Below are 42,608 nucleotides of genomic sequence, written 5' to 3' on the forward strand. Positions count from 1 at the left end.
CGGCGGGCGTTCCCGGCGACCATCGTCGAGAAGCTCGACCCCATACGCGAGCGTCTAGGCTTGCCGCATGGACGCCCTCACCGACCTCCTCGACGGGCCGCGCGCCCGGGGCGCGTTCCTGCTCCGCTCGACCCTCACCCCGCCCTGGTCGGTCCGCATCCAGGACGAGGCGCCGCTGACGCTGCTCTCCATGGTCGGCGACGACGCGTGGCTGATCCCCGACGAGGGGGAGCCGCAGCGCGCCCGCCCCGGCGACATGGTCGTCTTCCGGGGGCCCGACCACTACACGGTCAGCGACGACCCGGCGACCGCACCGCAGGTCGTCATCCACCCGGGCCAGCGCTGCACCACGCCGGACGGGACGAGCCTGTCCGACGCGATGGACCTCGGCGTCCGCGCCTGGGGCAACGACCCCGGCGGGACGTCGGTCATGCTGATCGGCACCTACCAGATGCGCGGCGCCGTCACCCGGCGGCTGCTGTCCGCGCTGCCGCCGATCGCGATCGTCCGCGCCGGCACCTGGAAGTCGCCGCTCGTCGACGTGCTGGGCGAGGAGATCGGCAAGGACGAGCCCGGCCAGGACGTCGTCCTCGACCGGCTCCTCGACCTGCTGCTGATCGCGACGCTGCGCGCCTGGTTCTCCCGGCCGGACGCCGAGGCGCCCGGCTGGTACCGCGCCCACGGCGACGCCGTCGCCGGGCCCGCGCTGCGCCTGCTGCACAACGACCTGGCCCACCCCTGGACGGTCGCGGACCTGGCCGCCGGGGTCGGGGTGTCCCGCGCCGCGCTCGCGCAGCGGTTCACGAAGCTGATCGGCGAGCCGCCCATGGCGTACCTGACCGGCGTCCGGCTCGCGCAGGCCGCCGACCTGCTGCGCGAGAGCGACGCGACGCTGGACGCCGTCGCGCGCCAGGTCGGCTACGGCACCGCGTTCGCGCTGAGCACCGCGTTCAAGCGCGAGCGCGGCGTCAGCCCGCAGGAGTACCGCGCCGGCCGCGGCTAGTACGGCTGGTGCCGCCCGCGCAGCGTCGGCTCGGCGCGGACGACCGAGTCGCCGGCCGCGTCCGGGATGAAGGGGATCACGAACGCGTACTCGGCCAGCACCTCCTCGGGGAGCTCCGCCGACTCGCCGAACGCGGCGATCTCCCCCCAGCAGGGCGAGCCGAGGGAGCCGCTGCGGTGCCGCACCGACAGCCCGGCGCACAGGTTCGCGAACCGGAGCCGCTCGGCGAGCGGCAGCCCGGCGAGCGTGCCGAACACGAACCCGGCGGCGAACACGTCGCCCGCGCCCGTCGGGTCGAGGGCCTCCACCGGCAGGGCGCCGACCTCGGCCCGCTCCCCCGTCCGCGAGTCGATCGCGATGGCGCCGTCGCCGCCGCGCTTCACCACGACCACCGGCACCCGCCCGGCGAGCGCCTCGGCGGCCTCCGCCGGGGTGCCGGCGCGGGTGTAGGCCATCGCCTCGGCCGCGTTCGGCAGGAAGACGTCCACGTGCGCGAGGCGGTCGAGGACCTCCGCCGGCCAGGCGCCGGTCTGGTCCCAGCCGAGGTCGCCGAACACGAGCGACCCCCGCGCGCGCATCGCGGCCGCCCACGGCGGCACCGGGCGGTCGACGTCGACGAAGCACGCCCGCGCGGCCGGCGGCGGCCCGCCCAGGTCGTCCAGCGGGGACGGGGCGGGCTTGACGAACGTCACCATCGCGCGGTCGGAGTCGTAGGCCATCGACACGGTGACGGGCGTCGACCAGCCGCGCACCCGCCGGGACAGGGCGAGGTCGACGCCCTCCTGCTCGGCGAGGGTGCGCCACAGGTAGGCGCCGAACATGTCGTCGCCGAACGGCGCCGCCAGCCCGACCCGCAGGCCGAGCCGGCTCATCGCGACCGCGATGTTGGCGACGCCGCCGGGCGCCGAGCCGAGCCCGTCGGTGACGATCTCGGTGCCGGGCGGCGGCAGCCCCGGCAGCCCGGTGAAGATCATGTCCATGAAGACCTGGCCGGACAGGAACACGTCCAGCCCCGGGCCGTCCCCGCCGGCGCGCAGCCGCCGCCCCGCCGGCTCCCGCTCCGCGCAGGGGTCGGCGAGGGACGGCTCGGGCGCCCGGCCCGTCGCGGTCTGCTGTGTCACGAGGCCCCCCGTGGCGCGGCCGGCAGGTTCCTGCGGACCCTAACGCGCGCCTCCGACGTTCTCCTTGCCTACCTCGGAACGTACAACCGGATGTCGTCCACCTGCGCCCTCCCCTCGTAGAAGTTCATGTGCGGGTCGCCGATCATGAACCGGTCGGGGTAGGCGGAGCCGGCGGGCCAGGTGCCGCGGTCGACCAGGGTGCCGCCCGGCCCCGTCCAGGTCCAGTCGGCGTCGAACCGGCCGTCGTACTCGTCCGGCCGCTGGTTGTAGTGCCAGATGGGCTCGCCGTCCTGGACGAACGCGCGCGTGTACCGGAAGGTCGCCCGGCCGGCGTGCGCGAAGACGCCCGACATCTCCATCGTGTACGCGCCGCCGCGCCGCTCGACCGCGAACGTGTAGGGCTCCCGCGGCAGCAGCTCGGGCCGCAGGTCGACGGTCGAGACGATCGCGCCGCCCTTGCGGAGCCCGCACTCGCTCTCCATCAGGTACTCGGTGCCCGGCATGGCCGCGTACCTGCGGTCGTCGGTCATGAAGATCGCGTTGACGCCGTTGCCCGTCCCCGCCGCGTACGGCTCGTACTCGCCGGTCGCCGGGTTGCAGTACAGCAGGCCCCCGCCGGTGTACTCGTACCGGTTGTAGCCGTCCATGGCGACCTTCCGGTGGCCGTGGACGAAGACGTTGTTGTGCGGCGCCACCCGCCGGTAGTCCATGATCGACATGTAGTAGAAGCCGTTGGAGTCGGTGCGGACGTCGGCCCACTCGCACTCCGGCCGGGCGAAGTCGCCGCCGGACGCCCACGGGAAGTTGGTCTTGCAGCCCTCGGGCGAGTAGCCGTTGATCCGCCCGTCCGGGTAGTCCCACAGGCCGTCGCGCCGCCCGCCGAAGTCGAGGCCGCGCAGGGTCGTCTCCACGCGGTACTCGGCGGGCAGGTCGCGGGTGGAGCGGATGACGACGCCCGCCTGGTGGGCCGGCTCGTCCAGCCGCGCGACGCCCCCGGCGGACGTGAGCGACGGCGGATCGTCCGGCCGGCCGTCGCCGTCCGCGTCCCGGGCGGCGAGCTCGGCGGTCAGCCAGCCCTGCCGGCCGAAGGCGAACGACTTCCGGTAGGTCTTCATCCGGGCGAGCTGCGTACGGAACGCCGGCCCGCCCACCGTGTCGAAGTAGGCGCCGTCGTTGTCGTAGACGTCGACGTCGTAGGGGCTGGAAGGGCCGTCGCCGTCCGCCCGCCACGGCGTCTTCGCGTCGTCCAGGCGCCGGTCGAACGGTTCGGCGGCGACCAGCCGCCACCCGTCGCGGGCGCCGGGCGGACCGGCGCCCGCGCCGCCGGCCGCGTGGGCCGGGACCGCGCAGAGGGCCGCGGGCAGGACCAGGGGCAGCGCCATCGCCAGGGCGCCGCGGGCGAGATTCCTCATGGCGCGACCGTAGGCCGGGCCGCCCGGCCGTCACCACGGCAAACATCGCCAAAGTGGTATTGACCAGTCACCACAATCGGACATACGGTGTGCAACCACAGGAACCACACTCTGGGAGGTGAACGGCGTGCCATCCGCCGGTGAGGCCCCGTCCGGGAGCACGAAACGGCAGGCGGTGCGCCGCGAGCTGCTCTCGATGCTGGACGGCCTGGACACGGGGGACGTCCTGCCGTCCGAGCGCCGGCTCGCCGCGGAGTTCGGCGTCTCCCGGCCGACGCTGCGCCAGGCCATCGACGGCCTCGTCGCCGAGGGGCTGCTCGACCGGCGGCACGGCAGCGGCACCTACGTGGCCGAACCCCGGATCGCGGTGTCGCTGACCATGACGTCGTTCACCGAGGACATGATCCGGCGCGGGATGAAGCCGGGCGGCCGGGTCCTGTCGTTCCGCACCGAGACCGCGGGGGCGCGGATCGGCAGACGGCTCGCCCTCCCGCCCGAGGAAGAGGTATTTACCATTCGCCGGCTCCGGCTGGCCGACGAGACCAGCATGGCCATCGAGACCCTCTACCTGCCGCGGGCGCTGCTGCCCGGCCTGCGGCGGCACGACCTGGAGGGGCGGTCGTTCTACGACCTGCTCCGCGGCGGCGGCGTCGTGATCGCCTCGGGCACCGAGACGATCGAGCCGACCGTCACCACCGCCGAGGAGGCCGCCGAGCTGGGGGTGCCGGTGCACACGCCGGCGTTCCTGTTCGAGCGGATCACCCGGGACGCGGGCGGCCGGCCCGTGGAGTACGTCCGGTCCGTCTACCGCGGCGACCGGTACCGCCTGGAACTCGACCTGCGACCACCGACCCACTGACCGCCCCCCACGACCATCCCCCTGGGAAGTGAGGCGACTTCGCCATGGACGTCATCAAGGACATCCTCACCTTCCTGGCCGACAACGTGTTCGGCCAGGTCCCCATCCTCATCGGCCTCATCACCCTGCTCGGGCTGATCCTCCAGCGGAAGAGGTTCGAGGACGTCTTCGCCGGCGCGCTGCGCGCCACGATCGGCGTCGTCATCCTGTTCATCGGCGTGGAGGTGTTCACCGGCGGGCTGACCAGCTTCCAGACCGTCCTCGCCAGCGCGATGGACACCGCGCCCCCGACGGCCGACAACACCCTGGCCGACTTCCTCACCCAGCAGGGCGGCACGGTCGCGCTCGTCATCACGGTCGCGTTCCTCGTGCACGTGCTCGTCGTCCGGCTGTTCCCGGCGGCCCGCTACCTGTACCTGACCGGGCACCTCATGTTCTGGATCAGCACGGTGACGGTCGCGTCGCTGGTGACGATCGCGCCGGACGCCGACCAGCTCACGCTGGTGCTGTGCGGGGCCGGGTTCGTCACCGCGTACTGGACGGTCCAGCCGCTGTGGATGCGCCCGCTGATGCGCCGCGTCATGCCGGACGACCGGTTCGGGTTCGCGCACACCAGCTCGCTCGCCTGCCTGATCACGGGGTACGCGGCGCGCCCGCTCGGCAGCCGGGAGAAGCACGACACCGAGAAGCTGAAGCTGCCCCGGCAGCTGTCGTTCTTCAAGGACGTCAACGTCAGCACCGCGCTCATCATCACCGTGATCATGCTGGTGGGGGTCGCGCTCGCCGACGACGGCGTGGTGGCCAAGGCGGCGGCCGAGATGGACGCCAAGCTGTCCCCGTGGGTGTGGGCCGTCCTGGTCGGCCTCCGGTTCGCGGGCGGCATCGCGATCCTGCTGTTCGGCGTGCGGATGTTCCTCGGCGAGATCGTCCCGGCGTTCAAGGGCTTCAGCGACCGGGTCATCCCCGGCACCCGCCCCGCGCTGGACGCGCCGACCGTGTTCCCCGTCGCGCCGACCGCCGTCATGGTCGGCTTCGTCTCCTCCACCGCGGTGTTCCTGGTCTGCCTGGGCGTGTTCGCGGCGGCCGGCTGGTTCACCCTGGCCCCGCCCATGATCATGCTGTTCTTCGTCGGCGGCGCCGCGGCGCTGTTCGGCAACGTGGTGGCGGGCTGGCGCGGCGCCGTCCTCGGCGGCGTGGTCACCGGGCTGATCCTCGCGGTCGGGCAGGCCGTCACCTGGGACCTGTACGAGAAGACCGCGCCCGAGCTCGCCACCCTCGCCGACCCCGACTGGTACGCGATCGCGTGGCTGCTGAAGGCCGTGGAGCCGGTCGCCGGCGGCAACGCGGTCTGGCTCGTGCCCGCCGCCGCGCTCGCCGCGATGGTCGCGACGCTGCTGCTGCTCGGCCGCGCCGAGAAGCGCCGGGCGGCGGGCGGCGAAGGCGCGGACGGCGCGGACGCCGCGCCCGAGGGCACGGCGCCCGCGAAGGCCTGACCGGCGGGCGAGGGCCCGGCCGGCTGACAGGGAGAGGAACCGACATGGCACTGGACCGGCAACTGGAGATCCTCGCGGTCTGCGGGGTCGGCATGGGCTCCAGCCTGATGCTGAAGATGACCGCCGAGGACGCGCTGCGCTCGCTCGGCGTGGACGCGCGGGTGGAGAACACCGACGTGTCCTCGGCGCGGGGGATGACGCCCGACGTGGTGATCGGCCAGGGCATGCACACGAGCGAGATCACCGACCTGGCGCCCGTCGTGATCACCGTCAGCGACTTCCTCGACAAGGAGGGCCTCGAAGCGCAGCTCAGGGAGCGGCTGACCGCGCAGGGCTGGCTCTCATGACGATCGTCGCGGCGGTCGACGGCGCCCGCGCGCCCGGCTGGCGGGAGGCCGTGCGGACGGCGGCCTCCGCGCTGGTCGACGCGGGCGCGGCGGGCGCGGGCTACCCGGACGCGTGCGTCCGGGTGGTCGAGGAGAACGGCCCGTACATCGTGCTGACCAAGGGCCTCGCGCTCGTCCACGCGCGCCCGGAGGAGGGCGGGCTTGCCGTCGGCGTCGGCGTGACCCGGCTGGCGGCGCCGGTCGAGTTCGGCCATCCCGACAACGACCCGGTCGACCTGCTGCTCGCCTTCTGCACGCCCGACCCCGACGCGCACGTCGGCGTCCTGTCCGGGCTGGCGCGCGCGCTGTCCGGCGGCCTGGCCGACCGGCTCCGCGCGGCGTCCGGCCGGGACGACCTGGCCCGCACCCTGAAGGAGGCCGTGCCCGATGCCTGACGCCGCGTCCCCCGGGAGGCGCCGCGCGGACCCCGGCGGCGCGGGCTCGGGCGATCCGCGCCCCGCCGCCGCGCCGCCGACGCCCGGCCCGCCGGCGGGTTTCCCCGCCCGGGTGCGGACGCTGCTGGACGACCTGGACGCGACTTCGGGCGAGGCGGTCGACGCGGCCGCCGCGCTGGTCCTGGACTCGGTCGAGGCCGGCGGGATCGTGCACGTCGCCGGGGCGGGGCACTCGCTCGCGATGGTGTTCGAGACGTTCTACCGGGCCGGGGGCCTCGCCGCCGTCCGCCCGATCTGGGACCCCGGCGTCGTCCCGCTCGGCGACGCGGTGCGCAGCACCCGCGTCGAGCGCGAGGCCGGGGTCGGGCGGGCCGTGGCCCGGAAGGCCGCGCCCGCCCCGCCCGACGTGGCGGTGGTGTTCTCCACCAGCGGCCGGAACCCGTACCCCGTCGAGGTCGCGGCGGAGTGCCGGGCGCTGGGCGTGCCGGTGATCGCGGTGACCTCGGCGCGGGCGTCGCGGGGCGCGGCGGCGCGGACCGAGACGACCCTGGCCGACCACGCCGAGATCGTGCTGGACACGCGCGTCCCGCCCGGCGACGTGCTGCACCCGGCGGCGGCGCCGCGCACCGCGGCGGCGTCCACGATCCTCGCCGCGTACGCGTGGTCGCGGGTGCTGGCCGCCCTGGACGACCTCGCCGCGGCGCGGGGCGCCGACCCGCCGCGCTGGACGAGCGCGAACGTCCCCGGCGGCGACGAGGTGAACGCCGCGCTGCTCGCGCGCTACCGGCACCGCGTCCCCGAGCTGACCGGGGATGAATAGCCGGAAACCTGGGCTCTTCCTGCGGCGTTTCGCATATGGGCGGGCTCGCTCCCTGTGAGATGATGCTTGGCTACCATCTGACCGAAGGAGCGAGATGACGACACGACCGACCGGGGACGACCTTCTCGCGCTGTTCACGCGCGCGGACCTCGGCGGCGACCAGAGGCTCGACCTGATGGAGTTCACGCTCGTGCTGGACGAGCTCGGGCTCGCCTGGACACGCGCCGAGACGCAGGACAGGTTCGAGCGGGCGGACGGCAACCTCGACGGGTTCATCTCCTACGAGGAGTTCCGCGCGGTCATGGAGTCCCAGGACTGGGCCGGGCCGCTGCCCGCCGCCGGCGCCTGACCGGCGCGAGGGCCCGCCGGAACGCCGGCGGGCCCTTCGCATGCGCTGGGACCCCGCGGTCAGGCGCGCCGGCCGCGCAGCTCCCGGTACCGGCGGACGAGCGCGGCCGTGGACGCGTCCGGCGTCCCCGCCGGCGGCTCCGGCGAGGTGAGCGCGGGCACGAGGTCCATGGCCATGACCTTGCCGAGTTCGACGCCCCACTGGTCGAAGGAGTCGATGCCCCAGATCGTCCCCTCGACGAACACGATGTGCTCGTAGAGCGCGACGAGCGACCCGAGGGTCTTCGGGGTGAGCTTCGGGACCAGGATCGTGCTGGTCGGCCGGTTGCCCGGCATCACCTTGTGCGGGACGACCGCGGCGGGCGCGCCCTCGGCGGCGATCTCCTCGGCGGTCTTGCCGAACGCGAGCGCCGAGGTCTGCGCGAGCATGTTCGCGGTGAGCAGGTCGTGCATGCCGGCCGGCCCGTCGACGGCGGGCTCCTCGAACGGCTCGGCGAAGCCGATGAAGTCGGCGGGGACGAGCCGGGTGCCCTGGTGCAGCAGCTGGTAGAAGGCGTGCTGCCCGTTGGTGCCGGGCTCGCCCCAGAAGATCTCGCCGGTCTGCGCGACGACGGGCGCGCCGTCGGCCCGCACCGACTTGCCGTTGGACTCCATCGTGAGCTGCTGGAGGTAGGCGGGGAAGCGGGCCAGCCGCTGGCTGTAGGGCAGCACCGCGCGGGTCTGCGCCCCGAAGAAGTCGGTGTACCAGACGCCGAGCAGGCCCATGAGCACGGGCATGTTCGCCTCGAACGGCGCCCGCCGGAAGTGCTCGTCGATCTCGCGGAAGCCGGCGAGCATCTCGCGGAACGCCTCGCCGCCGATCGCGATCATCAGGGACAGGCCGATGGCGCCGTCGAAGGAGTAGCGTCCGCCGACCCAGTCCCAGAAGCCGAACATGTTGGCGGTGTCGATGCCGAACTCGGCGACCCGCTCGGCGTTGGTCGACACCGCGGCGAAGTGCCGGGACACGGCCTCGCCGTCGCCGAGCCCGTCGACGAGCCACTGCCGCGCGGCCTTGGCGTTGGTCAGGGTCTCCAGCGTCCCGAACGTCTTGGAGCTGATGACGAACAGGGTCTGCTCGGGGTCGAGGCCCGCGAGCTTCCCGACGATGTCGGCCGGGTCGATGTTGGAGACGAACCGGCAGGAGATCCCCGCGCCGGCGAAGTCGCGGAGGGCCTCGTAGGCCATGGCGGGGCCGAGGTCGGAGCCGCCGATGCCGATGTTGACGACCGTCGTGATGCGCTTGCCGGTGAAACCGGTCCACTCCCCGGAGCGGACGCGCCCGGCGAAGTCGGCCATCTTGTCCAGGACGGCGTGCACGTCGCCGGCGACGTCCTGCCCGTCCACGGTGAGGGCCTCGCCGGGCGGGAGCCGCAGCGCGGTGTGCAGGACGGCGCGGTCCTCGCTGACGTTGATGTGCTCCCCGGTGAACATGGCCTCGATCCGGGCGCGCAGCCCGGCCCGCTCGGCGAGCGCCACGAGGAGCGTCAGCGTCTCGCTCGTGGCGCGGTGCTTGGAGTAGTCCAGGTGGAGGTCCCCCGCGGTCACCGTCATGCGGTCGACGCGCCCCGGATCGTCCGCGAACAGGTCGCGCAGGTGCCGCCCGGCCAGCGCGGCGTGGTGCCCGGCCAGCGCGGACCATTCGGGCGACTCGGTGATATCAGCCATTGCCTCTCTCATCTCCTCGCGGGGCGGGCGCCGAATCCCCCGGGCGCCGTCCCCACGGCGATCATAGGTCGACCGCGCGTGACCGTATCAGGGTCGTCCCCGGGCGCGCAGGCGCCCGCCCCGGATGGCCGGGCCCGCCCGGCGCCCGAGTAGGGTCGCCGCGACGGCGCAGGCTGAAGGAGCACGATGAGCGACGGCATCACCCGGATGTTCGACCTGGCCCCGCTCGGCGAGGACTCCTTCCAGGCCACCTCGCCCTCGGTCGGACGGCCCCGGCTGTTCGGCGGGCAGGTCGCCGGGCAGAGCCTGCGCGCCGCCTGCCTGACCGCCGGCGGGCGCCCGCCGCACTCCCTGCACGCCTACTTCATCCGGCCGGGCTCGCCGGACGAGCCGCTGGTGTTCGACGTGGCCCGGACCCGCGACGGCCGCTCGTTCTCGACCCGGCACGTCACGGCGAGCCAGGGCGGCAAGCCGATCCTGGAGCTGATCGCCTCGTTCCACGACCCGGAGGACGGCTTCGACTGGCAGGTCGCCCCGCCCGCGGGCGTGCCGGGCCCGGAGGGGCTGGCCGAGCCGGTGCTCCCGTCGTTCTTCAAGCACCCGGCCGGCTTCGACATCCGGGTGGTGGACCCGCCAGGCGGCGACGAGTTCCCGCTGGCCCACCCGTTCTGGATCCGGGCGTCCGCGCCGGTCGGCGACGACCCGGCCCTGCACGCGTGCCTCATCACCTACCTGTCGGACATGGCGGTCGTCAGCAGCGCCCGCGCGCCCGGCTCGCCGAGGCGCCTCGTCACCGCCGTCACGCTGGACCACGCGATGTGGTTCCACCGCCCGGCGCGCGTCGACCGGTGGCTGCTGTACTCGGTCGCCCCGGTCACCAACCACGGCGCCCGCGGCCTCGCGCGGGGGACGCTCCACACGGCGGACGGGGCCCTCCTGGTCTCGGTCGCCCAGGAGGCCCTCCTGCGCCCCGCGCCCTGACCCGCGTCAGACGCCGGCGGCGGCCGGCGCCGACACGGGCTGCGCGAGATTCATCACGTCTCCCCAGGTCCGCGGCGCGCCGGGGAACGGGCGGCCGGGCTCCCCGGCGCCGCCGGGGCTAGGCTCGCCTCGGCCGCTTCGGGGCGGACGGATCACGATCGGGGTGGGACAGGGTGGGCGAGCGGGCGTTCTGGATCGGCACGTACACCGGCGGGGCCGGGCGCGGCGCCGGGATCTACCGGGTGACGCGGCGGTCCGACGGAGCCGTGTCGCCCCCGGAACTCGCCGCCGAGGCGGTGTGCCCCTCCTACCTGGCCGCGCACCCGAGCGGGAACGTCCTCTACGCGGTCCGCGAGGAGGACGCGGGCGGGGTCGCGGCCTACGAGATCGCCGGCGCGCGGCTGCGGGAGATCGGCCGCCGGCCGGCCGGGGCGCTGCCCTGCCACGTGTCGGTGACCCCGGACGGCGCGCACCTGATGGCCGCCGACTACGGCTCCGGGACGGTCCGGGCCTATCCCCTGGCCCCGGACGGCGGGTTCGCCGGAGACGCGGACGTCGCGGAGGGGCACGGCGGCGGGCCGCGCGCCGACCGCCAGGAGGGCCCGCACGCCCACATGACCGCGCACGCCCCGGACGGGACCGTCCTGGCGACCGACCTCGGCGCCGACCTCGTCCGCTCCTTCCGGATCGAGAACGGCGCCCTGCGGCTCGCCGGGGAGACGCCGCTTCCGGCCGGGTGCGGGCCGCGGCACCTGGTGGTCCATCCGGGCGGGTACGTGCACGTGCTCACCGAGCTCGCCGCGGCGGTCCTCGTCCTGCGCCCGGTGGACGGGTACGCGGCGCTGGAGGTCGCGGCGGAGTCCCCGGCGACGGCGGGCCCGGCGGGCGACCCGGCCCAGGGCGCCGCGATCAAGCTCGGGGACGGCGGCCGGTACGTCTACACCTCCATGCGCGGCACGGACGTGGTGACGGCGCACCGGGTGCTGGACGGCGGCGCGGCCCTGGAGCCCGTCGCCGACGTCCCCTCGGGCGGGCACTGGCCGCGCGACCTGCACGTGGACGGCGCCTGGATGTACGTCGCGAACGAGCGGAGCGACACGGTCACGACGTTCCGGATCGGCGGGGACGGCGTCCCGGCGCCGGTCGGGGCGCCGCTGGCCGTCCCGTCGCCGGTGTGCGTCGTCCCGGCCTGACCGGCGTTTCCTCCGGGGGCTCCCGGGCACGTCCCGGTCGACGGGCCGGACACTCAGGGAGCATCCCGACATGACGACGATCGCCACGACCAATCCCGCGACGGGCGAGGTCGAGAAGACCTTCGACGCGCTGACCGACGAGGAGGTCGACCGGCGCGTCGCGCGGGCGGCGGGCACGTTCGCCTCGTACCGCAGCAGCCCGCTGGAGCGGCGCGCGGAGTGGATGAACGCGGCGGCGGACATCCTCGACCGGGAGGCCGGGCAGATCGGCGCCCTGCTCACGACGGAGATGGGCAAGACGCTGAAGGCCGCCGAGGCGGAGGCGCGCAAGTGCGCCGCGGCGTGCCGGTTCTACGCCGAGCACGCGGCGGGGTTCCTGGCCGACCGGCGGCCCGCCGATCCGGGCGCCGTGGGCGCGTCCGACGCCTACGTCCGCTACCAGCCGCTCGGGCCGGTGCTGGCGATCATGCCGTGGAACTTCCCGCTCTGGCAGGTGGTCAGGTTCGCGGCGCCGGGGCTGATGGCGGGGAACGTGGGGCTGCTGAAGCACTCCTCGAACGTCCCGCAGACGGCGCTGTTCCTGGAGGACCTGTTCCGCCGCGCCGGGTTCCCCGAGGGCGCGTTCCAGACGCTGCTGATCGGCTCGTCCAAGGTGGAGCGGGTGCTGCGCGACCCGCGGGTCAGGGCCGCGACGCTGACCGGCAGCGAGCCCGCCGGGCGGTCGGTCGCCTCCATCGCCGGGGACGAGATCAAGCCGACCGTGCTGGAGCTCGGCGGCAGCGACCCGTTCGTGGTGATGCCGTCCGCCGACATCGAGGCGGCGGCGCGGACGGCGGCGGAGTCGCGGTGCCTCAACAACGGGCAGAGCTGCATCTCGGCGAAGCGGTTCATCGTCGACATCGGCTGCGCGGACGAGTTCGAGCAGCGCTTCGTCGCGAACATGCGCGCGCAGAAGGTCGGCGACCCGATGGACGGCTCCACCGACGTCGGCCCCCTCGTCAGCGAGGAGGGGCGCGCCGAGGTCGAGGCCCTCGTCGCGGACGCGGTCGGGAAGGGCGCGGCGGTGCTGTGCGGCGGGGAGCGCCCGGACGGGCCGGGCTGGTACTACCCGCCGACGGTGCTGTCCGGGGTGACGCCCGAGATGCGCATGTACCACGAGGAGGTCTTCGGGCCGGTCGCGTCGCTGTTCCGGGTGCGGGGGGTGTCGCAGGCGGTGGAGGTCGCCAACGCGACGGGCTTCGGGCTGGGCTCGAACGCCTGGACGCGGGACGACATCGAGCGGGAGCGGTTCGTCCGGGAGCTGGACGCCGGGCAGGTCTTCGTCAACGGCAAGACGACCTCGTACCCGGAGCTGCCGTTCGGCGGGGTGAAGCGGTCCGGGTACGGCCGCGAGCTGTCGGCGGACGGCCTGCGCGCGTTCTGCAACGCCAAGACGGTGTGGGTCGGCTGACCCCACTTCAAGGGCCCCGCGCTCACCGGCCCCGCGCTCACAGGTCCACGTGCCGGCCGACGCCCGCCGCGCGGGCGCGTTCGACGATGACCGACGCCGCGGCCGGCCACCCGCCCGATGGGGCGGACCGCCGCCATCGCCGGGACGTGCGCGCGCCCCTGGACGCCGCACCCGACGACCGCGAGGCGGGACGCGTCCGGCGCCGCGAGATGGTCGGCGGCCACCGCGCTCGCCGCCGACGTGCGCAGCGTCGTGACCGCCTCGCCCTCGATGATCGCGATGGGCCGCCCGCTGGCGGCGTCCTGGACGGTCACGAGCGCGGCGACGGTCGGCAGCCCGCGCGCCGCGTTGCCGGGGTTCACGCTGCCGAACTTGGCGACGGCGCCGGTGCCGGGCAGCCGGGAGACGTAGCAGAACGCGACGTCGCCGCCGGGGCCGTCCAGCAGCAGCCGCGGCGCGAGCCGCGCCTCCTTGCGGCCGAGCGCGCCGAACGCGGCCCGCTGCGAGGCGATCGCCGCCGGGAGGTCGAAGACCGCGCGGACGTCGGACGCGGAGAGCAGCAGGAGACCGGCCATGCAGCGATCTTCGCGAGCCCGCAGCGGCCCTGTCGAGGGGAGAAGGGCAAGCGGCTCTTACCGATCACTACATGAGATCGCATGCTCGCCCGCCTCGGCGGCCGTCAGGCCGGGTCAAGGCCGTCCGCCTCGGCGGCGACCCCGTCATCGAGGCGATCCGACCAGGTCCTCCGCCGCGTCCTCGATGGCCTTCTCGGAGAGGAGGACGTGGCGGGCGGCGTCGCCCAGCGGGATGAAGCTGTCCTCGCTCGCGACCCTGGCCGCGCGCCCCCGGTAGCCGGCGTCGGCGAGCGCCGCGAGGACGCCTTCGGACACGCCGCCCGTGCGCCGCGTCTCGTCCGCCACCAGGACGGCGCCGGTCGCGCGCGCCTCGCGGAGCAGGTCGCCGAGGGGCAGCGGCGCGAGCCAGCGCAGGTCGAGCACCCGGCACCGGACGCCGCGGGCCGCGAGGCGGCGCGCGGCCCGCAGGCTCATCCGCAGGCCGTTGGCGAACGTGACGACGGTGAGGTCACGCCCGTCCCCGTAGGTGCGGGCCCGCCCGATCGGCACCGCTCCCCCGGCGGGGGCGAGCCATCCGCCGTCGCCGTCCTCGTGCAGGTCGCGGGCGTGGTAGAGCGCGATGGGCTCCAGCACCACGCACACGCGCCCGTCCGCCGCGGCGGCGTCCGCGCACGCCCGCAGCGTCCCGGCGGCGTCGTCGGGGCGGGACGGCGAGGCGATGACGATCCCCGGGATGTCGCGGAGCGCGGCCACCGCGTTGTCGTTGTGGAAGTGGCCGCCGAAGCCCTCCTGGTGGGCGTAGCCGGGGATGCGCACGACCATCGGGTTGCGGTACCGGCCCGACGAGAAGAACGGAAGCGTCGCCGCCTCCCCGCGGAGCTGGTCGGCCGCGTTGTGCAGGTACGCGAGGTACTGGATCTCCGGCACCGGCAGCATCCCGGCGAGGCCGGACCCGAGCGCGAGGCCGAGGATCGACTGCTCGTCCAGGATCGTGTCGAACACCCGCGCGGCCCCGGCCCTCTTCAGGAGGCCGCGCGTGACCCCGTACACGCCGCCCTTGCGGGCCACGTCCTCCCCGAAGACGAGCATTCCGGGGTGCTCGTCCAGCAGTTCGCCGAGCGTCCGGTTGATCGCCTGCGCCACCGTCACCGGCTCGCCGCCGGCTCCCCCGCGCCGCGCGACGGCGCCGGCCGCGCGGACCGCGTCCCGCGGGGCGCCGTGCCGCAGCGGCGCCATGACCTCGGCGGCGGACGAGAGGCGGGGGGCGTCCGCGATCTCCTCGGCCAGGGCCGCGACCTCGGCGCGCTTGGCCTCGTAGCGGGCGACGATGTCGCCGGCCGTCGCCGCGCCCCGGTCGACGAGCAGGCGCGCGGTCCGGAGGAGGGGGTCGCGGCCGAGGTCGGCCGCCAGCTCGGCCGGGGTCCGGTAGGACGATTCGACGTCGGAGCCCGCGTGGCCCATCAGGCGGACGGTGCGCAGGTGCAGGAACGCGGGCCGGCGGCGCTCGCGGACCCACGCGGCGGCCCGCGCCGAGGCGGCGTAGGCGTCGGCGAGGTCGCAGCCGTCCGCGGGGAAGTAGGCGAGGCCGGGACGCGAGCCGTAGGCGGCGCGGATCCAGCCGGGCGGGGTGCGGACGCTGATGCCGATGCCGTTGTCCTCGCAGACGAGCAGCAGCGGGAGCGGCAGGCCCTGGAACGCGCAGTTGGCGGCCGCGTTGACGGCGCCCGCGGCGGTGGAGTGGTCGGCGGACGCGTCCCCGAAGCTGCACACGACCACGGCGTCCCGCGGCCACGGCGTCCCGACGCCGAGGCGGGCCGCGCGTTCGACCGCGAAGGCCGCGCCGAGCGCGCGCGGGAGGTGCGAGGCGATCGTCGACGTCTGCGGGACGACGTTCAGCGGACGGCTGCCGAACACCTTGTGGCGTCCGCCCGCGCAGGGCTCCTCCGCGGCGGCGACCAGGCCGAGGAGGACGTCCCGGAGCGGGGTCTGGCCGGGGACCTGGCGTGCGCGCTCCAGGAAGAACGCGCCCGAGCGGTAGTGGAGCAGCGCGGGATCGTCCGGGCGGAGCGCGGCGGCGACCGCCGCGTTGCCCTCGTGCCCGGACGACCCGATCGTGTAGAAGCCGCGGCCCCGCGACCGGAGCCGCCGGGCGGCGAGGTCGAGGTGCCGGCTGCCGAGCTGGGCGTCGAACAGTTCCAGGCAGCGCTCACCGGTCAGCGGGCCCGGCGGTGGGGGCGGGCCCGACGGCGTCAGCGAGGCGGCCGCCTCCAGGAAGTGGGCGTCGGCGGGTTCGGCCATGCGTCGAGCATCGGACGCGGAGGGCGCCGCCGCCAAGCCCCGCGAGGGCGCGAACCGGTCGGGCGTTGGCCAAGGATCGCTCAACGCCGGCCCGGAGGCTCGGCCGGCGGTGAGCGGGCCGCGCGCTGCGCGATCTCGGCTCGGGCGCGGCGGCCCGGCGACGCCGCGACCGTGCTCTCCTCGGTCCTCGGCGGCGCCCGGCGCTCGAACGGCGGCAGCCCGCAGGCGCCGTCCCTCGACGGTCAGTCGTGCCTCGGCCGTTTGGCCACCAGCGTCAGCACGTCGTACTTGGCGACCGAGGCGCCCTCCTGGTTGGTGACGTCGGTGTCCCAGCGGACCTCGCCGTAGCCGGTCCCCTCGCGCGGGCTGATCTGCTTGGCGGTGAGAGTGACGGTCAGCTCGTCGCCCGGCTTGACGGGCGTGAGGAACCGCAGTCGCTCCAATCCGTAGTTGGCGAGGACGGGGCCGGGCTCGGGCGACACGAACAGGCCCGCCGCGAACGACACGACGAGGTATCCGTGCGCGACCCGGCCGCCGAAGAACGGGTTCGCCTTCGCGGCCTCCTCGTCCATGTGCGCGTAGAAGGTGTCGCCGGTGAACTCCGCGAAATGCTCGACGTCGTCGAGGGTGACCGTGCGCGGGCCTCCCACGGCGGTGTCGCCGACGCACAGGTCCTCCAGGTACTTGCGGAAGGGGTGCTCGTCGGTGACGGTCCGGTCGGTGCCGGGGACCCAGCGGCCGGTGATCGAGGTGAGCATCGCGGGCCCGGACTGGACGGCGGTGCGCCGCATGTAGTGCACGACCCCGCGGATCCCGCCCAGCTCCTCGCCGCCGCCGGCGCGGCCGGGGCCGCCGTGGACGAGCGGCGGAAGCGGCGACCCGTGCCCGGTGGACTCCCGGGCGTCCTCGGCGTTCAGCACGAGCAGGCGGCCGTGCCAGGGCGCGGCGCCGAGGACGATCTCGCGGGCGAAGCCGGGGTCGCCGGTCACCACCGACCCGGCGAGGCTGCCGCGGCCCCGCGCGGCCAGCTCGACGGCCTCCGCCGCGCCCTCGTACGGGAGCAGGGTGCTGACCGGCCCGAACGCCTCCACCTCGTGCGGCTCGGCGCGGGAGGCGTCGTCGGCGCGCAGCAGCACCGGCGAGAGGAACGCGCCGCGCCGGGCGTCCGCGCCGACGACGTCGACGCGCTCGGGGTCGCCGAAGACGGCGCGGCCCGCGTCCATGAGCGCCTGCAGCGAGCGCCGCACCTCCTCCCGCTGGTCGAGGGTGGCGAGGGCGCCCATCCGCACGTCCGGGTCGGCCGGGTTCCCTACCGTGACCCCCGACAGCCGTTCCCGGGCGGCCTCGGCCACCTCGTCGATGAGCGCGGCCGGCACGAGGGCGCGCCGGATCGCGGTGCACTTCTGCCCCGCCTTCACGGTCATCTCCGCGACCAGCTGCCCGACGTAGAGGTCGAACTCCCTCGTGCCGGGCACGGCGTCCGGCCCGAGGATCGAGCAGTTCAGCGAGTCGGCCTCGGCGTTGAACCGCACCGCGTTGCCGACGATCGCGGGGTGGGTGCGCAGCAGCCGGGCCGTGGACGCCGAGCCGGTGAAGCCGACGACGTCCTGCTCGGTCAGGTGGTCGAGCAGGTCGCGCGGCTCGCCGCAGACCATCTGCACCGTGCCCTCGGGCAGGATGCCCGACTCGACGATCAGCTCGACCAGCCGGGCGGTCAGGTAGGCGGTCTGGCTCGCCGGCTTGATCAGGCTCGGCACCCCGGCGAGGAAGGCGGGCGCGAGCTTCTCCAGGGGTCCCCACACCGGGAAGTTGAACGCGTTGATCTGCACCGCGACGCCCCGCGACGGCGTGCACAGGTGCTGCCCGACGAACGACCCGCCCCTGCCGAGGGGCTCCACCTCCCCCTCGATCAGCACCCGGTCGTTCGGCAGCTCCCGCTTCCCCTTGCCCGCATAGCCGAACAGGACGCCGATGCCGCCGTCCACGTCGAACTTCGCGTCGCCGAGCGTCGCGCCCGTCCGGGCCGACAGGGCGTACAGCTCCTCGCGGTGCTCCCCCAAATGGGAGGCGAGCGCCTTCAGCAGCGCCGCGCGCTGGTGGAACGTCAGCTCCCGCAGCACCGGGCCGCCGGTCGTCCGCCCGTACTCCAGCGCGGCGCCCATGTCGACCCCCGCCGACGAGATCCGGGCGACCTCCTCCCCCGTGACGGCGTCGTGCAGCGGCACGCCCTCGTCCTCCGGAGCACGCCATGAACCCGACACATAACTGCGCAGCACGACCACCGGGACCTCCTCGCCCATAGCTTCTGAATCTTCTTGCCACCTTCGGGCCCCGTTCACGCGTCGCAGAGATGACAGCCGGGAGCCGATCCGTTTGTGCACTCCTGGGTGGTGTGGGGTGACTCGGCGGAACTCACTACGCTTCCGGCATGCTCCTCCGCACCCGCGTCACCGCCGAGCTGACCGCGCTGCGCGCCGCCGCCCGCGCCGGGATGATCGGCCCGATGCCGCCGCGCGCCCTCGCCGCCGCCGCGCGGGCCATGCGCGCCTACGGACCGCTCGGCGCGGCCACGGCCGTGCCCGCGCACCGCTTCCCCGGCCGCACCGGGCTCGTCGACGACCGCGGGAGCCTCACGTTCGGCGAACTGGACCGGCGCTGCAACGCCCTCGCCAACGCCCTGCGCGCGCGGGGCGTCGGCCCCGGCGGGACGGTCGGGATCCTGTGCCGCAACCACCGCGGCCTGCTGGAGGCGATGTCGGGCGCCGCGAAGACGGGCGCGTCCGTCCTGTTCCTGAACACCGACTTCGCCGCGCCGCAGCTCCGCGACGCCGTGCGGCGCGAAGGCGTCACCGTCCTGCTGCACGACGACGAGTTCGCCCCCGTCGCCGGCGGCCTCGACCTGCCCCGGTTCAGCGAGTCGGACATGGACGGCCTCATCGCCGGGGCGGACGGCGCGCCGCCGCCCGCCCCGTCCCGGCACGGCTCCATGGTGATCCTCACCAGCGGCACGTCGGGACGGCCGAAGGGCGCGCCCCGCGCGCAGCCGCGCTCCCTCGCGCTGCCGGGCGGCATCCTGTCGAAGGTGCCGTTCCGCGGCGGCGAGGCGATGTTCGTCGGCCCGCCCCTGTTCCACGGCCTCGGCCTCACCGCGGCGCTCCTCGCCCTGGGCCTCGGGTCGACGCTCGTCCTGCGCCGCCGCTTCGACGCCGAGCGGGTACTGGACGACCTGGAGCGGCACCGCTGCACGTCCTTCATCGCCGTCCCGGTGATGCTCGGCCGCGTCCTGGCCTCGCCCGGCCTCGCGGACCGCGACCTGTCCCGGCTCACGGTGGTCATGACGGGCGGCGCGCGGCTGGACGCCGGGCTCGGCGGCCGCGCCCTCGCCGCCTTCGGCCCGACCCTCTACAACTTCTACGGCTCGACCGAGGCGTCCTGCATCACGATCGCCACCCCGGACGAGCTGGCCGCCGCGCCCGGCTGCGTCGGCCGCCCGCCCGCCGGGACGCGGGTCGCGGTCCTCGGCGACGACGACCGCCCCGTCCCGCCGGGCGCCGTCGGGCGGATCTTCGCCGACACCCCGGCGCGGTTCGGCGGCTACACCGGCGGCGGGGGCGGGGACGAGGCCGGCGGCCTGATGGCGGTCGGCGACCTCGGCCGTCTCGACGCCGCCGGCCGCCTCCACGTCGACGGCCGCGCCGACGACATGATCGTGTCCGGCGGCGAGAACGTCCACCCGGCCGAGGTCGAGGACCTGCTCGCCGCCCATCCCGCCGTCGAGGAGGCCGCCGTCACCGGCGTCCCGGACGAGGAGTTCGGCCAGCGCCTCCGCGCCCACGTGGTGGCGCGCGGCCTCACCGCGGACGACGTGAAGCGGCACGTCGCGGCGAACCTCGCCCGCCACAAGGTCCCGCGCGACGTGGTCTTCCTGGACGCCCTCCCCCGCAACCCGGCCGGCAAGGTCCTCAAGCACGCCCTCCCGCCGGAGTGAGCGGATCGAGCCCCGGCCGGGCCTGAAATACTCGTGACCATGACTTATGTGGCGGACGGCGGACGGTACGAGCGGACTCCCTACCGGCGGTGCGGGCGCAGCGGGCTGCTGCTCCCGGCGATCTCGCTGGGGCTGTGGCACAACTTCGGCGACGACCGCCCGCTGGACGACCAGCGGGCGATCCTGCGGCGCGCCTTCGACCTCGGGGTCACGCACTTCGACCTGGCCAACAACTACGGGCCGCCGTACGGGTCCGCGGAGGTCAACTTCGGCCGGGTCCTGCGCGAGGACCTCGCGCCGTACCGGGACGAGATCGTCATCTCGACGAAGGCCGGGTACGACATGTGGCCCGGCCCGTACGGCGAGTGGGGGTCGCGCAAGTACCTGCTCTCCAGCCTCGACCAGTCGCTGCGGCGGATGGGCGTCGACTACGTCGACATCTTCTACAGCCACCGGTTCGACCCGGAGACGCCGCTGGAGGAGACGATGGGGGCGCTGGACCGGGCCGTCCGGTCCGGGAAGGCCCTGTACGCGGGGATCTCGTCGTACTCCCCCGAGCGGACGGCCGAGGCCGCGGCGATCCTGCGGGAGATGGGGACGCCGCTGCTCATCCACCAGCCGTCCTACTCGATGCTCAACCGCTGGATCGAGGGCGGGCTGCTCGACACGCTCGGCGCGGAGGGCGTCGGCTGCATCGCGTTCTCGCCGCTCGCACAGGGGATGCTGACCGGCAAGTACCTCGACGGCGTCCCCGAGGGGTCGCGGGCCAGCAAGGGCACGTCGTTCGCCTCAAGCCTGCTCACCGAGGAGAACCTGCGGCACGTCCGGACGCTCGACGAGATCGCGCGGGGCCGCGGGCAGTCGCTCGCCCAGCTCGCGCTGGCCTGGTCGCTGCGGGACGGCCGGGTCACCTCCGCCCTGATCGGCGCGAGCAGCGTCCGCCAGCTGGAGGAGAACCTCGCCGCCCTGGACCGGCTCGACTTCACCGCCGACGAGCTCGCCGCGATCGACCGCGACGCCGTCGACGCGGGCGTCAACATCTGGGCGGCCTCCAGCGCGGGCTGACCGGGTGTGCATCGACGGGCCGTGACCGGGCACGACCAGCGCATGGAGGAGATGACGCTGCGGAGTGCCGCCTTCGCCGACCACACGCTGATGCCGTCGGAGTACTCGCACGACAGCGGGGACCTCTCGCCCCCGCTGGAGTGGTCGCCGGCCCCCGAGGAGGTGGTGGAGCTGGCGCTGGCCTGCGAGGACCCGGACGCGCCCACCGGAACGTTCGCGCACTGGCTGCTCGCCGGCATCGACCCGGCGACCACGGGGCTGGACACCGGGGAGCGTCCGGCGGAGGCCGCCGCCGGCCGCAACGACTACGGCGCCGAGGGGTACGGCGGGCCGAAGCCGCCGGCGGGCGACGGCCCGCACCGGTACTTCTTCCGGCTCTACGGCCTGTCGGAGCCGTCCGGGCTCCGCGACGGCTTCACCGCGGAGGACCTCCGCGACGCCCTCCAGGAGAGGATCGTGGCGGCCGGGACGCTCGTCGGCACGTTCGCGAGGTGATCCCGTGGGCGACCCCGAACGGCCCGACTCCGAACGGCCCGACTCCGAACGGCCCGACTCCGGACGGCCCGACTCCGAGCCGTACGGGCCCGATTGGCACGGGCCCGGCGCCCGCGGGCCCTACCCGCACGAGCAGCCGCGCGGCAGCGAGCCGCTGAACGCGCGCAGCCCGCTGCGGCTGCGGGCGATCCTGTCCGCGGTCGCGCTGGTCATCGCGGTCGCCGCCGCGATCGTGTTCGCGGTGGGCGCGCAGGGCGACGGGTCGTGGGCGGCGGCCGCCATCTGCGCGGCCGTCGCCGTCATCGCGGCGGCCGACCTGGTCGTGATCGCGAGGCGCGCCCGGAACTGACCGTCAGTGGCGGTGGTCCGCGGCGGCGGCCTCGGGGTGCGCGAGGAGCCAGCCGATCCGCTCCCGGCTCTCCTCGTCGGTCGGGGTGTAGGCGACCAGCCGCGCGCCCGGCGAGGCGCTGACGTCGAGGTGCAGGGTGCGGGTGCGGATCTCCCCGGCGGCGTGGTGCCGGAACACCTTGGTGCTCGATCCGGCCAGCGCGACGTCGTGGGACGCCCACAGCCGCGCGAACTCCGGGCTGACCGCCTGCAGCCGCCGGACGATGTCCTTCCAGCCCGGCTCGTCCAGATGCCGGCTGTAGCGGTGCCGGAACGCCGCGACGAGGCCGGGCGCCGTCTCCGCCAGGTTCGCGACCGGGTTGCAGCACGGCGGCAGCGTGAACGCCATCCACATCGAGTTCCGCTCGCACTGCCGCACGTTCTCGACGGCGGGGAAGATCGCCGCGTAGGCGGCGTTCCAGGCGAGGATGTCGGACCGGCCGTTGGCCACGGACGCGGGCACGGGCACGAGCGCGTCCAGGACCGCCTGGACGTCCTCGGGCAGGGCGCCGGCCTCCTCGTCCACCGTCGCGTCGGGCACGTCGGCGAGCCGGTACAGGTGCTCGTGCTCGGCGCCGTCCAGCCGCAGCGTGCGCGCCACCGCGTCCAGCACCTGCGTGCTCGCGTTGATCGGGCGGCCCTGCTCCAGCCACGTGTACCAGGTCACGCCGACCCCGGCGAGCTGCGCGACCTCCTCGCGGCGCAGTCCCGGCGTGCGGCGCCGCAGGCCCGGCGCCATGCCGACGTCCTCGGGCGTGATCCGCTCCCGCCGGCTGCGCAGGAACGCGGCGAGCTCGCGGCGGCGGCGCGGGCCCGCTCCGCGGCCGGCCCGCGCCGGGGCCCTGCCGGTGGTCGTCTCCGCGGTGCTCATCGTCACGTCCCCCAGCCTGCCGCCGGACGGCGGCGCCTTCCAGGTGCTGTCAGTACCCGTATCGACAGGCTCTCGTTACGGGTACCGGCGTCGGCGCACGCTTGCTCACATGACACAGACAACCGATCTGCGCGGGATTGTTCCCGAACGGGAGTCGCGGAACGGGTCCGGCCGCCTTTCGCTCGCGGTCATCCTGCTCGGCCAGTTCATGGGCATCCTCGACACGAGCATCGTCAACGTCGCGCTCCCCACGATGCGCACGGACCTGCACGCCACGGGAGCGGGGCTGCAGCTCGTCGTGGCCGGCTACATCGTCTCCTACGCCGTCCTCCTGATCACCGGCGCGCGGCTCGGCGCCCTCGCCGGGCACCGCCGCATGTTCCACCTCGGCCTCGCCGGGTTCACGGTGGCGTCGCTGGCGTGCGGGCTGGCGCCGTCCACCGGCGCGCTGGTGGCGTTCCGCCTCCTGCAGGGCGCCGCCGCCGCGCTGCTGACGCCGCAGGTCATGTCGATGATCCAGCGGGACTTCAGCGGCGCCGCACGGGCCCGCGCGCTCAGCCTGTACTCGGCCGTGATCGCGGGCGGGGTCGTCGTCGGGCAGGCGGCCGGGGGCCTGCTGGTCAGCGCCGACCTGTTCGGCACCGGCTGGCGGACGGTGTTCCTCGTCAACGTGCCCATCGGGATCGCGCTGCTGCTCGCCGGGCCGCGCGTCCTGCCCCGGGACGAGCGGCCGTCCGGCGCGGGGGGCCTGCGCGGGCGGCTGGACACGCCGGGGCTGCTGACCCTCGCGGCCGCGGTGCTGCTGTTCGTCGTCCCGCTGATCATGGGGCACGAGCTCGGCTGGCCGCTGTGGGGCTGGGCGTCGCTGGCCGCGAGCGCCGCGTTCCTCGCCGCGTTCGTCGCTGTGGAGCGCCGCGTCGCCGCCGCCGGCGGGCGGCCGCTCATCCCGGCGCGGGTGCTGCGCGCGCCGCTGCTCGTGCCCGCCTGCGTCGCGATCGTGTTCGGCCCGGGCAGCTGGGCGTCATTCCTGTTCACCACCACCCTGCACCTCCAGGGCGACCTGCGGATGTCGCCGCTGGAGTCCGGGCTCGCGTTCGTCCCGTGCGTGCTGGCGTTCGCGCTGGTCGGCCTGAACTGGCAGCGGCTGCCCGCCCGCCTGCACCGCCCGGCGGTCCCGGCCGGGTTCGCGGTCGCGGCGGCCGGCTACCTGTGCGTCGGCCCCCTCGCCGGCGGCGGCGCGGCCTACGCGGCGCTCACGGTGGTCATCGGGTTCGGCCTCGGCGTGATGCCGATCATCATGACGGTCGCGCTGCGGCACGTCGCCGCCGAGGACGCCGCCGACGCCAGCGGGCTGCTGCTCACGCTGACGCAGCTGGCCCAGGTGATCGGCATCGCCACCGTCGGCACGCTGTTCCTCGGCCTGGCCGAGGCCGGCGGCTCCACCCGGCACGCCGAGTACGGGACCGGTTGGGCGCTCGCCGCCGCGACCCTGGTCGGCGCCCTGTGCGCGCTGTTCCTCGCCCGCGGCCGGACGCCGTCCCCGGCCCGACCCCAGGACGGCGGCGCGGAGGTCAGTAGCCGCTGAGGCTGGCGCGGGCCGCCTCGACGGCGGGCGGGACGGGCCGCCGGGCGCCGGCGACGGCGGGCAGGGCGCGGACCGCGGCGGCGAGGCCGGCGCGTCCGTCCCGGCTGGTCAGCGCGGACGCCGCCGTCCGGGCGACCGCCGGGAGCGGGCGCCGCAGCCACGCGGTGAGCAGCTGGTTGCGGACCTCCCGGCGGCGGCGCGCGGCCGGGTCGCGGCCCGTCCTGGACGGGTGGTGGTGCACGACGAGCTCCGGCACGTAGGCGAGGCCCCACCCGGCGGCGGCGAGGTCGAGGGCGAGCAGTTCCTCCTCGCCCGCGAAGTGCAGTACGTCGGAGAACCCGCCGGCGTCCAGGAACGCGTCCCGGCGCACGACGGCCGAGCAGGCGAGGAAGCCGAGGACGGCCGGTCCGGGGAGCCCCGCGGGCCGGCCGAGCGGTGCGGCGGCCATCTGCGCGGAGACCGGTTCGAGCCGCTCCTCCTCGCCGACGAGGACGCGGGCGGCGAGCAGCGCCGTGCGCGGGTGGGCGTCGAGGATCCCCGCGGCCCGTTCCAGCGAGCCGGGCGCCCACCAGGAGTCGTCGTCGGCGAACGCGATGTAGCGGGTGCCGGCGCGGGCGGCGCCGGCGTTGCGGGCGGCGGCGCCCCGGTTGCGGGGCAGCCGCAGCACGGTGGCGCCGGCCGCCGCGGCGACGTCGGCGGTGCCGTCGGCGGAGGCGTTGTCGGCCACGACGACCGGGGCCGTGTGGTGGCCGAGGCTGCGGCGCAGCTCGGCCGCGCGGTCGCGGGTCGCCACCACGATCGTCACGTCGGGCGCCGGCGCGTCGGGCATGGGCTCTCCTCAGCTCACGTAGCGGCGGGCCGTGGACTCCCGCTGGGCCGTCTCCAGGCTGCGCAGCCGGTCCTCGACGTCGGGCGGCAGCGTGCGCCGCTCGCGGGCCACCCAGCCGAGGCCGGCGGCGGCCTCGGCGAGCGCGCCGGCGGTGACGCGGTCGCGCGGCAGCGTGCGCAGCAGCCCGGCGGTGCGGCGCACCGCGACCGGGAGCGGGCGGCGCAGCCAGGTGAACCACAGCGTGTTGCGGATGCCGTGGCGGCGCCGCAGGTGCGGCTCGCGGAGCCGGGACGGCTCGTGGTGCACGACGGCGTCCTCGGCGTAGCAGAGGTGCCAGCCGAGCGCCATGAGGTCGGCGCTGAGCAGCTCCTCCTCGCCGCCGAGCCACAGCCGCGAGGAGAACCCGCCGGCCGCGCGGAACGCCTCCGCCCGCACCATCGAGGCCCCGGCCAGGAACGAGCCGAGCGCGGGGCCCGGCAGCCACGGCGGGCCGGGGACGGGCGAGTGCCGCAGCTCGGGGACGATCGGGTCCTCGCGCCCGCCGGGCTCCACCAGGATCCGCCCGGTGACGACCGCCAGCCGCGGGTGCGCGTCGAGCAGGTCGGCGGCGCGGGACGGCGCGTCCGGGTCCCACCAGGTGTCGTCGTCGCAGAACGCGACGTAGGGGGTGCGGACGTGGTCGACCGCCAGGTTGCGGCCGACGGCGCCGAGATTGCCCGGCGACCGGATGAGGGCGACCTCGGGGAAGCGCGCCGCGACCGCGTCGGCGGTGCCGTCCCGCGAGGCGTTGTCCACCACGACGACCGGCGGCCGCTCGGCCAGTCTCCGCACGTGCGCGAGCGTCGCGAGGAGGGACTGCCGCCGGTCCCGGGTGATGACGACGACGGTGAAGCGCATGGATCCGCCAGTACCCGGCGACTCGCCCTCTATGTGCGCGCAAGCCCTTCTACCTGGCACTTCGCCTAACCAGCGCCTTTCCCGACTTGAGCGTTTAGGTCCCCCGTTATCGGCAATGTCGAATCACCTATAGGGGATTCACTCCCCTGGCGAGTCCGCCAAGAGCCGATGCCTGCGACGAAGCCATCGGCACACCACCGACGACCGTTGCGCCGAAACGGGGCTCACATGCGCGTGCTCGGAATCAATGCGATCTTTCACGACCCGGCCGCCGCGCTCGTCGCGGACGGCAGGGTCGTCGCGGCCGCCGAAGAGGAGCGCTTCAGCCGCCGCAAGCACGGCAAGCGGCCGGTCCCGTTCGCCGGCTGGGAACTGCCGGAGCAGGCCGCCCGCTGGTGCCTGCGCGAGGCCGGGCTGGAGCCCGGCGACCTCGACGCCGTCGCCTACTCCTACGACCCCTCCCTCGTCGAGCCCGGTCTCCGCGGGCACGACCCCCAGTGGGAGCGGCTGCGCACCCTGTACGCGCGGCGCGCCCCGAACTTCCTCGCGACGGCGCTGCCCGGGCTCGACCCGGGGATCGTCCGGTACGTCCCGCACCATGTGGCGCACGCCGCGTCCGCCGCGCTCGCCGCGCCCGGCCCCGGCGACGGCGACGTCCTGGTCCTGGACGGCCGGGGCGAGTCGCACTCGCACCTGGCCGGGACGTACGAGGGCGGCGTCCTCACGACGCTGCACGCCCAGCGCCTCCCCCACTCGCTCGGGCTGATGTACGAGGACCTCACCGAGCACCTCGGCTTCCTCCGCTCCAGCGACGAGTACAAGGTCATGGCGCTCGCGTCCTACGGCGAGCCGCGCTTCCTGGACGAGCTGCGCGAGCACGTGCGCGCGACCGGCGACGGCGGTTTCGCGGTCGCCGGGATCGACTGGGGCTCGCTCGCGAAGGCCCGCCGGGCGGACGCCGAGTGGACCCGCGACCACGCCGACCTCGCCGCCAGCGTCCAGGCCCGGCTGGAGGAGGTGCTGCTGGACCTCGCGGCCTGGCTGCACGGCGAGACCGGATCCCGCCGGCTGATGCTCGCGGGCGGCGTCGCCCTCAACTGCGTCGCCAACTCCCGGCTGGCCGAGACCGGACCCTACGACGACATCTGGGTGCAGCCCGCGGCGGGCGACGCCGGCACGGCGCTCGGCGCCGCGCTGCACGTCGCGCAGGACGGCGGCGACCCGCTCACCGGCATGCCCGGCGCGGACCTCGGCCGGCGGTGGGACGACCGGGAGATCGCCGAACGGCTCGACACCGCCAGGATCCCCTACGAGCGGCCGGACGACCTGGCCGCCGCCGTCGCCGAGGCGCTGGCCCGCAACGAGATCGTGGCCTGGTTCCAAGGCCGCTCGGAGTTCGGCCCGCGCGCGCTCGGGCACCGCTCCCTGCTCGCCCACCCCGGCCACGCCGGGAACGTGGAGCGGCTCAACGACGTGAAGGGCCGCGAGCAGTTCCGGCCGATCGCGCCGATGGTCGCGCTGGAGCACGCCCCCGAGATCTTCGAAGGCCCGCTGCCGAGCCCGTACATGCTGTTCGTCCACCGCGTCCGGCCCGGATGGCGGGAGCGCATACCGGCGGTCGTGCACGTGGACGGCACCGCCCGCGTCCAGACGGTCGCGGCGGACGGCGAGCCGCTCGTGGCGCGCCTGCTGGCGGAGTTCCGCCGCCGGACCGGCCTGCCCGTCCTCGTCAACACCAGCCTGAACACCGCCGGCCGCCCGATGGCCGACGACCCGCGCGACGCGCTGGAGTGCTTCGGCTCCGCGCCGGTCGACCTGCTCGCCATCGGGCCGTTCACGGTGCGCCGCCGGGAGGTGCGCGCTTGATGAGCTACACCGTCGTCGTCCCCACCGTCGGCCGGGAGAGCCTGCGCGTCACGCTGCACGCGCTGCTCGCCGGGCTGGACGGCGCCCCCGGCCCCGGGCCGCACGAGATCATCGTCGTGGACGACCGCCCCGCGCCCGGCGCGCCGCTGCCGCTGCCGCCGTCGGCCGGGCCGGAGATCCGGGTGATCCGGTCCGGCGGGCGCGGTCCCGCCGCCGCGCGGAACATGGGCTGGCGCGCCGCCGCGACCGAATGGGTGGCGTTCCTCGACGACGACGTCGAGCCCGAGCCCGGCTGGCCCGCGCGGCTCGCCGCCGACCTGGCGGACCTGCCGCCCTCGGTCGGCGGATCGCAGGGCCGGGTCGGCGTCCCGCTGCCCGCCGACCGGCGGCCGACCGACTGGGAGCGGGGCACGGCCGGGCTCGCGAACGCCGACTGGATCACCGCCGACATGGCCTACCGGCGCGGCGTCCTCGCCGAGCTGGGCGGCTTCGACGAGCGCTTCCGCCGCGCCTACCGCGAGGACGCGGACCTGGCGCTGCGCGCCCTGGACGCCGGGCACGGCCTCGTCCTCGGCGACCGGCGGCTCGCGCACCCCGTCCGGCCCGCCGGGTTCTGGGCGTCGGTGCGCGCGCAGGCCGGGAACGCCGACGACGTCCTCATGTGGCGCGTGCACGGGCCCGCCTGGCGCGCCCGCGCCGGCGAGGGCCGCGGGCTGCTCCGCCGGCACGCCGCCACGACCGCCGCCGGGCTCCTCGCGCTCGCGGCCGCGCCGCGGAGCCGGACCGCCGCCGCGTTCGCCGCGGGCGCCTGGGCGGCGCTCACCGCGCGGTTCGCCTACGAGCGGATCCGGCCCGGCCCGAAGAGACCGGGCGAGCTGACGAAGATGCTGGTCACCAGCGCCGTCATCCCGCCCGCCGCGATCTGGCACCGGCTCCGGGGGCTGGCCGCGCACCGGCGGGCGCGGGGCTGGGGCGGGCCGCGGGTCGTGCTGTTCGACCGCGACGACACCCTCATCAGGGACGTCCCGTACAACGGCGACCCGGCGCGGGTCGAGCCGATGCCGGGCGCGCGCCGCGCCCTCGACCGGCTGCGGCGGCACGGCGTCCGGATCGGCGTCGTGTCCAACCAGTCCGGGGTCGCCAAGGGCCGCATCGGCGCCGCGGACGTGCGGCGCGTCAACGCCCGCGTCGAGGAGCTGCTCGGCCGGGTCGACGTGTGGGAGTTCTGCCCGCACGACGACGGCGACGGCTGCAAGTGCCGCAAGCCGGAGCCCGGCATGATCGAGCGGGCCGCCGAGCGGCTCGGCGTGCTGCCGTCCGACTGCGCCGTCATCGGCGACATCGGCCGCGACATCGAGGCCGCCGCGGCGGCCGGCGCGCGCGGCATCCTCGTCCCGACCGGGCGGACCCGGCCGGCGGAGATCGCGCGGGCGGTGGAGACGGCGCCGACGCTGGACGCCGCCGTCGATCTCGTCCTCGGCGGGAGGCGGCGCCGATGAGGGTCCTCCTCGCACGCCAGGACAACCTCGGCGACGTGCTGCTCGCCGGCCCCGCCGTGCGGGCGGTCGCCGCACGCGCCGACGAGGTGGTGCTGCTGTGCGGGCCGCGCGGCCGCGCCGCCGCCGACATGCTGCCGGGCGTCGACCGCGTCATCGAGTGGCGCGCGCCCTGGATCGACCCCGACCGCGTCCCCGTCGAGCAGGCCGCGATCGACCGGCTCGTCCGCGAGCTGCGCGGCTTCGACCGGGCGCTCGTCCTGACCTCGTTCCACCAGTCGCCGCTGCCGCTGGCGCTGCTGCTGCGCCTCGCCGGGACGCCGTGGATCGGCGGCATCTGCGAGGACTACCCCGGGTCGCTGCTCGACCTGCGGCACCGGCCCGACACCGACGTCCCCGAGCCGCTGCGGATGCTCGCGCTGGCGGAGGACGCCGGGTTCCCGTCCCCGGCCGACACACGGCTGCGCGTCCGCGGGCCGCTGCCCGACACCGACCACCTCACCGGCGGACCCGGCTACGTGGTGGTCCACCCCGGCACGTCCGTGCCCGCGCGCGCCTGGCCGCCGCAGCGCTGCGCCGAGGCGGTCCGGCTGCTGCGGTCGGCCGGGCGCCGGGTGGTCGTCACCGGCCACGGGGACGAGAAGGAGCTGACCGCGCTCGTCGCGGGCGAGGACGGTCTCGACCTCGGCGGGCGCACGTCCCTGCCGGAGCTCGCGTCGGTGCTGGCGAGCGCGTCCGCGGTCGTCGCCGGCAACACCGGTCCCGCGCATCTGGCGGCGGCCGTGGGGACGCCCGTCGTGTCGCTGTTCGCGCCGACCGTGCCCGCCGCCCGGTGGGCGCCGTTCGGCGTCCCGCTGGCGCTGCTCGGCGACCAGCAGGCGCCGTGCAAGGACAGCCGCGCCCGCGAATGCCCGGTCGACGGCCACCCCTGCCTGGCGTCCGTCAGCGCCGACGAGGTCGCCGCCGCCGTGGAGATCGTGGCGACGGTGGAGGAGGTCCCCACCCGATGAGAGTCCTCATGTGGCACGTGCACGGCTCGTGGGCGACGTCGTTCGTCCACGGACCGCAGACCACGCTCGTCCCCGCGACCCCGGACCGCGGGCCGGACGGCAGGGGGCGGCCCGACACCTTCACCTGGCCGGACCGCGCCGTCGAGGTCGCTCCCGAGCGGCTCCGCGACGAGGACGTCGACGTGGTCGTCCTGCAGCGCCCCCGCGAGCTGCGGCTGGCCGAGGAGTGGCTCGGCCGCCGCCCCGGGCGGGACGTCCCCGCCGTCTACGTCGAGCACGACACGCCGCGCCGGACCCCGTCCGACGTGGGGCTCCCCGAGGAGGTCGTGCCCGACAGCCGGCACCTCCTGCACGACCGCTCCGACATCCCGGTCGTGCACGTCACCCACTTCAACCAGCTGTTCTGGAACTGCGGCCGCGCCCCGACCAGGGTCATCGAGCACGGCGTCGTCGACCCCGGCTACCGGTACACCGCCGACATGCCGCGCGCGGGCGTCGTCATCAACGACCCGGTCCGGCGGGGCCGCGTCGCGGGCGCCGACCTGCTCGCCGAGCTGGCCGCGGCCGTCCCCCTCGACCTGTTCGGCATGAACGTCGCCGGGGCCCCCGGGCGCCTCGGCATCCCTCCCGAATCGCTCTGGACCTTCGAGGACCTGCCGCAGGCGAGGATGCACGCCGAACTCGCCCGCCGCCGCGTCTACGTCCACCCCTACCGGTGGACCTCGCTCGGCCTCGCGCTGATCGAGGCCATGATGCTCGGCCTGCCCGTGGTGGCGCTCGCCACCACCGAGGCGGTCGAAGCGGTGCCGCCGGAGGCCGGGGTGCTGTCCACGCGCGTCGCCACGCTGGCCGACGCCGCGCGGACCCTGGCCGCCGACCCGCCGCGTGCCCGCCAGATGGGCAAGGAGGCGCGGGCCCACGCCGTCGAGCGGTACGGGCTGCCGCGGTTCCTGCGCGACTGGCGGCGGACTCTCCAGGAGGTAACGCGATGAGAATTGCCATGATCTCCGAGCACGCCAGCCCCCTCGCCGCCCGGGGCGGACCGGCCGGGAAGGGGCTGGGCGGGAAGGGGCTGGGCGGGGCGGACGGCGGCGGGCAGAACGTGTTCGTCGCGGAACTGGCCACCGAACTCGGCCGCCAGGGGCACTCCGTCACCGTCTACACGCGGCGGGACGGGCCCGCCCTGCCGCGCCGGGTGCGGCTCGCGCCCGGCGCGACCGTCGAGCACGTCCCGGCGGGCCCGCCCGAGCACATCGCCAAGGACGACCTGCTGCCCTGGATGCACGACTTCGGGACGTACCTGGAGCGGCGGTGGGCCGCCGACCCGCCCGACGTCGTGCACGCCCACTTCTGGATGAGCGGCCTCGCCGCGATCCAGGCCGCGCAGGCGGCGGGGGCGCGCCGCGTGCCGGTCGTGCAGACCTACCACGCGCTCGGCGCCGTCAAGCGCCGCCACCAGGGCGGCAGGGACACGAGCCCCGCCTCGCGCGTCCGGCTGGAGCGCGCGATCGGGCGCGCGGCCGACACCGTCATCGCCACCTGCTCCGACGAGATCGGCGAGCTGACGGCGATGGGCGTCGACCCCGACCGCCTCCAGGTGGTGCCGTGCGGGGTCGACCTCGGCCTGTTCGCCGCCCGCGGCCGCGCCGCCCCGCCGGACGCCGGGGGCCCGCACCGGATCGTCGTGCTGTCCCGGCTCGTCGAGCGCAAGGGCGTCGACACCGCCATCCGCACGCTGGCGCGCCTGCCGGGCGCCGAGCTGGCCGTCGCCGGCGGGCCGCCGCGCGGCGGCCTCGACCGCGACCCGGAGGTGCGCCGGCTGCGCGGGGTCGCGCGGGACGCGGGCGTCGCCGGGCGGGTGGAGTTCCTCGGCCGGCTCGGCCGCGACGAGGTGCCGCCGCTGCTGCGGTCGGCGAGCCTCGTCGTCACGCTCCCCTGGTACGAGCCCTTCGGCATGGTGCCGGTGGAGGCCATGGCCTGCGGCGTGCCCGTGGTGGCGAGCGCCGTCGGCGGCCACCTCGACACGGTCGTGGACGGCGTCACCGGGACGCTCGTCCCGCCGCGCGACGCGGAGGCGGCGGCCGGCGCGATCCGGGCGCTGCTCGACGACCCGGCGCGGCGGGCCGCGATGGGCCACGCCGCGGTCGGCCGGGCCCGCCGGCGCTACTCGTGGACGCGCGTCGCCGCCGACACCACCGAGGTCTACGAGCACGCCGCCGCCCTGGGCGAGGTGGCCGCGTGACCGCGCAGACCGGCGCCCCGACGCGGACGTCCACCGTCCACGACCGGCGGCTGGAGGCGCTCGCCGAGGCGGCGCTCCGGTTCCGCGGCCAGGTCCCGACGATCGAGGCGTGGGGCCGCCGGCTCGCCCGCGTGCTGCGCGGCGGCGGGCGGCTGCTCGCCTGCGGCAACGGCGGCAGCGCCGCCGAGGCGCAGCACCTGACCGCCGAGCTCGTCGGCCGGTTCGAGAGCGAGCGGTGCCCGCTGTCGGCGATCCCGCTGCACGGCGACACCTCCTCGGTCACCGCGATCGGCAACGACTACGGTGCCGGCACCGTGTTCGAGCGGCAGGTACAGGCGCACGGCCGCCCCGGGGACGTGCTGGTGTGCCTGTCGACCAGCGGCCGCAGCCCCAACGTGATCGCGGCGGCGCACCGCGCCCGGCGGCTCGGGCTGTCGGCCTGGGCCGTCACCGGGCCGGGGCCGAACCCGCTCGCCGAGGCGTGCGGCGACGCGATCACCGTGGACGCCCCCACCGCCTCGACCGTCCAGGAGATCCACCTCGCGGCGATCCATCTGCTGTGCGGAGTGGTCGACGAAGCGCTGGGGGTGCCCCATGCCTGAGCCGCTCGTGGTGGTCGGCGACGTCCTGCTCGACATCGACATCGTCGGCAGCAGCAGCCGGCTGTGCCCGGACGCGCCCGTCCCCGTCGTCGAGCAGGCCGAGGAGCGGCCCCGCCCCGGCGGCGCGGGCCTCGCGGCGCTGCTGGCGGCGGCCGCGGGCCGGGAGGTCGTGCTCGTCACGGCGCTCGCCGACGACGACCCGGGCCGGCGGCTCCGCGCGATGCTCGAGAAGCACATGGAGGTCGCGGCGTTCCACCTGCACGGCGGCACGCCCTGCAAGCTGCGCATCCGGTCCGGAGGACAGTCGGTGGCGCGCCTGGACGCCGGGGAGGGGCGGGCCCTCGACGGGCCCGTCGGTCCGCGCGTCACCGACGCGATCGCGGGGGCCGGCGCCGTGCTGGTCTCCGACTACGGCCGCGGGGTCACCCGGCACCGCGCCGTCCGCTCCCTGCTCGGGGAGCTGCCCCGCGGCGTGCCGGTCGTGTGGGACCCGCATCCGCGCGGCGAGCCGCCGGTCCCCGGCGTCCGGCTGCTCACCCCGAACGAGGAGGAGGCCGCCCGGCTGGCCGCCGCGGACGGCGCCGACATCAGCGGGTTCGGGCTGTCGGCCGCCGGGCGGCGCGGCCGCCACCTCGGCCGCGCCTGGGGCATCGAGGGCGTCGCGATCACGCTCGGGTCCGAGGGCGCGCTGCTGTGCGACGGGTCCGAGGCGCCGTTCCTCGCGCCCGCGAAGCCCGCCCGCGGCGACTCGTGCGGCGCGGGCGACAGCTTCGCCGCCGGGGCCGTCGGCGCGCTCGCCGACGGCGCGGCGCTGAGCGCCGCCGTCACCGAGGGCGTCCAGCAGGCGTCGGAGTTCGTCCGCGCCGGGGCCGCCGCGGCCCTGTCGGCGCAGCTCGCCGAGACCGGCACGGCCCGGCTCGTGCCCGAGCGCGGCGAGGACGTCTGGGACGTCGTCGAGCGGGTCCGCCGCGCGGGCGGGACGGTGGTGGCGACCGGCGGCTGCTTCGACCTGCTGCACGCCGGGCACGTCAACCTGCTCCAGCAGGCGCGGCGGCTCGGCGACTGCCTGATCGTGTGCGTGAACTCGGACGCGTCCGTCCGGCGGCGCAAGGGGCCGACGCGCCCGGTGACGCCCGCCGCCGACCGCGTCCGGGTGCTGGAGGCGCTCAGCGACGTCGACGCCGCGGTGGTGTTCGACGACGACACCCCGGCGCCGCTGCTGGAGCGGCTGCGCCCCGACGTGTGGGTGAAGGGCGCCGACTACGCCGGGACCACGCTGCCCGAGGCCGCGACGGTCCGGGCGCACGACGGCGAGATCGTCCTGCTTCCGCTGCTGGAAGGGCGCTCCACCACGCGCCTGCTGTCGACCACGAAGGGAAACGCCTCATGAAGGTCCTCATCACCGGTGGCTCCTCCGGACTCGGCGCGGCCGTCGCGCGGAAGGTCGCCGACGACGGCGGGCGGCCGCTCGTCCTCGACCGGCACCCGCCGAAGGAGGACTTCGAGCACATGCAGGCGGACCTGGCCGACCGGCGGTGCGCGGAGCGCGCCGTGCACGGCCTGGCGCGCGCGGCCGGCGGGCTGGACGCCGTCGTGACCGCCGCCGGCATCGACGCGTGCGGGACGCTGTGCGAGGTCCCCGCCGAGGACTGGGAGCGGGTCGTCCAGGTGAACCTGCTCGGCACCGCCGCCGTCGTCCGCGCCGCGCTCCCCTACCTGGAGAACGAGCCGCACGGGCGGATCGTGACCGTCGCGTCGACGCTCGGGTTCCGCGCGCTGAGCGACGCCACGGCGTACTGCGCGTCCAAGTCCGGGGTCGTCGGGTTCACCCGCGCGCTCGCGGCGGAGCTGGCCGGGAAGGTCGCGGTCACGATGGTCGTGCCCGGCGGGATGGACACCGCGTTCTTCGACGACCGCCCCGACCGGTACAAGCCGGGCTCGGACGCCGAGCTGAACCGGCCCGCGGACGTGGCGGCGACCATCGCGTTCGCGCTGGCCCAGCCCGGCGGCTGCGAGGTGCGCGAACTCGTCGTCTGCCCCTCGCGAGAACCCTCGTGGCCGTGACCGCGGGCCGCGTCCTGGTGCTGCGCGCGCTCGGGCTCGGGGACCTGCTGACCGCCGTCCCGGCGTTACGGGCGCTGCGGCGCGGGATGCCGGACGCCCGGATCGCGCTCGCCGCGCCGGCCGGGCTCGCCGCCCTGGCCCGGGCGACGGGCGCGGTCGACGGCGTCCTCCCGGCGGACGGCCTGGACGCCCCGCCGCCGGCCGCCGGGCCGGTGGACGTGGCCGTCAACCTGCACGGCTCCGGGCCGGAGAGCCACCGGCTCCTCGCGGCGCTGTCACCGGACCGGCTCCTCGCCTTCGCCTGCCCCGGCGCCCCGCACTCCGGCGGACCCGCATGGGACCCCGGCGAGCACGAGGTGGCGCGCTGGTGCCGGCTCGTCGCGTCCTGCGGGTTCCCGGCGGACCCCGGCGACCTGGACCTGCCCGTGCCCGCGGCCGCACCGCCCGCGCCGGGGGCGGTCGTCGTCCATCCCGGCGCGGCGTCCCCCGCGCGCCGCTGGCCCGCCGAGCGGTTCGCGGCCGTCGCGGCGGCGCTGCGGAGCCGGGGCGAGCGCGTCGTCGTCACGGGCGGCCCCGGCGAGACGTCCCTCGCGCGCCGCGTCGCGGACCTCGCCGGACTGGACGCCGCCGCCGACCTCTCCGGCCGCACCTCGCTCCCGGAGCTGGCCGCGCTCGTCGCGGCGGCCCGGCTGGTCGTGTGCGGCGACACCGGCGTCGCGCACCTCGCGACCGCCTTCCGCACGCCGTCGGTGCTGCTGTTCGGCCCGACGCCGCCCGGCCGGTGGGGGCCGCCCGCCCGCGCCGAGCACCGCGTCCTGTGGGCGGGGCGGCACGGCGACCCGCACGGGCGCGAGCCCTGCCCCGGGCTGCTGGAGATCTCCGCGGACGAGGCCGTCGAGGCCGCCGGGGCCGTGCTCACCGCCAAGAACCGATGAGGGGGAATGATGAGACATCAACGCGCCGTCGTCACCGGAGGGTCCGGCTTCCTCGGGTCGCACCTGTGCGAGGCCCTCCTCGCCCGGGGCGTCTCGGTCGTGTGCCTGGACAACCTGCTCACCGGGACGTCCCGCAACATCGCGCACCTGACCGGGCGGCGGGACTTCCGGTTCCTGAAACGGGACCTCACCGAGCCGGTCAGCGTCCCCGGCGAGGTCGGCTACGTCTTCCACCTCGCCTCCGCCGCGTCCCCCGCCGACTACCTGCGGTACCCGATCCAGACGCTGGAGGTCGGCAGCCAGGGCACCCGCAACGCGCTCGACCTGGCCGAGGCCAAGGGCGCCCGGTTCGTCCTCGCGTCCACCTCGGAGGTGTACGGGGACCCGCTGGTGCACCCGCAGCCCGAGTCGTACTGGGGCAACGTGAACCCGGTCGGGCCGCGCAGCGTGTACGACGAGGCCAAGCGGTTCGGTGAGGCGCTGACGTCGGCGTTCCGGCACGCCCGCGGCCTCGACGCCGCGATCGTGCGGATCTTCAACAGCTACGGGCCGCGGATGCGCCCCGACGACGGCCGGGCCGTCCCGACGTTCCTGCGGCAGGCGCTGACCGGCGAGGACCTCACCGTCACCGGGGACGGCTCGCAGACCCGGTCGATCTGCCACGTGGACGACACCGTCCGCGGCATCGTCGCCCTCGCCCTGTCCGGCCACCCGGGGCCGGTCAACATCGGCAGCCCGTACGAGATCTCCATGGCCGACCTCGCCGGGCTGGTCATCGAGCTGACCGGCTCGCCGTCGCGGGTGCGGTTCATCGACCGGCCCGAGGACGACCCGCGCGTCCGGCGCCCCGACACCGGCCTGGCCGAGGACGTGCTCGGCTGGCGCCCCCGCATCACGATCGAGGACGGCCTGCGCGGCACCATCGAATGGTTCGGCAGGGAGCTCCTCGTCGCCCGGCCCGCGTGACCGCCCGAAGGGCCCGGCGGAGGACGGGGCCGGAGCGCCGCCCGCGTGCGCTCCGGCCCCGTCCGGCCCCGGGGCGGGCGGTCAGCCCGAGCTGCCCGACGACACCAGCTCCCGGATGTCGGGCGGCAGCGCGTGGCGCACCTTCGTGGTGATCGAGCCCTGGGTGGCGTCGTCCACCACCTCCAGCACGCTGCGCGCGAGGAACGCGGCCCGCGCCTCGCTGGTCCCCGCGCGGACGGCGACCCGCTCCACGAAGTCGTGCTTGTCGAACCGCTCCCCGCTGCCGGCGCCGCCGTAGACCTCGGTGCGGCGCAGATGCTCGCCGATCTCGTGCGGGAGTTGCGCCGCGAGGTTGTCGGCGAGGCCCTCCGGCACCCGCTCGCCGAGCGTCTCCAGGGTCGCGCGGGACGCCCGCTCGGCGTCGCCCCAGCCCGGAAGGCGGGCGCGGTCCTGGACCTGTCCGATGAACTCCTCATGCCGCATGACGGACGCTCCTTTCAACGCCTGAAATGCGAAAACTTCCCGAATTATGGGGCTCTTAACGTACGCCGAGCACGTCCAGCAGCTCGCCGATCATGCCGCCGTCCGGCGGATGCAGCGCGGGCCGCCCGGCGCCCTCGGGCGACAGCGCCCAGTCCCACCACCGGTCGAGCTCCGCGGTGTCGAGGACCGGCGCCCCCTCTCCGGGCGCCACCTCGTCCGGCGGCTCCGGCACGGTCACGACGGCGGGCCACGACCACGCCCGCGCCTGCGCGGTGACCTTCGCGCCGCCGCCGACCGGGTCCACGGCGAGCGCGGGCACCCCGTTCTTCAGCGCCAGGACGAGGCCGTGCAGCCGTGTCGTCACCACCAGGTCGAGCCGGCGCAGCACCGATTCGAGCTCGGCCGCCGTCCCGAACAGGCGCCAGTCGCGCGGATCGAGCCGCGTGTCGAGCGGCAGCCGCGCGCACTCGCGCGCGCCGAGCCAGCCGGTCAGCTCCCGCCCGACCCGTTCGTGCAGCCGCCGCCCGCCGTACTCTCCCTGGCCGGGCGCGAGGACCACCCCGACGACGGGGACGGACGGGCTGGCCGGCAGCGCCGCCAGGTCGTGCCGGGGCGCCTCCACCGGCGCGTCGCGCGGGAGGACGGCGTCGAACCCGGTGACCGCCGGGTCGTCCGGATCGATGACCGAAACGCCCACGGCGACGCGGGCGCAGCGCGCGTACCGGCGGTGCAGCTCCGCGATCTGGGGCCCGTGCAGCGGCCCGCAGGCGAACACCACATGCGTGTAGGACGCGGGGTCGGCGCGGTCGAGGTCCAGCCCGCCCGGCCGGAAGACGGGGCTCCACGCCAGCTCGCACTCGACGCCCGCGCCGGCCAGCCCGCGCCGCACCGCCTCCATCGCCAGGACGTCGCCCGCCGTGGCCTCGCCGTGCAGGAAGCTCGGCCACCCGGTCACCAGGACGCGCATCCGCGGCCTCCCCTTGCGCAGCCGCGACGGCGGCCGAAGACGTTCAGCCGACTGCTACCCGCGGCCGTCCCTCCCATGCGCCGTTCGGCGGGCCCGCCGCCGTTCCGTGCGCACCGCACCGCCCTGCCCCTCACGGCACACTTCAGACACCTGCCGGTTTACGGACACGGCCTTATGGGCAGAGTCACCTCGCGGCCCACTCGCGAGCTCGGAGCCAGGTGCTACGAACTGCGAGCCTGGGCCGCGCCACATTCGGCCCGCGGGCCGCCCGGCCGACCGTTCACATGGCGGGCAGCGCCTGGGCGACGACCATGCCGCAGTAGGCGGCGCCCAGCCCCGCCGCAATGCCGGCGGCGGCGTTGAGCAGCGCGTAGGAGTGGGCACCGTCCTCGGCGAGGCGCAGCGTCTCGTAGCCGAACGTGGAGTACGTGCTCAGGGCGCCGCAGAATCCCGTCCCCGCGAAGGCCATCACGCCGCCGTCCGCCGGGAGCGCCGCCAGGAGGCCCAGCAGGAACGACCCCGCCACGTTGACGGTGAACGTCCCCCAGGGGAACACCGAGTCGTGCCGGGCCTGGACCGCGCGGTCGGTCAGGTAGCGCAGCGGAGCGCCCAACGCGGCGCCCAGCGCGATCAGCAGGACCGTCACCCGGCGTCCCGCACGGCCCGGCGCCGGACCAGCGCCCTCGTCAGCCGCGCCCCCGCGAGGACGGCGGCGAGCGCGGCGGCGAGCGTCAGCGCGAGGTAGGCCAGGCCCACCCGCGGCGCGCCGTGCTCCACCGCCCGCTGGACGTCGACGGTGTAGGTCGAGAACGTGGTGTACCCGCCGAGGACCCCCACGCCGAGGAACGGCCGGACCAGCCGGTGCACCCGCCGCAGCTCGGCGACCAGCACCATCAGCACGCCGATCAGCAGGCAGCCCGAGACGTTCACCCAGAAGACCGGCCAGGGGAAGTCCCGCGGCCCGTACGGGAACGCCGTGCTCAGCCCGTACCGCGCGAGCGCCCCGAGCACGCCGCCCGCCGAGATCGCGCCCAGCGTCGCCCAGGGCGCCCGGCGCAGCTCGGCGCGCTGCTCCGGGACGTGCAGGTCGACATCGGGGTCCACGGGATCCGCGGGAGGGCCGGGCATGGCGTGCTCCTACCAGTAGCGACGGCGTTCACCGGTAGGGACCGTCGGCGGACGTCTCCGCGGTTCACCCCGTGCCGGGTGCGGCGGGCCCCACCGCCGCGTCCCCGGCCCGCCGCCGGGGCGCCCGCGAGTCTACCGGCCGTCAAGATCCGGGGCGGCCGGCCTGCCCGCGCCGGCCGCCCGGTCACCGGCCCGGTCACCGGCCCGGTCGCCGTGCGACTCGACGAAGGTCTTGAAGCGCCGCAGGTCGCCGCGCACGCGATGGGTCAGGGCGCCGATCCGGTCCCCGGCCTTCTCGGCGAAGCCGGCCGCGTCCATCTCCAGCTGCGCGGTGACGCGGGTGGTGGTCTCGTCCAGCCGGTGGAACGTCACCACGCCGGCGTGGGTCGGCCCGTTCAGGGACCTCCAGGCGACGCGCTCGCCGGGCACCCGCTCGGTGACGCGCGCGTCGAACTCGCGGAGGACGCCCGCGATCCGGGTCGTCCAGCGCAGGGTCGTGTCGTCGAGCCGGCGGACCTCCTCGACGCCGTCCATGAACCGCGGGAACGACTCGAACCGCGTCCACTGGTCGTAGGCGGCGCGGATCGGGACGGTGACGTTGACCGATTCGGTGATCGTGCTCACGGGCCACCTCCTGCCTCACCGCCCGGTTACCCGCCTGACGTGCGTCTATACGCACGGCCGCCGCGGCGCCGTGTGATCGTCCGCCTGACGGGTAGAGGGTCGGCACCGAGCGACAGCCCATGCCCTCGCCGGCCTCGTCCGCAAAGGAGAGCACCGTATGACGTCGGCGCAGACGACCCGGTTCAACGACGGACAGACCGAGATCCTGCTTGCGGAGATGAACCGGCTCGGGGAGGACGATCCCCGGCGGGAGCGGCTCCGGGCCCGCATCGTCGACATGCACGCCGCCCTGGTCCGCGGCGTGGCGCGCCGGTACGCCAACCGCGGCGAGCCCCTGGACGACCTCCAGCAGGTCGCCTACCTCGGCCTCGTCAAGGCCATCAACCGGTTCGACCCCGAGGTCGGCGACCGCTTCGTCACCTACGCCTACCCGGTGGTGACCGGCGAGGTGAAACGGCACTTCCGCGACAAGACCTGGGGCATCCGGGTGTCGCGCCGCATCCAGGAGCTGCGGCCGATCCTGCAGCGCACCGTGCAGGACTACACCCGCGAGAACGGCCGCTCCCCCACGACCGCGCAGATCTCCGCCCTCATGGGCATCACCGAGGAGGAGACCGTCGAGGTCATCATCGCCTGCGACGCCTACCGCCCGCTGTCCCTGGAGGCCCCCGCCGACGGGTCGCCCAGCGGCGAGAACGGCACGGTGGGCGAGTACCTCGGCTCCGACGACCCCGCCCTGGACGCCTTCATCGACGGCCACGCCCTCGGCCCGCTGATCGACGACCTGCCCGAACGCGAACGCACCATCCTGCTGCTGCGGTTCTTCGGCAACAAGACGCAGACGCAGATCGCCGAGCAGATCGGCCTGTCCCAGATGCACGTCTCCCGGCTGCTCCGCGCCACCCTCGACCGGCTCCGCATGGGCCTGCTGGCGGAAGGCTGACCGGACGCCCGGACGGGGCGGGCCGTCAGGGCTTCGGCAGGGCGCAGTTCCCGTCCAGCACGACGTCGTTGCCCTTCCCGAGGCAGCGGGCGAGCAGGTACGTCTGCTGGCCGTAGTGGACGCCGTGCCGGACGGTGATCCCGCCGTCGCGGCCCACCTCGCAGGGGTTGTCGAGCGTGCAGCGCTCGCCGTCGTCGTTGCCGGTGTTGTTGACGCCGACCACGCGGCGCGTCCGGGCGTCGACGACCGGCGAGCCGGACGTGCCGTGGACCGTCTCGCAGCGCGGCGTGTAGCGGAGGGAGTCCTTCCAGGTCCAGCCGGCCTCGCGCAGCCGGTACACGGTCGCGTCGATCGCGCAGCCGTAGATCTTCCGCCAGTAGCCGGACACGACCCGGATCTCCGTGCCCGCGCGCGGCGCGGCCGTGGACAGGGGCAGCGCGGACACGCCGTAGCGCCGCCGGATGGCGGCGTAGCTGGCGTCCAGTCGGTACAGGGTGACGTCGGTGTCGGTCATCGTGGCGTACTCGACCCTGGTCGCCCGGAGGGTGCCGAGGTCGCCCCGGCCCGTCCGGTCGAGGAGCGTGAACGTCCTGGACGAGTCCCGGTCGACGACGACCTCGCCCGCCGCCGGCATCCCGGACTCCAGGCAGTGGCCGTTGGTCAGGACCAGCGCCGCGTCGGCGTCGCGGGAGCGCGGCCCCCGCACCAGCGACCCCGAGCAGTTGCTCAGCGCGACGATCCCGGCGAAGTCGACGTCCGCCCGGCCCTGGTGCGGCGCCCGCTGCGGGACGGCGGCGGCCTGCGCGGCGCCCGCGGTGAGCGTCCCGGCTCCCGCGGCGGCGGCGAGTACGGCTGCGGCGAGGCGTCTGGGCATGCGGGAGTCCTCTCGGCGGGCCGGAGCTGACTCCGGACGGTGACAACGCTGTCACCGGCGGATGCTAGATCATCCCCGGCCCGAAGAGAAGGACCGCCGTCAGTCCACGTCGACCCAGCCGTAGGTGCGTTCGACGGCCTTCTTCCATCCGGCGTAGCCGGTTTGGCGTTGTTGGTGGTTCCAGGTGGGTTCCCAGCGTTTGTCCTGGTTCCAGTTCTGGCGGAGTTCGTCGGTGGTGTTCCAGAAGCCG

At 75.7% G+C, this 42,608-nt stretch carries 40 protein-coding genes and 1 pseudogene; 26 read left to right on the forward strand and 15 right to left on the reverse strand.

The features are described 5' to 3' along the window. Positions 1–67 precede the first annotated feature (67 nt). Positions 68–1,003, forward strand: coding sequence for an AraC family transcriptional regulator (locus ACA511_RS30155; protein WP_375028032.1), 936 nt, complete (start codon positions 68–70; stop codon positions 1,001–1,003). Here the strand turns inward: ACA511_RS30155 and ACA511_RS30160 are convergent. Together ACA511_RS30160 and ACA511_RS30165 are read right to left on the reverse strand one after the other, a co-directional pair. Further along, positions 1,000–2,124 (reverse strand): carbohydrate kinase family protein, encoded by a 1,125-nt coding sequence (locus tag ACA511_RS30160; protein WP_375028033.1) that lies wholly within the window; start codon positions 2,122–2,124, stop codon positions 1,000–1,002. The genes ACA511_RS30155 and ACA511_RS30160 overlap by 4 nt on opposite strands. Before the next feature lie 68 nt (positions 2,125–2,192). Beyond that, on the reverse strand, positions 2,193–3,536 hold the full coding sequence (locus ACA511_RS30165; protein WP_375028034.1) for a hypothetical protein: 1,344 nt from the start codon (positions 3,534–3,536) through the stop codon (positions 2,193–2,195). Between the two features lie 118 nt (positions 3,537–3,654). Between ACA511_RS30165 and ACA511_RS30170 the strand changes: the two genes are divergently transcribed. The 6 genes from ACA511_RS30170 to ACA511_RS30195 all read left to right on the forward strand — a co-directional run bounded on the left by ACA511_RS30170 (position 3,655) and on the right by ACA511_RS30195 (position 7,838). Continuing rightward, positions 3,655–4,395: a GntR family transcriptional regulator gene (locus ACA511_RS30170; protein WP_375028035.1), complete on the forward strand. Its 741-nt coding sequence runs from the start codon at positions 3,655–3,657 to the stop codon at positions 4,393–4,395. Positions 4,396–4,439: 44 nt separating this feature from the next. After that, complete coding sequence (locus tag ACA511_RS30175) at positions 4,440–5,888, forward strand: PTS ascorbate transporter subunit IIC (protein ID WP_375028036.1); 1,449 nt, start codon at positions 4,440–4,442, stop codon at positions 5,886–5,888. Between the two features lie 44 nt (positions 5,889–5,932). Further along, positions 5,933–6,235: a PTS sugar transporter subunit IIB gene (locus ACA511_RS30180; protein WP_375028037.1), complete on the forward strand. Its 303-nt coding sequence runs from the start codon at positions 5,933–5,935 to the stop codon at positions 6,233–6,235. Next, positions 6,232–6,669 (forward strand): PTS sugar transporter subunit IIA, encoded by a 438-nt coding sequence (locus ACA511_RS30185; RefSeq protein WP_375028038.1) that lies wholly within the window; start codon positions 6,232–6,234, stop codon positions 6,667–6,669. The genes ACA511_RS30180 and ACA511_RS30185 overlap by 4 nt, the downstream gene beginning before the upstream one ends. Continuing rightward, positions 6,662–7,489 (forward strand): sugar isomerase domain-containing protein, encoded by an 828-nt coding sequence (locus ACA511_RS30190; protein ID WP_375028039.1) that lies wholly within the window; start codon positions 6,662–6,664, stop codon positions 7,487–7,489. Before ACA511_RS30185 ends, ACA511_RS30190 begins: the two co-directional genes overlap by 8 nt. A gap of 94 nt (positions 7,490–7,583) precedes the next feature. Then, positions 7,584–7,838 (forward strand): EF-hand domain-containing protein, encoded by a 255-nt coding sequence (locus tag ACA511_RS30195; RefSeq protein WP_375028041.1) that lies wholly within the window; start codon positions 7,584–7,586, stop codon positions 7,836–7,838. Between the two features lie 59 nt (positions 7,839–7,897). On the opposite strand, the gene pgi is transcribed toward ACA511_RS30195, so the two are convergent. After that, complete coding sequence (gene pgi / locus ACA511_RS30200) at positions 7,898–9,544, reverse strand: glucose-6-phosphate isomerase (protein ID WP_375028042.1); 1,647 nt, start codon at positions 9,542–9,544, stop codon at positions 7,898–7,900. A 186-nt stretch (positions 9,545–9,730) separates the two neighbouring features. Between pgi and ACA511_RS30205 the strand changes: the two genes are divergently transcribed. The 3 genes from ACA511_RS30205 (at position 9,731) to ACA511_RS30215 (ending at position 13,168) form a co-directional block, all read left to right on the forward strand. Further along, on the forward strand, positions 9,731–10,525 hold the full coding sequence (locus ACA511_RS30205; RefSeq protein WP_375028043.1) for an acyl-CoA thioesterase: 795 nt from the start codon (positions 9,731–9,733) through the stop codon (positions 10,523–10,525). Positions 10,526–10,698: 173 nt separating this feature from the next. Further along, positions 10,699–11,718: a lactonase family protein gene (locus ACA511_RS30210; RefSeq protein WP_375028044.1), complete on the forward strand. Its 1,020-nt coding sequence runs from the start codon at positions 10,699–10,701 to the stop codon at positions 11,716–11,718. 70 nt (positions 11,719–11,788) lie between these two features. Then, complete coding sequence (locus ACA511_RS30215; RefSeq protein WP_375028045.1) at positions 11,789–13,168, forward strand: NADP-dependent succinic semialdehyde dehydrogenase; 1,380 nt, start codon at positions 11,789–11,791, stop codon at positions 13,166–13,168. Positions 13,169–13,332: 164 nt separating this feature from the next. Here the strand turns inward: ACA511_RS30215 and ACA511_RS30220 are convergent. The 3 genes and pseudogenes from ACA511_RS30220 to paaZ form a co-directional block, all read right to left on the reverse strand. After that, positions 13,333–13,743, reverse strand: a pseudogene (locus tag ACA511_RS30220) (hypothetical protein); the annotation flags it as partial. A gap of 144 nt (positions 13,744–13,887) precedes the next feature. Further along, entirely contained in the window at positions 13,888–16,041 is a 2,154-nt protein-coding gene (locus tag ACA511_RS30225) for a thiamine pyrophosphate-dependent enzyme (RefSeq protein ID WP_375028046.1), read from the reverse strand. A gap of 242 nt (positions 16,042–16,283) precedes the next feature. Next, entirely contained in the window at positions 16,284–18,341 is a 2,058-nt protein-coding gene (paaZ, locus tag ACA511_RS30230; RefSeq protein WP_375028047.1) for a phenylacetic acid degradation bifunctional protein PaaZ, read from the reverse strand. A 128-nt stretch (positions 18,342–18,469) separates the two neighbouring features. Between paaZ and ACA511_RS30235 the strand changes: the two genes are divergently transcribed. Genes ACA511_RS30235 through ACA511_RS30250 form a run of 4 tightly spaced genes read left to right on the forward strand, consistent with a single transcriptional unit; the run spans position 18,470 to position 21,938 of the window. Continuing rightward, positions 18,470–20,029 (forward strand): AMP-binding protein, encoded by a 1,560-nt coding sequence (locus tag ACA511_RS30235; protein ID WP_375028048.1) that lies wholly within the window; start codon positions 18,470–18,472, stop codon positions 20,027–20,029. Positions 20,030–20,068: 39 nt separating this feature from the next. Then, positions 20,069–21,094, forward strand: coding sequence for an L-glyceraldehyde 3-phosphate reductase (gene mgrA, locus ACA511_RS30240; RefSeq protein ID WP_375028049.1), 1,026 nt, complete (start codon positions 20,069–20,071; stop codon positions 21,092–21,094). A gap of 21 nt (positions 21,095–21,115) precedes the next feature. Further along, positions 21,116–21,589: a YbhB/YbcL family Raf kinase inhibitor-like protein gene (locus ACA511_RS30245; protein WP_375028050.1), complete on the forward strand. Its 474-nt coding sequence runs from the start codon at positions 21,116–21,118 to the stop codon at positions 21,587–21,589. Between the two features lie 4 nt (positions 21,590–21,593). Further along, entirely contained in the window at positions 21,594–21,938 is a 345-nt protein-coding gene (locus tag ACA511_RS30250) for a DUF6343 family protein (RefSeq protein WP_375028051.1), read from the forward strand. A gap of 3 nt (positions 21,939–21,941) precedes the next feature. On the opposite strand, the gene ACA511_RS30255 is transcribed toward ACA511_RS30250, so the two are convergent. Further along, entirely contained in the window at positions 21,942–22,847 is a 906-nt protein-coding gene (locus ACA511_RS30255) for a helix-turn-helix transcriptional regulator (RefSeq protein WP_375028087.1), read from the reverse strand. 109 nt (positions 22,848–22,956) lie between these two features. Here ACA511_RS30255 and ACA511_RS30260 point away from each other — a divergent pair, with 109 nt between their 5' ends. Further along, entirely contained in the window at positions 22,957–24,432 is a 1,476-nt protein-coding gene (locus ACA511_RS30260; protein ID WP_375028052.1) for an MFS transporter, read from the forward strand. Here the strand turns inward: ACA511_RS30260 and ACA511_RS30265 are convergent. Continuing rightward, positions 24,419–25,261, reverse strand: a complete 843-nt coding sequence (locus ACA511_RS30265) for a glycosyltransferase family 2 protein (protein ID WP_375028053.1) — start codon at positions 25,259–25,261, stop codon at positions 24,419–24,421. The two genes, ACA511_RS30260 and ACA511_RS30265, sit on opposite strands and share 14 nt — an antisense overlap. A gap of 9 nt (positions 25,262–25,270) precedes the next feature. Next, positions 25,271–26,158, reverse strand: coding sequence for a glycosyltransferase family 2 protein (locus ACA511_RS30270; RefSeq protein ID WP_375028054.1), 888 nt, complete (start codon positions 26,156–26,158; stop codon positions 25,271–25,273). A gap of 228 nt (positions 26,159–26,386) precedes the next feature. Here ACA511_RS30270 and ACA511_RS30275 point away from each other — a divergent pair, with 228 nt between their 5' ends. The 10 genes from ACA511_RS30275 to ACA511_RS30320 are packed head-to-tail and all read left to right on the forward strand — an operon-like array spanning position 26,387 to position 37,339. Further along, the gene (locus ACA511_RS30275) at positions 26,387–28,024 is read left to right on the forward strand and encodes a carbamoyltransferase (RefSeq protein ID WP_375028055.1); all 1,638 of its coding nucleotides are present in this window, start codon (positions 26,387–26,389) and stop codon (positions 28,022–28,024) included. Further along, positions 28,024–29,523 (forward strand): HAD-IIIA family hydrolase, encoded by a 1,500-nt coding sequence (locus ACA511_RS30280; RefSeq protein WP_375028056.1) that lies wholly within the window; start codon positions 28,024–28,026, stop codon positions 29,521–29,523. The genes ACA511_RS30275 and ACA511_RS30280 overlap by 1 nt, the downstream gene beginning before the upstream one ends. Continuing rightward, positions 29,520–30,530 (forward strand): glycosyltransferase family 9 protein, encoded by a 1,011-nt coding sequence (locus ACA511_RS30285; RefSeq protein WP_375028057.1) that lies wholly within the window; start codon positions 29,520–29,522, stop codon positions 30,528–30,530. The genes ACA511_RS30280 and ACA511_RS30285 overlap by 4 nt, the downstream gene beginning before the upstream one ends. Further along, on the forward strand, positions 30,527–31,522 hold the full coding sequence (locus ACA511_RS30290; protein WP_375028058.1) for a glycosyltransferase: 996 nt from the start codon (positions 30,527–30,529) through the stop codon (positions 31,520–31,522). Before ACA511_RS30285 ends, ACA511_RS30290 begins: the two co-directional genes overlap by 4 nt. Then, positions 31,519–32,772: a glycosyltransferase gene (locus ACA511_RS30295; protein ID WP_375028060.1), complete on the forward strand. Its 1,254-nt coding sequence runs from the start codon at positions 31,519–31,521 to the stop codon at positions 32,770–32,772. The genes ACA511_RS30290 and ACA511_RS30295 overlap by 4 nt, the downstream gene beginning before the upstream one ends. Positions 32,773–32,822: 50 nt before the next feature. Then, the gene (locus ACA511_RS30300; protein ID WP_375028088.1) at positions 32,823–33,374 is read left to right on the forward strand and encodes an SIS domain-containing protein; all 552 of its coding nucleotides are present in this window, start codon (positions 32,823–32,825) and stop codon (positions 33,372–33,374) included. Further along, on the forward strand, positions 33,367–34,764 hold the full coding sequence (locus ACA511_RS30305) for a PfkB family carbohydrate kinase (RefSeq protein WP_375028061.1): 1,398 nt from the start codon (positions 33,367–33,369) through the stop codon (positions 34,762–34,764). The genes ACA511_RS30300 and ACA511_RS30305 overlap by 8 nt, the downstream gene beginning before the upstream one ends. Further along, positions 34,761–35,438 carry an SDR family oxidoreductase gene (locus tag ACA511_RS30310; RefSeq protein ID WP_375028062.1) on the forward strand — a complete coding sequence of 226 codons (678 nt, stop codon included), beginning with the start codon at positions 34,761–34,763 and terminating at the stop codon, positions 35,436–35,438. Before ACA511_RS30305 ends, ACA511_RS30310 begins: the two co-directional genes overlap by 4 nt. After that, positions 35,435–36,373 (forward strand): glycosyltransferase family 9 protein, encoded by a 939-nt coding sequence (locus tag ACA511_RS30315; RefSeq protein WP_375028063.1) that lies wholly within the window; start codon positions 35,435–35,437, stop codon positions 36,371–36,373. The genes ACA511_RS30310 and ACA511_RS30315 overlap by 4 nt, the downstream gene beginning before the upstream one ends. 9 nt (positions 36,374–36,382) lie before the next feature. Then, positions 36,383–37,339, forward strand: a complete 957-nt coding sequence (locus tag ACA511_RS30320) for an NAD-dependent epimerase/dehydratase family protein (RefSeq protein WP_375028064.1) — start codon at positions 36,383–36,385, stop codon at positions 37,337–37,339. An 81-nt stretch (positions 37,340–37,420) separates the two neighbouring features. Here ACA511_RS30320 and ACA511_RS30325 read toward each other — a convergent pair whose 3' ends face one another. The 5 genes from ACA511_RS30325 to ACA511_RS30345 form a co-directional block, all read right to left on the reverse strand. Beyond that, complete coding sequence (locus ACA511_RS30325; protein ID WP_375028065.1) at positions 37,421–37,822, reverse strand: DUF2267 domain-containing protein; 402 nt, start codon at positions 37,820–37,822, stop codon at positions 37,421–37,423. A gap of 55 nt (positions 37,823–37,877) precedes the next feature. Then, entirely contained in the window at positions 37,878–38,789 is a 912-nt protein-coding gene (locus tag ACA511_RS30330) for a polysaccharide pyruvyl transferase family protein (protein ID WP_375028066.1), read from the reverse strand. Between the two features lie 280 nt (positions 38,790–39,069). Further along, positions 39,070–39,435: a fluoride efflux transporter FluC gene (locus tag ACA511_RS30335; protein ID WP_375028067.1), complete on the reverse strand. Its 366-nt coding sequence runs from the start codon at positions 39,433–39,435 to the stop codon at positions 39,070–39,072. Further along, positions 39,432–39,917 (reverse strand): fluoride efflux transporter FluC, encoded by a 486-nt coding sequence (locus ACA511_RS30340; RefSeq protein WP_375028068.1) that lies wholly within the window; start codon positions 39,915–39,917, stop codon positions 39,432–39,434. Before ACA511_RS30340 ends, ACA511_RS30335 begins: the two co-directional genes overlap by 4 nt. Positions 39,918–40,049: 132 nt before the next feature. After that, complete coding sequence (locus tag ACA511_RS30345; protein ID WP_375028069.1) at positions 40,050–40,541, reverse strand: SRPBCC family protein; 492 nt, start codon at positions 40,539–40,541, stop codon at positions 40,050–40,052. A gap of 157 nt (positions 40,542–40,698) precedes the next feature. Here ACA511_RS30345 and ACA511_RS30350 point away from each other — a divergent pair, with 157 nt between their 5' ends. Beyond that, on the forward strand, positions 40,699–41,484 hold the full coding sequence (locus ACA511_RS30350) for a SigB/SigF/SigG family RNA polymerase sigma factor (protein ID WP_375028070.1): 786 nt from the start codon (positions 40,699–40,701) through the stop codon (positions 41,482–41,484). A 25-nt stretch (positions 41,485–41,509) separates the two neighbouring features. Here ACA511_RS30350 and ACA511_RS30355 read toward each other — a convergent pair whose 3' ends face one another. Then, on the reverse strand, positions 41,510–42,358 hold the full coding sequence (locus ACA511_RS30355; RefSeq protein ID WP_375028071.1) for a serine protease: 849 nt from the start codon (positions 42,356–42,358) through the stop codon (positions 41,510–41,512). Positions 42,359–42,608: the final 250 nt, after the last annotated feature.

The sequence above is a fragment of the Actinomadura sp. GTD37 genome, from assembly GCF_041951365.1.
In the GTDB taxonomy this organism is placed as follows: domain Bacteria; phylum Actinomycetota; class Actinomycetes; order Streptosporangiales; family Streptosporangiaceae; genus Spirillospora.

Coding starts and splice junctions, on each gene's coding strand:
- ACA511_RS30165 (WP_375028034.1), bottom strand. CDS start 3,536: ATGAGGAATCTCGCCCGCGGCGCCCTGGCGATGGCGCTGCCCCTGGTC.
- ACA511_RS30305 (WP_375028061.1), top strand. CDS start 33,367: ATGCCTGAGCCGCTCGTGGTGGTCGGCGACGTCCTGCTCGACATCGAC.
- ACA511_RS30175 (WP_375028036.1), top strand. CDS start 4,440: ATGGACGTCATCAAGGACATCCTCACCTTCCTGGCCGACAACGTGTTC.
- ACA511_RS30205 (WP_375028043.1), top strand. CDS start 9,731: ATGAGCGACGGCATCACCCGGATGTTCGACCTGGCCCCGCTCGGCGAG.
- ACA511_RS30195 (WP_375028041.1), top strand. CDS start 7,584: ATGACGACACGACCGACCGGGGACGACCTTCTCGCGCTGTTCACGCGC.
- ACA511_RS30280 (WP_375028056.1), top strand. CDS start 28,024: ATGAGCTACACCGTCGTCGTCCCCACCGTCGGCCGGGAGAGCCTGCGC.
- ACA511_RS30355 (WP_375028071.1), bottom strand. CDS start 42,358: ATGCCCAGACGCCTCGCCGCAGCCGTACTCGCCGCCGCCGCGGGAGCC.
- ACA511_RS30340 (WP_375028068.1), bottom strand. CDS start 39,917: ATGCCCGGCCCTCCCGCGGATCCCGTGGACCCCGATGTCGACCTGCAC.
- ACA511_RS30190 (WP_375028039.1), top strand. CDS start 6,662: ATGCCTGACGCCGCGTCCCCCGGGAGGCGCCGCGCGGACCCCGGCGGC.
- ACA511_RS30260 (WP_375028052.1), top strand. CDS start 22,957: ATGACACAGACAACCGATCTGCGCGGGATTGTTCCCGAACGGGAGTCG.
- ACA511_RS30270 (WP_375028054.1), bottom strand. CDS start 26,158: ATGCGCTTCACCGTCGTCGTCATCACCCGGGACCGGCGGCAGTCCCTC.
- ACA511_RS30285 (WP_375028057.1), top strand. CDS start 29,520: ATGAGGGTCCTCCTCGCACGCCAGGACAACCTCGGCGACGTGCTGCTC.
- ACA511_RS30325 (WP_375028065.1), bottom strand. CDS start 37,822: ATGCGGCATGAGGAGTTCATCGGACAGGTCCAGGACCGCGCCCGCCTT.
- pgi (WP_375028042.1), bottom strand. CDS start 9,544: ATGGCTGATATCACCGAGTCGCCCGAATGGTCCGCGCTGGCCGGGCAC.
- ACA511_RS30235 (WP_375028048.1), top strand. CDS start 18,470: ATGCTCCTCCGCACCCGCGTCACCGCCGAGCTGACCGCGCTGCGCGCC.
- ACA511_RS30295 (WP_375028060.1), top strand. CDS start 31,519: ATGAGAATTGCCATGATCTCCGAGCACGCCAGCCCCCTCGCCGCCCGG.
- ACA511_RS30185 (WP_375028038.1), top strand. CDS start 6,232: ATGACGATCGTCGCGGCGGTCGACGGCGCCCGCGCGCCCGGCTGGCGG.
- ACA511_RS30225 (WP_375028046.1), bottom strand. CDS start 16,041: ATGGCCGAACCCGCCGACGCCCACTTCCTGGAGGCGGCCGCCTCGCTG.
- ACA511_RS30180 (WP_375028037.1), top strand. CDS start 5,933: ATGGCACTGGACCGGCAACTGGAGATCCTCGCGGTCTGCGGGGTCGGC.
- ACA511_RS30215 (WP_375028045.1), top strand. CDS start 11,789: ATGACGACGATCGCCACGACCAATCCCGCGACGGGCGAGGTCGAGAAG.
- ACA511_RS30255 (WP_375028087.1), bottom strand. CDS start 22,847: ATGAGCACCGCGGAGACGACCACCGGCAGGGCCCCGGCGCGGGCCGGC.
- ACA511_RS30310 (WP_375028062.1), top strand. CDS start 34,761: ATGAAGGTCCTCATCACCGGTGGCTCCTCCGGACTCGGCGCGGCCGTC.
- ACA511_RS30330 (WP_375028066.1), bottom strand. CDS start 38,789: ATGCGCGTCCTGGTGACCGGGTGGCCGAGCTTCCTGCACGGCGAGGCC.
- mgrA (WP_375028049.1), top strand. CDS start 20,069: ATGACTTATGTGGCGGACGGCGGACGGTACGAGCGGACTCCCTACCGG.
- ACA511_RS30350 (WP_375028070.1), top strand. CDS start 40,699: ATGACGTCGGCGCAGACGACCCGGTTCAACGACGGACAGACCGAGATC.
- ACA511_RS30290 (WP_375028058.1), top strand. CDS start 30,527: ATGAGAGTCCTCATGTGGCACGTGCACGGCTCGTGGGCGACGTCGTTC.
- ACA511_RS30275 (WP_375028055.1), top strand. CDS start 26,387: ATGCGCGTGCTCGGAATCAATGCGATCTTTCACGACCCGGCCGCCGCG.
- ACA511_RS30265 (WP_375028053.1), bottom strand. CDS start 25,261: ATGCCCGACGCGCCGGCGCCCGACGTGACGATCGTGGTGGCGACCCGC.
- ACA511_RS30155 (WP_375028032.1), top strand. CDS start 68: ATGGACGCCCTCACCGACCTCCTCGACGGGCCGCGCGCCCGGGGCGCG.
- ACA511_RS30320 (WP_375028064.1), top strand. CDS start 36,383: ATGAGACATCAACGCGCCGTCGTCACCGGAGGGTCCGGCTTCCTCGGG.
- paaZ (WP_375028047.1), bottom strand. CDS start 18,341: ATGGGCGAGGAGGTCCCGGTGGTCGTGCTGCGCAGTTATGTGTCGGGT.